We start from the raw sequence: 57,259 nt of genomic DNA, 5'->3' as shown, positions 1-57,259 counted from the left end.
GGGTCGACACGGTGGTCCTTGAAGCGCGGGCCCGGGTGTGCGAGCGTCCGAAGGCGAACACTTTGCACGCCAGGGCGGTGCAGTGCCTGGTCCGACGCGGCCACCTGCCGCGGCAGGTGGCCGCGTCGGACGGGGTGGGCGCCTTCCACTTCGCCGGTCTGCCGGGCCTGGTCATCTCGGCGCCGGTGACCGAACCGGAGCCGATCCTCAAGTACCCCCAGGCGGAGCTGGAACGCCGTTTTGAGGAGCGGGCGAAGGCAGCCGGCGCGCGGGTCCTGCGCGAGCACCGGGTGACGGATGTGGTCCAAGGCGAGGAGGGGGTGCGGGTCACCGCCGAGGGTCCCCGGGGACCGGTCGTCTGTGACGCTCGCTACCTGGTGGGGGCCGACGGAGCCCGCAGCGCGGTCCGGGAGCTGGCGGGCATCGGCTCCGACACCCATCAGGCGACGGTCTCCGCTCTGATGGGAGAGGTCACCCTCACGGATCCGCAGGCGCTGACCGACGGCTGGCACCGCACCCCCCGGGGATGGGTCGTGGCCAAGCGGGGGCCGGAACGCAGGATGTACGTCCGTACGTTGAACTGTGCCGGAGCCCACGACGACCGGAAACGTCCGCCCACCCAGGAGGAGCTGCGCCAGGAGGTGTCCTGGATAGCCGGACGCGAGATAGGGATGGAGGGAGCGCGATGGCTCGGCCGCTTCAGCGACTTCGCGCGGCTCGCCCACACCTTCCGCGAACGGCGTGTCTTTCTGGTGGGGGACGCCGCGCACGTGCACTTTCCCATCGGGGGGCAGGGCCTGAGCACCGGCGTGTTGGACGCCCTCAACCTGGGCTGGAAGCTGGCCCTGGCGGCCCGCGGCGCGGCCGGCGCGGCGCTGCTCGACACCTACGACCTGGAACGCCGCCCGGCTGCCCGGCAGGTCATCGACAACACCCGCGCCCAGCTCGCCCTGATGCGCCCCGGCTCCGAAATGGACTCGTTGCGGGACGTCTTCACCTCGATGCTGGCGGCGGACCGCGACCACGGGCGGCTCAGCGGCATGATCAGCGCTCAGGACACGGTGTTCCCCGGGCACACGGGACGGCCCTCTGCCGCGGCCGGGACGTTCCTGCACAATGTGCCGCTGCGCGTGCGCGGGCGCGACACCGATGTGGTCGGACTGCTGCGGGACGGGCGTCCGCTGCTCCTGCTCATGGGCACGCGGGCGGGTCGCCACCGCGCCGGGGCGCGCGGGTGGGAGCGGGCCCTGCACGTGGTACGGGCCGCGGCCTCGCCCGACATACCGCACGAGGCGCTCCTGGTGCGGCCCGACGGCTACGTCGCCTGGGCGCCGGGCGGCGACGACATGGCCGCCGCCCTGTCCGTGTACTTCGCGCGCGACGCGTGGACGGCGGAGAGGAGGGCGGCCGCGGATCAGCCGGACTCGGCGTCCTGCGCGTCGGCAGCCTTGAGGGCCTCGGCGTAGACGGCGCCCCCGCGGGAATCGGAGAGGTCCAGTGAGGCGAGGACGGAGGGCATCGTCATGCTGGGCAGCAGATGGCGCAGCATGGCCGAGACCCTGCGCGGCAGGTCCGCGTAGTCGCTGACGGCCTGGGACATGGACTGGATGCCCGCGAACGAGCCGACGAACACGTCCGCGCTCTCGGACGGCACGACGTGGGGCAGCAGTTCGCCCTGGGCCCGGGCTTTGGTGAAGGTCTCGGTGCAGACCGAGGCCCACCCCAGGAACGGAGCGCTGCGGTCGAGACCGTCCTGCTGGTCCATGGAAAGCCGGACTCCGGCGCGGACCAAGGGATCGGTCTGCAGGCGGTGGGAATGGAGCATGGCCATGTCGACCACTTCCTGCACCTTGGCCGGCCGCTCGGGGATCGTGAGGCGGTGATCCTGTTCGGAGAGCACTCCCTGGGCCAGGTCGTCCTTGGACTGGAAGTGGAAGTACAGGGCGCCCTTGGTCACTCCGGCGGCCTTCAGGATGTCCGAGATCGTGGCGGCCTGGTACCCGCGACTTTCGAACACTTCGGCGGCGGCCATGAGGATGGCCTGGCGGGTGCGGATGGCTCGGACTTGTTCGGCCATGGTGCCTCCTCCTCGGAGCGTGCGAACCGGCGGAGGTCCAGGGATAAAACCGCGCAGTATGTATCTTACAGCGGGTGACCAAATTGGGCGACGGCCACAAGGACACATTTGGAGCGGGAGGGGCGGTCATGATCCTTGTCACCGGTGCCACCGGGACGATCGGACGCGAAGTGGTGCGCCTTCTCCCCCCTGACCTGGCGGTACGCGTCATGGCCCGGGAGCCGGCCCGGGTCGTGGGAGCCTCGGCGAACGCCGAGGTCGTGTACGGCGACTATGGCGATCCCCGTGCGGTTGCCCAGGCCATGATCGGGGTGAGCGCCCTGTTCCTGGTCACGAACCGAGTCGAGGAGGACGACGGGCGCATCATCCGGACCGCACGGTCGGCAGGTGTGCGCCACGTGGTGAAGCTCTCGGCCGCCTCGGTCGCGGATTCCGGGGCGCGGGACCTCATCACCCACTGGCAGCGCGCCAACGAGGAGCTGCTGCGCGCATCCGGAATGACGTGGACCCTCCTGCGCCCCCGCTCGTTCATGTCCAACGTGCTCTCCTGGGCGGCGTCCGTCCGCACGGACGGCGTGGTGCGGGCCCTGTACGGATCCTCGGCCAACGCCTGCGTCGCCCCCCGGGACGTCGCGGAAGTCGCCGTACGCGCCCTGACCGAGCAGGGCCACGCGGGCAGGATCCACACCCTGACCGGCCCCGAGGCGCTCACGGCGATCGGGCAGACGGCCGAACTCGCCGCCCTGCTGGGCCGGTCGATCCGGTTTGAGGAGGCCCCACCAGGGCAGGCGCGCGACGCCTTGCGCAGGAGGTATCCCGAGCCTGTGGTCGAGGCGTTGATGGCGAGTGCGCGACGACAACTGGAAGGGGCGAAGGCGGGGGTGGAGGAGACGGTCATGGCCCTGACGGGCCGCCCGGCGACATCGTTTCGGACGTGGGCGCAAGGGAACATCGCCACGTTCGGCCCGAAGTGACGTCGCGTCCCGGTGTGGATGCGCGGGTCACCCTTGCGGCGCCGCGATGACGCGGGCGGTGTAGCAGAGGGCGCCGTCCTGGTGTCCGGTCACGAGCACCAGGCGTCTCCCGTCGGGCAGCGGTTCCGGAAGGATTCGGGCCTCGACCACGCACGGGCTGTCCAGCTCGACGTACCGTCTGAAGTCGGCGGTGACGCTCAGGGGCAGGATCGACGTCAGGCCGAGGACCGAGGCCGCGGACTGGCGGGCGGCCTCCATCAACAGCATGCCCGGGACGTGGTCGACCGGGTGGTCGAAGAGGACCGGGTGGCGGGTGTCCACCCGGAGCTGCCAACGGTTCGGCTCGCCGATGGGGGACAGGACCACGTCGACCGGCGAAGTGCGCCCGACATTCTGCGGCGCCACGGGGGCGGTCAGGGACAGTGGCGTCAGGTTGCCGCCGAGAGCGTACGCGCCCCGGATCCGCCGGTAGACGGCCGGGCTGGCGCACGTGGTGGTGGCGCTGCCGCTCGCCGCGAGCAGGCCGTCGCGCATGATGTCCATCTCGTACCGCAGGGCGGTGACGTCGCCGTTCCCGCGGCGCTTGACCTCCACGATGGTCACCGCCACGTCGAGGACCGCGGGTGTTTCGTGGATCTTCAGCCGCTCGGGCCGGACGGAGAGCGCGAGTCCCCACAGGAGGAACTGGTGCCCCAGCGGGACACCGAATTCGCTGTGGGCCAGCAGGAAGCCGGCCTGGCGGATCGTCTCGGCGACCATCAGGGGGTCGTAGTACTCCCCGGCCACCGGTGTGTAGAAGCTGTGGCTGCGGGGCCACTGGGCGGTCACCCGGAAATGCGTGTCGTCCGTGCGGCTCCAGCCGGTGGCCATGACCTCACCGGGAGCCGTGCGGTGCACGAGCTGCTTGGGCACGGTGGCCGCCGCCCGGGTGGGACGGTGAAGAGCGGCGGGCAGTAAAGCCGGCTCGGTGACGGTCGTCGACTGGTAGGCGACCGGACTCTCGAAGTGGAATGTGCTCGCAGACATTGCTCCCCCTGGGCTCCGTTGGCGAGTAGAAGCGTGCGGTGCTCCTGGCCGGGAAAGATACATACCAACCGGTTTAATTTCTAGCGGTATCTGATCCTCCGCTACCCCCGGGGCCAGGTGCCCCTTTCTCTGTCGGCATTCACGCTGTTCAGGCGGGCTCTCGTGCCTCCTGGTCGAGGTCGCCGCAGCCCCGGTCCCGTCCGGGTGGATCGAGTGCGGCCGTAGTGATCCTCAAGCGGCGCGGCCGAATCTGGGCCGAACGGCGTCGGTGACCGCCCCTCTCTCCGGTCATCGCCCGAAATGTGGCAGCCCCAGTATTCAAAACCGCACAGGCGGTTTGTTAGAGTTACCGTGCGGAGCGGTAACGGGTCTCGCGCGAAAGGCCAGTTGCCGCCATGAGAGTGGGCCGGGGGCGTCCCCGGGAGTGGCCCCCTCGCGCGGCACCCCCCGCAAGCACATGCCGCCTGCCCTTCGGCAAGCGCGGCACCCCCTGCAGTAACGGAGCAGTCGATGGTCAAGCAGGAACGTGCGGCGCGTACGCGCGACACCCTGATCCGGTCCGCAGCCGAGGTGTTCGACCGGGAGGGATTTCCCCTGGCCTCGCTCACCGCGATCAGTACCCGCGCCGGGGTGAGCAGCGGGGCGCTGCACTTCCACTTCGCGAGCAAGAGCACGCTCGCGGACGTCGTCGAGGCGGAGGCGCTGGCCAGACTGCTGGTCGTCACCGGCGCCGAACTTCCGGCAGGCGCCGAACCTCCGGCTTCCGCCGAACCCTCCGCCGGGGCCGGTCACGTGCAGCTCCTGATCGACGTCACCCACGGTCTGGCCGAAGCGTTGCGCGCCGACGTCGTGCTGCGGGCGGGCTTCACGCTGAGCGGCGAGCCTGCCCGTCCGGTCCGGGCCGATCTTCGGGGGCACTGGCGGTGCTGGGTCGAGGAGACGGTGAAGCGGGCCGAGGCGGAAGGCGAGTTGCGCCCGGAGGTGACGGCGCAGGACGTGGTGACCGCCGTGGTGGCCGCGACCGTGGGCTTCGAGGTGCTCGGGCTGCGGGACGCGGAGTGGCTCGCGGCGTCGACGGTCGCCCGGTTCTGGAGGCTGCTGCTGCCCACGCTCGTGCCGGCCGACCGCTTCGCCGTCCTGGAGACCTCCGGAACCGGGGCCGTACGGGACCCGGCCGAGGGCGCGCTCTAGAAACCGCGGGGCCGGGCCTCGGCCCTCCGTGCTCGCGCACGGAGGGCCGAGGCCTTTGTGCTGCCCGGGTTCCCTGCTGCCCGCTTCTCCGCCCTCACCTCAGAATGTCAAGACCATCCGGTTTGTTTTGCCCGATCTCGGGTTGTTCTGCAGGGGGTGAGGAGTCGCCCGCGGAAGCGTCCCTTCCTCCCCTAAATGATTAACAACCCAGGTCAGAGTGGACATGTGAGGGTCCGACGGATGGCCCATGCACTTAAAACAGCACGGTTGGTTTTGTATTGACAAACCGCCTGTCCTGTTTTTTACTGACGGAGGTTCATCCACGGACAGGGGAGTACGGCGTGGACATCGAAGTACTGGGAACACTGGCAGTGCGCGAGCACGGAGTCTCCGTGACGCCCACCGCCCCCAAGCCGCGACAGGTGCTGGCACTGCTGGCGCTCCATGCCGACCAGGTCGTCCCGGTGTCGGCTCTCATCGAGGAGCTGTGGGCGGGAGCACCGCCGCGCAGTGCCCGCACCACGCTGCAGACCTACGTACTGCAGTTGCGGGCCCTCATCGCGACCGCCCTGGAACAGGGCGCGGCCGACGGGGAGGTGGCCCCCGCGGGCCGCCGTACCGCCAAGGACGTGCTCGTGACGCTGCCCGGCGGCTACCTGCTCAACAGCGGCGGCGGCACCAGCGACGTCCGCGAGTTTGACCGGCTCGCCGGCATGGGCTACCGGGCCATGGACGCCGGCGACTTCCCGGGCGCGGCCCGGATGCTGCGCGAGGCGCTGTCGCTGTGGTCGGCGCCCGCCTTCGCCGACGTGCAGGGCGGGATCCAGCTGGACATGGAGACCCAGCGGCTGGAGGAGACCAGGCTGTGCGCGCTCGACCAGCGCATCGAGGCCGACCTGCGCATCGGGCGGCACCGCGAGCTGCTCGCCGAGCTGACCGTACTGGCCAGCCGGTACCGCACCCACGAGAACCTGCACGGCCAGTTCATGCTGGCCCTGCACCGCTCCGGCCGCCGGGGCGAGGCCCTCGACGTCTACCAGCGGCTGCGCGCCACCCTGGTGCGCGAACTCGGGCTCGAACCCTCGTCCGCCCTGCGCCGGCTGCAGCGCTCGATCCTGATGGCCAACCCCGAAACCCCGGTGGTGGCGGCCGAGGCCAACAGCGAGCGACTCGTACGCGTGGGTTGAGATGGCCGTACGCGAAACCAGGAACGCGGCCGCGATCGGCTCTCCGGGTCGGACGCGCCCCCGAACCGCGGGCCGAGGAGGCAACGCGATGCAGGACAGGTCGGAGCGGACCCGCAGGAAGCTCGTGCACGCGGGCGCCGAGATGTTCCACCGCAACGGATACGCGAACGCGACGCTCGGCGAGATCGCCACGTTCGCCGGAGTGACCAAGGGGGCGCTCTACTTCCACTTCGTCTCCAAGGACGATCTGGCGGAGGCGGTCCAACTGCGCGGCTGCGAGCTGCTGCACGAGTCGGTGCGCGAACTGCGCGCGTCCGGTCTCTCCCCGCTCCAGACCCTGATCGATACGACGCACTGGCTCGCGCTCAACCTGCGCGAAGAGCCGGCGATCCCGGCGAGTTTCCGCATCGCCAAGGAGTGCGCGGGGCTCCCCGCGCTCGCCACCGACTTCCACCGGATCTGGCTCACGGAGGTCTGCGGACTGCTGCGCCAGGCCCGGGACGCGGGTGAACTCCGCGCCGAGGGCCGCTGGGAGAGCGTCGAATCGCTGGTCGCCGCGGCGACGAGCGGGATCGAGTCGCTGGCCGGCACCGGGATGCCGTACGCCGAGCTCCAGCGCCGGGTGGCCGGACTGTGGTCGCTGATGCTGCCCTGCCTGGTGCCCGAGGGCGCGGAGAAGGGCTTCCGGGTCGGGATGCCGTACGCCGATCCCGCGCCCCGCCTCGTGGGCGAGGGCCTGGACGACCCCGCGGAGCGCCGCTCCCGGCCGGTGTTCTCGGACACCACCGCGTGACCGTGTGCCACCGACGACTTGGAGGAGCCTGCGATGACGAATGAATTTTCCGCGGACGTACTGACCGACCTCATCGGGGTGCTCGGCGACGTCCTGCGGGTCAAGCCGGAGAAGATCGACCCCGAGCAGACCTTCCCGTCCATGGGGCTCGACTCCCTGCTGGTCGTGGAGTTCGTGGCCGTGGTCAACAGCCGGTACGGACTGCGGGTGCTGGCGACCGACCTGTACGACTTCCCGACGCCGGCGTCCTTCGCCCGCGAGCTGGCACGGGCGGCGAACAGCGAACCGGCCGCCCGAGTCCCGGCCCCCGGCCCCGCCCCGACGGCGTTCCCCGTGCTCGCCGCCCCCCTTCCCGTGTCGGCGCCCACCCGGCAGGCGCCGGCGGCCGCGACCGCGCCCCGCGTCGCGGAACTCCTGCGCGAGCAGCTCGCGGGCATCCTGTGCTGCGATCCCTGGGACATCAACCCCACCGCCGCGTTCAACGTGCTGGGTGTGGACTCCATCGTCGGAGCGGAGTTCATCGCGGTCGTCAACCGCGCCTTCGGGCTCCAGGAGCGCTCGGTGCTGCTCTACGAGCACCCCAACCTCGCCGCCATGGCCGCGTACATCGCGACGCGCACCGGGGCGACCGCGCAGGACTTCGCCCCCGCCGCCGCGGCGACGGTCGCGAGCCCCCGGGCGACCCTGGTCCAGGCGACCGAGCCGCGGTTCCGCCCGGCCGCGAGGCCCGCGCCCGCCGTACTGTCACCCGCCGTACTCGCTCCCGCCGCGCCCGCCCCCACGACCGCCGCCGCCGCTGCGGCCAGGACGCTGCCGGGCGGCGACCTCGACGTCCTGCTGGACGCGATCCGCGACGACCGGCTCACCGTGGACGAGGCACTCGTGCTGCTCGCCCGACGCGGCTGAAGCCGTTTTCCACCCCGAGAAGGAGCACGTGTCCACCATGGACGAGAAGGAAGTCCTGACCCGGTACAAGAACGGCCATCTGGACCGGGCCCAGGTGGCCGCCCTGCTGGCCGGCGCCGCCGCCACCGGTGCCACGGCCACCGCCACCGCCGCCACCGGTTCGGGACCCGTCGTCTTCCGCCTGCCGGACGCCTGGCCGCAGCAGGGCGCCGACGAGCCGTCCCCCGCCGCGGACCCCGCGCCCGTCGTGCCCCTCGCGGCACGGGCACCCCTCGCGTCGCCGTCCCCCGCCGCGGCGACCACCGGGTCGACCACCGAGCGGATCGCCGACCGGACGGTCGAGCCGATCGCGGTGGTCGGGATGGCCGGCCGCTACCCGGGCGGCCCCGACCTCGCCTCCTTCTGGCGGCACGCCCGCGCCGGGCACGACAGCTCCTCCCAGCCGCCGTCCGGCCGACCCGGCGTCGAGCGGGGCCACTACCTGGAGCGCGTCCAGGACTTCGACCCGGAGTTCTTCGGGATCGACGCGCACGAGGCCGCGCTGATCGACCCCCAGGAGCGGCTGTTCCTGGAGACCGCCTGGGAGGCCCTGGAGGACGCGGGTTGCACCGGAGGCCGCCTCGACGCCCTTACCGCGGCCGACGGCACGCCCCGCAGCGTCGGGGTGTTCACCGGCGCCGGCGCCGGTGACTACGTACTGCTCGCGGCCCGGACCTGGACGCCCGAGGGGTCCCGGCAGATCCCCGCCGGCGGCCCGTGGAGCCTGCCCAACCGGCTCTCCGCCCTGCTCGGCCTCACCGGCCCCAGCCAGTCCGTCGACACCGCCGAGTCCTCCGTGCTCGTCGCCCTCCACCTCGCCGTCGCCGCCCTGCACCGCGGCGAATGCGCCGCCGCGCTCGTCGGCGGGGTCCGACTGCTGCTGCACCCGTCCAGCCGGCGGCCCGGCGCGGGCGAAGGCGTCGGCGCGCTGCTGCTCAAGCCCCTCGCCCGCGCCCTGGCCGACGGCGACACCATCCACTGCGTGGTGCGCGGCAGCGCCGTCGGCCACACCGCACCCGACCCCGCCACCGGCCCCGGCCGCAGGTCCCGGGCCGCCGACCCGCGCCCGCAGGCCCCCACCGACGCCCCCGCGCTCCGAGTGCTGCGCGAGGCCCTGCGCGCGGCCGGGGTGGAGGCGTCCACCGTCACCATCGGCGAGGACGCCCGATCCGTACGCGCCCTCGTGGGCGACGCGGGCCCCGCGACCGGCGCCGCCGCCCTGACCCGGGCCGTGCTCCAGCTGCGCCACCGGACCCTGGCCGCCGCCCCCGACCGCCCCGAGGCACAGCCCTGGGAGAACGGGCGGAACGCGGAGAACGGCGAGAACGGGGAGAACGGCCGGACCGGGCCGGGCGCGCCCCGCCGGATCCGCGTCGGCGTGCGCGGCGCCGGCGGCGCCGAGGCGCAGGTGGTCCTGGAGGAGTACGTGCCCGCCTCCACCCCGCCCGCCTCCACCCCGCCCGCCGCCGCCCCGCCGGCCACGATCCCGCCGGCCCCCGACCGGGACCGCGCCGGCGGCGAGCTGTTCGTGCTGTCCGCCCCCACCCCCGCCCACCTGGCCGCCACCGCAGGCCGGTTCGCCGAGCTGCTCGGGGGACCGGGCCCGGTGCCCCCGCTCGACGCCCTCGCCCGCGCCCTGCGCACCGGCCGGGCCGCCATGGACTGCCGGTTCGCGGCCGTCGTCGCCGACACCGACGAACTCGCGCGGACCCTGGAGCGGTTCGTACGCGATGGGGCCCCCTGCGCCGACCTGCGCGACGGCGGCGCCGACCCGCTGCGGCTGGGCGGCGTACCGGAGACGGACGGGTACCTCGCCGCGCTCTGGCGCGCCGGGCACCTGCACCAGCTCCGCGGCCTGTGGCTGTCCGGGCTCGACGTCGACTGGACCGCGCTGGAACCGGCCCACGGGGCGGCCACCGTGGCCGTGCCGCTGCCCGCGTCCGCCTTCCTGCGCGTGCCGCTGTGGCTGGGTGGCGAGGAGGGGACGGCATGACCGCGCTGTCTTTCGACCCGATGGGGCCGGGGGAGAACGAGCCGGCCCCGGTCAACCTGTGGTTCTGCCCCAACGAGGACCTCGCGCCCGGCATCGCCGCGACCCTGGCCTCGTACTGGCTCGACGAGAACGAGCAGGAGGTGGCCGGCCGCTTCCTCTTCGAACGCGACCGCCGCCAGTACCTCGTCGCCCACGCCCTGGTCCGCCGGGTCCTGGCCCTGGAGACCGGCATCCCCGAGGCCGAGGCGATCATCTGGCGCTCCTCGCGCGGGCGCCCGTTCCTCCAGACCCCCGCCGGCGGCCTGCCGCGCGGCGCCGACACGCTGGACTTCAACCTCTCGCACGCCAACGCGTACAACCTGTTGGGCGTCTCCCGCGGCCTGCGCATCGGGGTCGACGTCGAGCGGCTCGACCGCGGCGAGCGGGGCCTGGACAACATCGTCGCGACGTTCGCCCCCGAGGAACAGGACTGGATCGCCAGGGCCGCCCCCGGACGGCCGCGCGACCGGCGCGTCCTGCGCCTGTGGACGCTGAAGGAGGCGTACTCCAAAGCCCGCGGGCTGGGGCTCGGACTGCCCTTCGACTCCTTCGTGTTCACCCTGGCCGAGGACCGGGGCGTCCTCTCCTTCCGCCCGCCCGCCGACGACTCGGCGGCGCGCTGGCGGTTCCTGGAGGTCGAGCCGGTGCCCGAGGTGCTGGCGGCGGTGGCGGTCGAGGTCGACGACGCGCGCCCGCCGGCCGTCCACCTGCACCACGGGTTCCCGTGGGGGCGGGCCGCGCCGCGCCGCCTGGTCCTGCCGGAACCCGCCGCGGTCTGAAACAGCCGCCCGCCCCGCATCCCCGCGGGGCCGAAAACAATCTCCCCGGAATTTCGCTCGACCATCGATCGAGACGCATGAGCGGAAACGCGCCGGACCTCGGATTATGCGGTTCTCCGGCGGTGATTCGGTGGTGATTCGACGGTGAATGCGCGGTGCGTCGACGGGATTTCGAGCGGAAATCGACCGGGCCGGCGGTGCGAGGACGGAGAATTGTGTTTTTCCGGATCTTCGCAGAAAGAGGTGGCCCGTGGACGCCGAGAGCGCCGTCATCGAGTTGGCCGAGGGCGTCCACGCGTACGTCCAACCCGAGGGCGGCTGGTGCCTGAACAACGCCGGCATCCTTACCGACGGCGGCCACAGCGCGCTCGTCGACACCGCCGCCACCGAGAGCCGGGCCCGCCGGCTGCGCCGGGCCGCCCTGAGTCTCGCGCCGCGCCCGCCGCGCGCCGTGGTCAACACGCACTTCCACGGCGACCACACCTACGGCAACTTCGTCTTCCCCGAAGCCCTGACCATCGGCCACGAGCGGACCCGGACCATGGTCCGGGCGGCGGGACTGCACATGGCCGGGCTGTGGCCGGACGTCTGCTGGGGCGACATCGAGGTCACCCCGCCCGAACTCACCTTCCGGGACGCCACGACGCTCCACGTGGGCGACATCCGGGCCGAGCTCGTCCACATCGGCCCGGCGGCCCACACCACCGACGACACGATCGTCTGGCTGCCCGACCAGGGCGTGCTGTTCACCGGCGACCTCGTGATGAACGGGGTCACGCCGTTCTGCGTCATGGGGTCCGTGGCGGGCTCGCTGCGCGCCCTGGACCGGCTGCGCGCCCTGGGCGCCACCACCGTCGTCCCCGGCCACGGGCCGGTCGGCGGCCCCGAACTCCTCGACGCCAACGCGGCCTACCTGCGCTGGATCCGCGACCTGGCCCGGGAGGGCGTCGCCGCCGGCGCGACCCCGCTCGAACTGGCCCGCGCCACCGACCTCGGACCCTACGCCGACCTGCTGGACACCGAGCGCCTGCTGCCCAACCTGCACCGCGGCTACGCCGAGGAACAGGGCCTGCCCGAGGGATCGCCGCTGGACGTCGGAGCCCTCTTCCAGGAGATGACCACCTTCCACGGCCGCCCCTCGGAGTGCCTCGCCTGACCCCCGGCCCCGGGCACCGCCCACGCCGAGACCCCTGCCGCAGTGACCGGCAGGGGTCTCGGTCGTTCGGAACGCGTACGCCCGCGCAGGTCAGACGTACTGTCCGCCCGGCACCGCGACGGCGCCCGGGGCCAGCAGGTTGAACCGCCGGATCAGCGCGTCCTGCTCCCGGCTGAGCGACTCGATCCGCTCGCCGAGCCGGGCGATCTCCCTGCCGAGCTCGACCAGGGTCGCCGCCGGGGCCGGCGCGCCCGGGCCGTCCGAGGGATCCCGTACGTCCGCGACGGTCGCCGCCCCCGGGACCGGCAGGAGGCCCCGGACCGGCAGGAGACCCGGGACCGGCAGGACGCCCGGGGCCGTCGGCGCGGGCCGGGGCAGGGCGAGGGACGGCGCGTGGCGCAGGATCGCCTCCATGCGCTCGCGCAGCGCGGGCCCGGGCTCGACGCCGAGGGCGTCCACCAACTGCCGGCGCGCCCGCTCGTAGACGCCCAGCGCCTCCGACTGCCGGCCGCAGCGGTACAGGGCCAGCATGTGGAGGTCGTAGAGCCGCTCGCGCATGGGGTGGCCGGCCGTCAGCCGCTCCAACTCCCGAGCGGCCTCGGCGTGCCGACCGCTGCGCAGGTCCGCGTCGTAGAGCGTCTCCAGCGTGGTCAGCCGCAGCTCCTCCAGCCGGTCTGCCTCCACCGCGCAGATGGGCCCCCGCGTGCTCCCTTCGAGCGCCGGACCGCGCCACAGGGCGAGGGCCCCGCGCAGCAGTTCGGCCGCAAGCCCTGGGTCGGAACCGAGCGCCGCCCGGCCCTCGGCGGACAGCCGGTGGAAGCGCTGGGCGTCGGTCGTGGCGCGGCCCCCGCGCAGCAGGTAGCCCATCGAACGGGTGGCGATCCACTCGTGGCCGTCCGCGTCCGGGGTTCCGCCCTGGTGCAGCAGCCGGCGCAGCCGGGCCACGTGCGCCTGCAGGGCGTTGGCCGCGCTCACGGGCGGCCGGTCGCCCCACAGTTCGTGGATGAGCCGGTCGGCGGACAGCACGTGTCCCGCCCGGACCACCAGGGCCCCGAGCAGCGCCCGCTGTTTGGCGCCGGCGGGCGCGACGTACGCCTGCGTGTGCCGGTCGAACACCTCCACCGGGCCCAGGACGCGGAAGTCCACTCCGATGTCGCCGTGTGCGTCCCGGACGCCGTGCGCGCCGAATTCCATGGTGCCTCCTCCCGGCGATCTGGCGGGATCTGCGGAAAGAAACCAAGACCGGCGGGAAAAAGAATGCGCCGGTTTTAATCTCCTGGGCGGAATCTACCACCGTGCTTTTGAGTCGCAACCGTTCGTGACGGAGGGCTGCTCGACCCCCACTTGAGAATTCGGATACGCCGCGTTGGATCCCGCTACGGTGCCGGAGTCGAAGGCTGAAAATCGATGGGACTCGACGACATACGGGGGAGACCGTGAAGATTCAGGTTCTGGGTCCGTTGAGTGCCGAGGTCAACGGGGGCTCGATTGTTCCGACGGCAGGCAAGCCCCGCCAGATCCTGGCGCTGCTCGCGCTCTATCCGGGGCGGGTGATGCCCGTACAGACCCTCATGGAGGAGATCTGGGGCACCGACCTCCCGCAGAGCGCGCTCACCACGCTGCAGACGTACATCCTGCAGCTGCGCAGGAGGCTGGGCACCGCCATGGGCCCCGGAGTTCCGGGCAGCGCCAAGGACGTGCTCGCGACCCGGCACGGCGGATACCTGCTGCAGATTCCGTCGGACGCGGTGGACGTCCACACGTACGACACGCTCGTGGCGGGCGGACAACACGCCTACGAGACGGGGGACGACGAGCGCGCCGCCTCCCTGCTGCGCAAGGGACTCGCCCTGTGGAACGGCCCGGCACTCGTCGACGTACGGGTGGGACCGATCCTGGAGATCGAGGTCATGCGCCTGGAGGAGAGCCGGCTCGTCACGGTCGAGCGGCGCATCGACGCGGACCTGCGCCTCGGGCGCCACGTCGAGGTCATCGCCGAGTTGACCGAGCTGATCGCCCGGCACCCACAGCACGAGGGGCTGCACTCGCAGGCCATGGTCGCGCTGTACCGTTCCGGCCGCCAGGCCACGGCCCTGGACGTCTACCGCAGGCTGCGCACCGGCCTGGTGGAGGACCTGGGCGTGGAGCCGTCCCCGCAACTGCAGCGCCTGCACCAGGCGATGCTGGCGGTTGACCCGGCGCTGGACATGGTCGCGGGCCCGCGCCGCGGATCGACGTTCGACCTGTACGCGGCCTAGACCGCCCGCGCCACCGGCCACCGGCCGCCGACCGACCTGCCGGGGGGCCGGTCGGTCGGCGGCCTTCCCGCGCCCCGGCACCGCGCCCCCACCTCCGCCGCGCACACGCCCGTTCGAGCCGGTCTCCAGCGGGATCGGCGAAGGTCGAGGCCTACGTGTTCGGTTCCAGGGAGGTGGCCATGGGCGGCGACGGGCAGGCCGTACGGCTGCACTGCTTCGCACACGCGGGGGCCGGGGTTTCCTCGTTCCACCGGTGGGACAAGCTCGCCGGCGGCGGGGTGAGGACCACGTCCTGGCTGCTGCCGGGACGTGACGAGCGGCGCCGTGAGATCCGGCTGACCGGCCGCGACGAGCTGCTGGCCGACCTCAAGCCCCTGTTCGAGCAGATCGCCGACGAGCCCGGCGTCCCCTACGTCCTGTACGGGCACAGCCTGGGCGCGACGATCGCCCTCACGGTCACGCAGGCCGTGCGGGAGTGGGGGCTGCCGATGCCGGCGCTGCTGGCCGTCGGGGCCAGCCCGCCGCCCGACGCACCGGCCGTCTTCGCCGACTCCGCGGAACTCACGGAGGCGGAACTGCTGCGCGTCCTGGACGAGTTCGACGCACTGCCGCCCGGCGCACGCCCCGGGGACGTCTGGTTCCGTTCGGTCTTCCCCGTGCTCCGCGCCGACCTCCGGCTCGCCCGCAACCTGCGGGCCGCCGCCCTCGCGCCGACGGTGTCCGCGCCCGTGCCCGTACCGCTGCTCGCGGTCGCCGGCCACGCGGACCCCCTCGTCGACGCCGCGGCCGCCGACGGCTGGGGGCGCTGGACCACCGAACGCCTCGTCCGGCGGACCGTGCCCGGCGACCACTTCTTCGTCCGGGGCCGCGAACTGCCCCGGATGCTCGGCCGGGCCGCCCGCATCGTGCGGCGCGGCCACCACGACCAGACACGACGAGGAGACGGGCGATGAGACGAGTCGTCATCACGGGCATCGGGGTCGTGGCCCCGGGCCGCCCGGGCACCAAGGAATTCTGGTCGCTGCTGACCGACGGCCGTACGGCCACCCGCGCCATCACCCTCTTCGACGCCACCGGCTTCCGCTCCCGGATCGCCGCCGAGGCGGACTTCGACCCGCTGGAGTCCGGGCTCACCGCCGAGCAGGCCGGGCGGCTGGACCGCGCCGCCCAGTTCGCCGTCGTCAGCGCCCGCGAGGCGCTTGAGGACAGCGGCCTGGCCGGCTCGTACGACGCCACGCGCACCGGGGTCACCCTCGGCAGCGCGCTGGGCTGCACCACCGGCCTCGACGCCGAATACGGAGTCGTCAGCGAGGGCGGCAGCCGAACGCTCGTCGACCACACCAAGGCCGTGCCGCACCTGTACGACTACTTCGTGCCCAGCTCGATGGCCGCCGAAGTGGCCCGCACCGTCGGCGCCCAGGGGCCCGTCGCGCTCGTGTCCACCGGCTGCACCTCCGGTCTCGACGCGATCGGGCACGCCGTCGACCTGGTCCGCGAGGGCAGCGCCGACGTGATGGTCACCGGCGCCGCCGAGGCGCCCATCACGCCCATCACCGTCGCCTGCTTCGACGCCATCCGCGCCACCTCCACGCGCAACGACGAGCCCGAGACCGCCTCCCGGCCCTTCGACCGGACTCGCAACGGGTTCGTCCTGGGGGAGGGCTCGGCCGTCCTCGTCATCGAGGAGTACGAGCACGCCCGCGCGCGCGGCGCCCACGTCTACGCCGAGATCTCCGGCTTCGCCTCGCGCAGCAACGCCTACCACATGACCGGCCTGCGGCCCGACGGAGCCGAGATGGCCGCCGCCATCACGGCCGCGCTCGACGAGGCGCGGCTGCTGCCCGAGCACGTCGACTACATCAACGCGCACGGCTCCGGCACCAAGCAGAACGACAAGCACGAGACCGCCGCCTTCAAGCGCAGTCTGGGACAGCGGGCGTACGAGGTCCCCGTCAGCTCCATCAAGTCGATGATCGGGCACTCGCTCGGAGCGATCGGCGCCCTCGAAGTGGCCGCCTGCGCCCTCGCCATCGAGCACGACACCGTCCCGCCGACGGCGAACCTGCACGAGGCGGATCCGGACTGCGACCTCGACTACACCCCGCTGACCGCCCGCAGGCAGCGCACCGACGGGGTACTGACCGTCGGCAGCGGCTTCGGCGGCTTCCAGAGCGCGATGATCCTGACCAGCCCCGACCTGAAGGCGGACCGATGAACACCGCTGCCGCCGCCCCCGCGCCGACCGCTCCCGCCGTCACGGCCCCCCGCCCCGCCGGCTCCCGGACCGCGGCCCCCGTCGTCACCGGCATCGGCGTCGCCGCCCCCAACGGCCTGGGCACCGGGGCCTGGTGGTCCGCCGTCCTGCGCGGCGAATCGGGCATCCGGCCGGTCGGCCGCTTCGACGCGAGCGGCTATCCGGCGAAGCTGGCCGGGGAGGTGCCCGGATTCGTCGACGCCGACCACGTCTCCAGTCGCCTGCTGCCGCAGACCGACCGCGTCACCCGGCTTTCGCTCGCCGCCGCCAAGGAGGCCCTCGACGACGCCGGGGCCGATCCCGCGCAGCTGCCCGACTACGCCGCGGGCGTGGTCACCGCCAACTCCTACGGCGGCTTCGAGTTCGGCCAGCAGGAGCTCCAGGCGCTGTGGAGCAAGGGCGGCCAGCACGTCTCCGCGTACCAGTCCTTCGCCTGGTTCTACGCCGTCAACAGCGGCCAGATCTCCATCCGGCACGGCCTGCGCGGAGCCTCCTCGGTGATCGTCTCCGAGCAGGCCGGCGGCCTCGACGCCGTGGCCCACGCCCGCCGCCAGATCCGCAAGGGCGCCCACCTCGTCGTCACCGGCGGCCTCGACTCCGCGCTGTGCTCCTGGGGCTGGGCCGCCCATCTCGCCGGCGGCAGGCTCACCGAGCGCGAGGACCCGGCCCGCGCCTACCTGCCCTTCGCCGAGGACGCGAGCGGCCACGTCGCGGGCGAGGGCGGCGCGCTCCTCGTCCTGGAGGACGCCGAGGCGGCCCGCCGCCGCGGCGCCCGCGTCTACGGCAGCATCGCCGGGCACGCCGCCACCTTCGACGCCGACGGGACCTCCCGGCTCGCCGCCGCCGCCGAACTCGCCCTCGCCGACGCGGGCGTGCGCCCCGACGAGGTCGACGTCGTCTTCGCCGACGCGGCGGGCGAACGCACGGCCGACCGCGTCGAAGCCGAGGCGATCGGCGCGCTGTTCGGCCCGTACGGGGTGCCCGTCACCGCGCCCAAGTCGATGACCGGGCGGCTCGCCGCCGGTGGCGCGGCCCTCGACGTGGCCGCCGCCCTGCTCACCCTGCGCGACCAGGTGATCCCGCCGACCACCGGGACCGGGCGCCCGGCCGACGACTGCCCGCTGAACCTGGTCACCGCGCCGACCCGCCCCGCGGCGGGCAGGCCCCTGCGGACCGCGCTCGTGCTGGCCCGCGGCCACGGCGGCTTCAACTCCGCCGTCGTCGTCCGCGCCGCCCCGGACGCCTGAACCCCGCCCCCACGCCCACCCCCACGCCCATCCCCACCGCACCTCACCCACCAGAACAGAGGGAGACCATGAACCGCCTGGAACTCGACGAACTGAAGCGCATCCTGCGCGAATGCGCGGGCGAGGACGAGGGCGTCGACCTCGACGGCGACGTCCTGGACCTGAACTGGTTCGAGCTGGGCTACGACTCGCTCGCCGTCCTGCAGACCACCGGATACATCGAGCGCGAGTACGACGTCATGCTCGACGAGGAGTCCATCGACGACGCGGACACCCCCCGCCGCTACCTCGCCATGGTCAACGAGGTGCTGGCGGCCAAGGCCGCCGTCTGAGCGGCGCCCGTCGCCGCCGCACCCCCGGCCCCACCGGGCTCGCGCCGCCGTCCACGCCGCCGCGACCCGGTGGCCGGCGCGTCCCGAGCGGCCCCTTCGACCCCGGGCCCGGTACCCATGTGTACCGGGTCCCTTCTCGCTGCCCGATCGCGGTCGCCGCGTCCTGAGGGTGGTGGCCCCGCGACGCTACCGTCCGCGCCGCCCCGCAGGACCCGCGCCCCATCGGTCCTCCAGCCGCTCCCCACCCGTCGTGGATAACTTCTGGACCCGACTCGACGACCACGAAGGACAGTCAGGAGAGCCCGCTGATGCACAGCCACGGCCCACGCCCGCACGGAGCGGAACAGCTCGGCGCCGCTCGACAGGACATCCCGTCCCCGACCGCCGAGAAGGGCTGACCCGGTGCGCAGGCCCTCGGACATCGACGCCCTGGAGCGGGTGCTGTGCGCGGCGCTCGGCTCCGACGCCCCCGTCTGCTCCCTCGCCGACCTCGACCACCTCTCCGGGGCCTTCGCGGCCCTGGACCGCGAAGTGGTGGAGCGCCCGACCCTGATCGGCGGCGGGGCCCTGTACAACCCGACGACCCCCGCCCCGGGGCACGACTTCCTCGACAAGCTGCTCCGCCGCGCGCACGCGCTCGGCGCCGAGCAGGTCCTCGTACCGCACGTGCGCCGGGTCGACGACACGCGCGCCCTGCGGGCGGCCGGCTTCGTCCCGGTCCCGGCCGGCGAGGAGTGCGCGGTCCGGCTGACCGGGGACGTGGACGAGGCGCTGCGCACCCGGATCGGCGCCGGCCGCCTGCGCGACCTGCGCCGCCGCCACCTCGCGCTGGCCCGCGAGGTCACCTGGGAGCGGATCCCCCTGAGCGAACTCGGCGGCAGACCCTGGGCGCGCGAGGCGTTCGTCGAACTCCACCTGCACGACGCGGCGCGCCACGGCGACAGCCACCACCCCTACGGCGCCGCGGCCCTCGACGCGCTGGCCGGCGGGCCGTGGCGCGAGCGCGCCGAGATGCTCGTACGCCGCCACAGGGGCGTGGTGGTGCAGGCCGGCCTGCTGATGGGATCGCACAACGGCCGGGGCGTCCACTACCTGACGCAGGCGATCCGCCACGACCACCCGCTCGCGGCCCGCAACCTGTACGTGGCGACCGTCTACGCCCTCTACCGCGACGCCCGGCGCGCCGGCCTGGACTGGGTCCACCTCGGCCGGGGCGGTGCCGAGGCCAAGCGCCGCCTGGGCGCCGACCTGGTCCACCCCCTCGACCACTGGCTGCACGCCCCCGGCCTCGCGCTCCCCGCCACCGGCCGGGCCCGGGAGCCGCGGCTGCCGGAGTTCGTGACCCCGCCCGTCGCCGACGCCGCCGTCCCCGGGCCGGTCCGGGACCGCCACCTGCCCCGGTTCGACACGGTGGACCTGTCGAGCAACACCAACGCGCTGCTCGGCGCCGAGGCCCAGTACCCCGACCTCGACACCTCGGACCTCGCCCGGGCGTACCTGGGCGCGATCTCGAAGCTGCCCGGTGACGGCGGCGTCGCCGCACTGGACGCCGACCACGTCCTGTTCACCCACGGCGCGGTCGACGGCGTCGCCCTGCTCCTCCAGGCCCTGACCGCCCCCGGCCACCGGGTCGTCGTCACACCGCCCGCCTTCGAGGCCTACGCCCATCGGGCGGCCCTGTCGCGCCTGGTCGTCGTCGGGGCGCCGCTGCGCGGCGAGGACCTCGCGGAGCTGGACACCGAGCGGATCCTGGCGGCGGACGCGCGGGTCACCTTCCTGTGCGACCCGAGCGACCCCGTGGGCACCCGGCTCGACCGCGAGCAGGTCCTCGAAGTCGTCTCGAACAGCGCGGGCCTGGTCGTGATCGACGAGGCGTACGTCGAGTTCAGCGAGGACCCCTCGTACGCCGACCTGCTCACCCGCCACGACAACCTCGTCGTGCTCCGTACGCTCTCCAAGGCCTGGGGCCTCGCCCGCGCGCGCTGCGGAGTGCTGCTGGCCGCCCCCGGCCTCGTCGAAGGGCTGCGCCGGGTACAGGTGCCCTTCGGGTTCACCGCCCCGGCGCAGGACGCCGTGCGCGCCCGACTGACCAGCCCCCGGCAGGCGCTGGCCACCTTCCCCCTGATCCGGGCCGAGCGCGCGCGGATGGCCGCGGCGTTGGCCGCGCACCCCTTGGTGGACCGGGTGTTCCCCTCGGAGACGAACTTCCTGCTGGTCCGGCTGCACAAGCACGACCACGTCCTGGACCTGCTCCGACGCGCGGGGATCCTCGTCGCGGACACCTCGCACCTCGTCGCGGACACGTGCCGCGTCGGCATCGGCACGCGCCGCGCGAACAACGCCCTGCTCGAAGCCCTTTCCCTGCGCTCCCTGTGACCTGCGCTCCCTGTGAGGCGACCCCACGAGCCGGCGCGGCGGCGACGGCTCCGAACCGGCGGGCGGCCGGCCCCTCGGGGCCGGCTCGTTACGCGAGGTCGTCGCGGGTGACCAGGCGGTGGGAGACCTGCCATCCGTTCGAGGCCCTGACCAGCACGTCCTCCATCACGCACACCCGGTGCACCGTCGACTCGCCGCCGCGCACGGTCAGGTACACCAGGGCGTAGCTGCGGGTCTCCAACGAACCGTCCGGCCGCTGCCGCACGTCGAGCATGCCGAGCCAGTGCCGCATCTGCTCCCCGGCCGCGGCCTGGTTCTGCTCGTTGCGCCGGACGTTCGAGGCCAGGGCCGCACGGCCCACCACCGGCGCCGGCAGCGTCGGTACGTCGAAGACGGCGTCCTCGGTGAACGTCAGCGCCCACGGCTCGGCCTCGAAGGAGTCGAACAGCTGCATCTGGCGGGAGTAGAACTGCTGCACCTGCGCGTACAGCAGGCCGAACCCCCCCTCCCGCTCGCCGGCCGGGCTGGTGGACGCCTCGATGGTGTTCGTCGCGGTCATCGCGGTGACTCCGTTCCTTCGGTTCCCCACAGCGTCTGCGGCGCCGATCGAGCGCCCTTCGAAGATTCCTCAAGCGCCGCTGCCCAGGCTGGGGGTCCGCCGCAGCCGCGGCCGCCCCTTCGGGAGCCAGGAGGACAGCACGATGTCGACATTCGCGTACCCGGAACTCCCGCTGGACGGCTTGCTGCGCCGTGCGGCGGTCCGTGACCCCGCGGGCCGGGCGATCCGGACCGTGGGCCGCACCGGCGGGGCGACCACGGTGACCTTCGCGGAGCTGGACGCACAGGCCGACCGCTTCGCCGCCTACCTGGAGCACACGTGCGGCCGGCGCGGAGCGCGGATCGGCGTCGCCAACGTCCTGGACCCCGTCTTCGCCGCCGCCTACTACGGGACCGTCCGCAGCGGGAACACCGTCGTGCTCATCAACCCGCTGATCAAGGAGGCGGGCCTGCTGCACGTCCTGCGGACGGCCGCCGTCGAAGTGGCGTTCGTACCGACCGCCACGGCCGAGCTGCTGATCAAACTGGGCGACCGACTGCCCGACCTGCGCCGCGTCGTGGTGACGGACGCCCCCGACGGGATCGTCCCCGGCGACGCCCTGCCGCTCGCCGAGGCCCTGGACTCGGCACCCGAGCGGACGACCCTGCCCGGGGCCGTCGACCTCGACGGCGAGGCGTGCATCCAGTTCACCACCGGCAGCACGGGCCGCCCCAAGGGCGTCCGGCTCACCCACCGCAACCTGGTGGCGAACGCCGCCCAGACCGCCGCCGCGCACGAGCTGGGCAGCGACTCGGTCACCCTCAACCACTTGCCGCTCTACCACGTCATGCACCTCAACTCGGGCATCTGCGCGGGCGCCTTCCAGGTGCTGTGCACGGATCCCGACCCGGTCGCCTCCCTCGCCGTCGCGGCGCGCGTGGAGGCCACCCACTACTACGGGCTGCCCGCCCGCCTGCACGTCCTGGCCCGCGACGAGCGCCTCACCGACGACTTCCCGGCCGGGCACCACCTCACCGCCGTGCTCTCCGGGGGCACCGCCCTGTCCCCGACCGCCGCCCGCGCCCTCGGCAAGAGCCTCGGCGTGCCCGTCATCCAGGGCTACGGGCTCGCCGAACTCTCCCCCCTCTCCCACTGCCAGGGCCCGCGCCACCCCAAGAGCGGCTCCGTGGGCCCCGCCGTACCCGGCACCGAATGCCGCGTCGTACGCATCGGCACCCGCGCCCCCCTCGACCTCTATGCCACCGGCGAGGTCCAGGTCCGCGGGCCCCAGGTGATGGCCGGCTACCTCGACGACAGCGCGCCCTCGCCGATCGACGCGGACGGCTGGTTCTCCACCGGGGACGTCGGCTACCTCAACGAGGACCGCGAACTGTTCCTGGTCGACCGCCTCGGCGACGTCTTCAAGTACGACAACGAACTCGTCTCGCCCACCGCCGTCGAACGGGTCGTCGGCGCCGACCCCCGCGTCGCCGAGTGCATCGTGGCCGGCTGGCCCGACCCGGTGCACGGCGAGGTCGTCTGGACCGGCATCGTGCTGCGCGACCCGACCACCCCCGACCTCCTCGACGTCGTCGACTCCGTCGTGGAGCGCGCCAACGAGAGCCTGAACCCCTTCGAACAGATCCGTCGCGTCGAAGTCATCGACGTCGTGCCGCGCAACCACGTCGGCAAGCCCGAACGCCACATGTTGCGCCACAGCCTGCGCGCCCGCGCCGAGGCGGAGGCCTCGTGACCCGGCCCCGCCCGCACCGCCCGCGCACATCGTTCCGTACGACCAGAGGAGCTACCACCGTGGCCACCAACGCCGGCACTTCCCCCACCACCGGGGCCCCCCGGGTGCTCGTGGTGGGGGCGGGCCCCGTGGGCCTGACCGCCGCCCACGAACTGGCCCGCCGAGGACTGCGCGTCCGCGTCGTGGACGGCGCCGCCGGCCCGGCCCCCACCAGCCGCGCGGTGGCCGTCCACCCGCGCACGCTGGAGACCTTCGACCAGATGGGCGTCGTGGACGGGGTGCTCGACCGGGGTCGCAAGAACAGGGCCTTCACCATGTTCGCCCGAGGCCGCCGGCTCGTCCGCCTCGAAGCGGACTACGGCTCGATGCCCACCCGGTTCCCGTACACCGTCGTCATCGGCCAGACCGAGACCGAGGAAGTGCTGCGCGAGGCCCTCGCACGCCTCGGCGTCACCGTCGAATGGGGCGTACGGCTGACCTCCCTGGAACAGGACCGCGCCACCGTACGCGCCCACCTCCGACACCCCGACGGCACCACCGAGGAGTACGAGGTCCCCTGGCTGGTCGGCTGCGACGGCGGCCACAGCACGGTCCGCAAGGAACTCGGACTCCCCCTGCTCGGCGAGTCCAGCGAGACCTGGTGCCTGGCCGACGCGGCCGTCTCCCTCGACCTGCCGCCCGACACCATCTACTGGGTCCACACCGGCAGCCAGGCCCTGATGATGGTCCCCTACCGGCGCGAGGGCTACTGGCGGCTGCTCGACACCGCCCCCGCCGGCCGCTCGGAGGGCGCCCGCGACGCCGCGGAGCGCTTCTCGGAGAAGCTCAGCCTCGGACTCGGCCGCCCGGTAACGGTCGAGGAACCCGACTGGACCTCCGTCTTCACCTTCCAGCAGCGCATGGTGCCGCGCATGCAGGACGGCCGCTGCTTCGTGGCGGGCGACGCCGCCCACGTGCACAGCCCCGCCTCCGGACAGGGCATGAACACCGGCATCCAGGAGGCCTACAACCTCGCCTGGAAGCTCGCCATGACCGCCCTGGGCCAGGCGGGCCGCGAACTGCTCGCCACCTACGGACAGGAGCGCGTCCCCATCGGCAAGAAGCTCCTGGGCTCCGTCCGCAAGGCCACCTTCCTCGTCCAGTTCAAGAACACCCTGGCCGGCGTGGGGCTGCCCGTCGCCTTCACCTTCGTGCGCAACATCGGACCGCTGCGCCGGGCCATCCAGCGCAAGGTGCTCGGCGGCATGTCCGGTCTGCTGCTCTCGTACCCCGAGAGCCCGCTGACCACGGCCGACCCACTGATGAAGCTGCCCGCGGGCTCGCGCGCCGCCGCCGCGGCCGGCCGCCACCCCGACGACCCCGGCTCCGAGGCGCTGCGCGCCGAACTGCGCGACACCCGCTGGTCCCTGGTGTGGGCGGCGGAGGAGGGGCCCGGCGAGGCCGGACGGGTCGCCTCGGCCGCGGTCGGCGCGCACGGCACCTGGCTGTCGGTCCGGACCGCGGGCGCCGGCCCCGGCGGCGGGCCCGCCCCGCTGCCCGACCCCAACGGGCTGCTGCGCCGCTCGCTGGGCCTCGGCCCGGGCGGCTGGGTGCTGATCCGGCCCGACGGCTACGTCGCCGCCGGTGGCTCGGAGCTGACCCGGCGCGGGCTCGCGCGCGCCCTGGCACCGCTGGGCGCCGCCGCCGCGCTGCCCGACGCGATCCGCGACGCGGCCCGCGCCCCCCGGACGTACCCGGCGCCGGCCGGGGCGACACCCGCCCCCACGGCCACCCTCGACCGCGCTTCCACCGCCTCTCCAGGGCCTCGCGACACGGTCGAGAGCACACCACGGGTTCTGGAGGGGACACGATGACCACACCGTCAACACTGCCGAAGGCGCCGGCGCCGCACACGGCGCCGGACAAGCCCGTCGCCCTGGTCACGGGCGGCACCAGCGGCATCGGCCTGGCGGTCGTCCGGGACCTGGCGCGGCGCGGGCACCGGGTGTTCCTGTGCGCCCGGACCCCGGAAGCCGTCAAGGACACCGTAGAGGAGCTGCGCGCCGAGGGCCTGGAGGTCGCCGGCACCGCCGCCGACGTCCGCTCCCGCGAGGCGGTCACCGAGCTGGTCGCCGCCGCCGTCGCCGAGTTCGGCCCGATCTCCGTCCTGGTCAACAACGCCGGCCGCAGCGGCGGCGGACCGACCGCCGACATCAGCGACGAGCTCTGGTACGACGTCATCGACACCAATCTGAACAGCGTCTTCCTGCTGACCCGCGAGGTCCTCAAGCACGGCGGCCTCGGCGGGGCCCCCTACGGCCGGATCATCAACATCGCCTCCACCGCCGGCAAGCAGGGCGTCCTGCTGGGCGCCCCCTACTCGGCCTCCAAGCACGCCGTCGTCGGCTTCACCAAGGCCCTCGGCAAGGAACTGGCCCCGGTCGGGATCACGGTCAACGCGGTGTGCCCCGGCTACGTGGAGACGCCCATGGCGCAGCGCGTACGGGCCGGCTACGCGGCGGCCTGGGACACCACCACCGAGGACGTCCAGCAGCAGTTCGAGGCGAAGATCCCGCTCGGGCGCTACGCGACCCCCGAGGAGGTGGCGGCCATGGTCGGCTACCTGACCACCGACCTCGCCGCGTCCGTCACCGCGCAGGCGTTGAACGTCTGCGGCGGACTGGGGAACTTCTGATGGCGGCCGAGCGGGTGCACCGTACCGTGCACGAGACCGAGGTGGCCGCCCCCGCGGGCGTGGTCTACGGAATGATCGCGGACGCCGTGCAGTGGCCGCTGTACTTCCCGCCCAACGTGCACGTGGAACGCCTGGAGTTCGACGGCGTCCACGAGCGGCTGCGGATGTGGGCCACGGCGAACGACCGGATCAAGTCCTGGACCTCGCGCCGGGTCCTCGACGCCGCCGCGCGGCGCATCGAGTTCCGCCAGGAGATCCCCGCCGCCCCGCTGTCGGCGATGACCGGCACCTGGATCGTCGAGCCCCTGGGCACCGACCGCTCCCGGCTGACGCTGCTGCACGACTTCTCGGTCGAGGGCGACCGGGCGCAGGACGTGGAGTGGGTCGAGCGCGCCACCGACACCAACAGCCGCGCGGAGCTGGCCAACCTGGCGAAGCTGGGCGAGCACTGGGACAAGCTCGACGAACTCGTGATGTCCTTCGAGGACCGCGTCGACGTGGACGCCCCGCCGGAGCTGGTCTACGCGTTCCTGGAGCGGGCCGAGGAGTGGCCGGAGCTGCTGCCGCACGTCTCGCGCCTGCGACTGACCGAGGAACTCCCCGGCGTCCAGGTCATGTCCATGGACACCCTCACCGCCGACGGCGCGGAGCACACCACCGAATCGGTGCGGGTGTGCTTCCCGGCGGCCGGCCGCATCTTCTACAAGCAGACCCGAACCCCGGCCCTGATGTCGGCCCACACCGGCGTGTGGACGGTCACCGGCGGCGCCTACGGCTCGACCGTCACCTCGCGGCACGCCGTCGTGCTCCGCGAGGAGGCCGTCACCCGGGTGCTGGGCCCCGACGCCGACCTCGCGGCGGCCCGCCGCTACGTCCGCGAGGCCTTGGGCCGCAACAGCACCGCGACCATGACGTACGCCAAGCGGCACGCGGAGTCGGCGCTCGCGCGCTGAGGCTCCAGAGCGCGTCGAGTGGGACTCCGGCGGTCGCGGACAGACTCTGGACCACGTGTTGAGGAAGGGTAGGGCGATGTCCGTCCAGCAAATCCACCGGACGTCCCACGCCGTGGACGTCAACGCGCCCGCGGGCGTGGTCTACGGCCTGATCGCGGACACGACGCAGTGGCCGCTCTTCGTCCCGCCGAGCGTCCACGTCGAGCGGCTCGACTTCGACGGCTCCCACGACCGGTTCCACATGTGGGTCACCGCGAACGGCAGCGTCAGGTCCTGGCTCTCGCGCCGCACCCTGGACGCGCCCGGCCTGCGCATCGACTTCCGCCAGGAGGTCCCCGCCGCCCCCGTCGTCGAGATGGGCGGCAGCTGGATCGTCGAGCCGCGGGGCGCCGACCGCTCGCGGCTGACCCTGCTCCACGACTTCGCGGTCGCCGGGGACCGGCCCGCGGACGTCGACTGGACCCGGACGGCCACCGACACCAACAGCCGTGTCGAACTGGAACAGCTCAAGGAGACGGCGGAGCGCTGGACCAGGCTCGACGACCTGCTGCTGTCCTTCGAGGACTCCGTACGCGTCAACGGACCCGCCGAGCTGGTCTACCAGTTCCTCTACGGGGTCGCCGACTGGCCGGAGCACGTCCCCCACGTCTCCCGCGCCGCCGTCACCGAGGACTCGCCCGGCGTCCAACTGCTGAGCATGGACACCGTCACCTCCGACGGGGCCACGCACACCACGGAGTCCGTACGCGTGTGCTTCCCGCACGCGGGACGCATCGTCTACAAGCAGACCACCACCCCGGCGCTGATGACCGCGCACACCGGCGAGTGGTCGCTGATCCCCGACGAGAGCGGGGTCACCGCGATCTCCCAGCACAGCGTGCTGCTGCGGGAAGAGGCCGTCGAACGGGTCCTCGGCCCCGGCGCCGACCTCGCGCGGGCCAGGACGTACGTGCGCGAGGCCCTCGGCCGCAACAGCACCGCCACCCTCGACCTCGCCAAGCGGTACGCGGAGACTTCCGTCCGCACCCTGTAGCCCCCCGTCCTCCCGCGCCCGGCGGGGTTCCGCCGGGACTCCGGCGCCGTATCAGCGGTGCGTCAGGGAAACGTGGGCGACCCGCGCATACTCGACCCCTTTGAACCATTGATGCCGTCCGGTGTCGCGCAGAGACGAGGGGGAGTGGATGAGCCTCGCCATGACCGTGGTCATCGTGACCGGCTCCGCCCCGGCGCTGGACCTGCGCGGCCCCCTCGACCGGGACGCCCTCGCGGCGGCCCTCGCCGCGCTGCCCTCGGGCACACCCACCCTGCGCCGCCACACCGCCACCCACCACACCCTGCACCTGCCCCAGCGGCACTCCCCGGCCGGCGCGGTGGCGGACCTGCTGACCGACCCCGGAGCCCCGCCGCACCCCCGATCGCCGCACACCGCGTGGGACAGCACCGGCCCGCAGGACGGCGACGGGCACCGGGCGCCCGCCGCCCCCCACGGCCCGGCCACGATCCCCGCGAGCGCCCGCCAGCGCGAGGTGCTGCTCGACGTCCTGACGGGCCGACTCGGCGCCGCCCTCCACGTCGAACAACTGCACTGGCGCTGGCACGGGCCGCTGGACACCCGACGCTTCCACGACGCCTGGCGGGCCGTCTTCGCACAGGAGCCCGTCCTGCGCGCCGCGTTCGCCGACCGCGCCCGGGCGGACGGCCTCGGCACCGCCCCGCTGGTCGCCGTCCACCGACAGGCGTCCCCGGAGTTCGTCCGCCACCCCCACGGATCCGTGGACTGGCACTCCCTGCTCGTCAGCGAGCGGCTGCGCGCCTTCGACCTGCACCGACCCGGACTGCTGCGCATCGCGCTCCTGGACGAACGGCCCGGGCCCACCGGAACCACCCGCATCGCCCTGACCTACCACCACGCCATGCTCGACGGCTGGAGCGCCCGTCTGCTGCTGCGCGCCTTCCACCGCGCCTACCTCGCCGAGGGCCGCACCACCGGCGGCGAGCGCCGCCCCGACCTGCGCGACCACCTGAACTGGGCGGCCGGCCAGGACCTCGCCGCGCCCCGCGCCTACTGGTCCGTCGCCGCGCCCCCGGCCGGCTCCCGCACCCTGCCCGGCCCCACCGCGGCCGAGCCGGCCGCCGGCGACAGGGCGCGCTGGGGCCACGGACTCGCCCGCCGGCGCCTGACCCCGTACGAGGCCACCCGGCTGCGCGCCTGGGCCGCCGAGCTCGGCGCCGCCGAGAGCACGGCGCTGCACGCGGCCTGGGCGCTGCTGCTGCACCGGGCCGGCGGGCCGGGCCCGGCGCCCGCGCCCGTCGCGTTCGGCATGGCCGTCTCCGGCCGCGGCATCGCCCTGGAGGGCGCCGCGGGCATCCCGGCCCCCCTGCGCAACACCCTCCCCCTGCAAGTCGAGGTGGACCCGGGGGCCCCGATGGCGCGCCTGCTGGCCGACCTGCGCGACCGGGCGCTGGGCGCGACCGCCTACGAATGGGTCTCGGCCGGCCAGATCCGCCGGTGGAGCGGACGGGTCGCCCCCGACGACCTCACGGACTCCCTCGTCGCCTTCGAGACCCCGCCCGGCCCGCCGCCCGACCCGGACGGCCACGACCCGCTGTGGAGCGAACTCGGCGACGAGGGCGTCCACGTGGAGCCCCCGCAGGCCGTGGACCCGCACACGTCCCAGCCCATCGCCATCAGCGCCCACCACGACGCGGAGGGCGCCCTGCTGTTGACGGTCGTCAACGACCGGAGCCGGATCGCGGACGCCGAAGCGGCCACCGCGCTCGACCGCACCGCGCGGTTGCTGCGCGAGTTCCCGGTGCTCGTCGACGGCGCGACCCCGGTCGGCGAGGTCCTGAACGGCCTGGAGGGCCCGCCGGCGACCGAGCCGCAGGAGCCCGCCCCGGCCCCGCACCCCGGCGGGCCGCGCGTCCTGCGCGCCGCCGCGCGGCCCGACGCCGGCACGATCCTGCTCGTACCGCCGCCGACCGCGCCCGAGGCCTGCTACGACGCCCTCGCGCGGAGCTACCCGGGCCCGGAGGCCCTCACCACGGTGAGCGCCCCCACCGACGCGGCGGCCTGCCTGGCCGCGGTGCGCCCCGCCCTCGCGGCCGGCGAACCGCTGCTCCTCGGCGGCTTCTCCGGAAGCGGGAGCGTCGCCTACGAGGTCGCCCAGCGCATCGCCGCCCACGGCTGGCTGCCGCCGCTCGTGGCCATCGCGGGCACCGCCGACGGGAGTTCCGCCTCGGCGGACGATCTCGCCCGCACCCTGGCGGCCGCGGCCGGGCGCCCCGGCTGACCACGGGGGGCGCGCCGCCGGTCGCCCGGAAGGAACCCGCCGGCCGTGCGGGAGGCCGTGCTCGGGCGCCCCGCCGACGCCGGGGGCACGTGACGACGCCGGCCGCGGTCACCCCGCCGGAGCCGCTCGTGGGACCGGGGAGCGCACCGGTCCCACCGCGCCGCCCCGCACCACCGCGCCGCACCACCTCGCCGCCCCGCCCCGACACGATCGGGTCCGCCCGCCCGTGTCGTCCCGCGGCGGCTCTCGAGCGGCCTTCGAAGATTGCTTGAGCCCCACCACCGAGTGTGGGCGGAGCAGTCGCGCCCCGGCAGCGGTACCCCGCTGCCCACCCCAGCACAGCCGAGGAGAGCGACCATGGTGACCTTCGTCAACGACCCGGCCGCACACGGTGACACCGACGGGTTCCCCGACCCGAGACACCGCCGCGCCACCTGGGAGGCGGTGCCCGGTGTCCGATGAGTGCTCCTCGGGCATCCTGCCCGCAGGAGCGGGATCCGCGCCGCCCAGAGCCGGTGGACGCTCCCCCTCCGCTCCCCACCCGGCCGACCGGGCCGGCCCCGCCGCCGGCGCGCCCGCGGACGGGGCGGCCGACCAGGCCGTCCTGTTCACCGCCCCCGGCCCGCTGTTCCCCGGCCTCGGCCGGGACCTCTACGGCGCCTGCCGCGCCTTCGCCACGGCGTGGAACCGGGTCGCCGGCGCCCTCGACGTCTGGCTGCCCCTGCCGTTGGCCGCCGTCGTCTTCGCCCCCCGGGACGGGGTCGACGCCGCGCTGATCCGCGACCCCGCCTACGCCCAGCCCGCCCTGTTCGCCTACCAGGTCGCCCTGTTCCGGGTGTGGAAGGCCTGGGGCGTGGAGGCGCGGGCCGTCGCGGGCCACGCGGGGGGCGAGATCACCGCGGCGCACCTGGCCGGCGCGCTCGACCTGGACGACGCGGCGCGCCTGGTCGTCGCCCGCGGCCGACTCGCCCCCGACGACGCACCGCACCGGACCCGCGCCGCCTCCGAACGGCGCTTCCTGCGGGTGGCCAAGGCCTGCCGCATCGGCGCGCCCGCCCTCACCCTGGTCTGCGCGAGCACCGGCGAACGACTCGGACCCCGCCCCGGTGAGCGAACCCTCACCCCCGAACACTTCCTGCGCCAGGCCCGAGCGACACCCTCGCCCGCGGCCGCGCGCAGCACCCTCGAAGCCGCCGGATTCCACCGCACCCACCCCTGCGGGCCCGACGCGCGCACCGCCGCACCCGGCGCCGAGGTGCATTCCGTACTGACCTCCCTCGGCCGGCTCCACGACCACGGCCACCCCATCTCCTGGCCCCGGGTCTTCGCCGAGACCACACCCGCCTGAGCCTCCCCGCCACCGTTGCCGGAAGCCGCCCCCACCCCGGGCGACTTCCGGCAACTCGCGTGTCGGGCTGTACGCGGGCTCAAGCGGATCTCGACCGGATCCCGTGAGTCTGAACATCCGTACACACCGAAGGACCAGCCCCGGACCACCAAACGGCGAGTCCCGTGACGAAGGAGCTGATCCCACGACCATGGCCACCACCGCGATGCAGGCGGACTCCGCCACCGGACGTGCCGACGTCACCGCCCCGCTGCGCCGCGCGGCCCGGCTGGAGGCCCGGCTCGGCGACCCGTACGACCCCACCAACCCGCACGGTCTGGGCGCCCTCTTCGCCGCCGACGAGCGGCGCGAACCGCCCGAGGCCACCGAGCAGCTGCTCACCGAGTCCGGCCTCGGCGCCGAGTTCGTGCCCGCCGAGTACGGCGGCCGGCTCACCCGCGCCGACCACCTGGCCAAGGTGCTGCGCCCCGTCTTCCGACGTGACCTCGCGCTCGGCTTCGGCTTCGGCATCACCTCGCTCTTCGCCACCTCCGCGATATGGGCGGCGGGCACCGCCGCCCAGCGCCGGGCGACCGCGGACCTGCTGCTCGGCGGCGGGCGCGCCTCGATCGTCCACCACGAGATGGCGCACGCGAACGACATCCTGCGCGACGAGTTCACCGCCGGCGCCGCGCCGGGCGGCGGCTACGAACTCAACGGCCGCAAGGACGTCATCATCAACGCCGCCCGTTCCCAGGCGTACGTCGTCTACGCGCGCACCGACAAGGCCCGCACCCCCTACAGCCACTCCGTGCTGCTCGTGGACCCGGCCGAACTCGCCGACGGCGTCGCCCACCTGCCCCGGGTCCCCACCACCGGCATGCGCGGCAACCTGTTCTCCGGGCTGCGGTTCACCGACTGCGCCGTCCCCGGTGACGCCCTCGTCGGCCGACCCGGCGAAGGTCTGGCCCTCGCGCTGCGCACCTACCAGGTCAACCGCTGCGTCATCGCCTCGACCGCCGTCGCCGCCGTCGACACCGTCCTGCACTCCGCCGTACGGGCCGCCACCACCGGCCGCAGCCGTCCCCTGGCCCGCCGCTGGCACAAGCCGCTCGCCGGCGTCTTCGCCGACATGCTCGCCTGCGACAGCATGGCCACCGTCTCGCTGCGCGCCCTGAGCCTGCTGCCCGACCGCACCCACGTGCTCGCCGCCGCCGTCAAGTACGTGGTCCCCGACCTGCTGCGCGAGGACCTGGAGGAACTGGCCACCGTCCTGGGCTCCCGCGGCTACCAGCGCGGCAACCCCGCCTACGGGGCCCTCGACAAGCTCGGACGGGACCTGCCCGTGGCCGGGCTCGGACACGCGGGCACCGCCTCCTGCCAGGCCGTGATCGTCCCCCAACTGCGCACCCTCGCCGAACGGGCGTGGTTCCGTGAGCAGGAACCGCCCGCCGAGCTGTTCCGCGCCGGGGCCGACCTGCCCGTCATGGACTACCGCCTGCTCGGCATCGCCGACGGCGGCGACTTCCTCGCCGCGTCGCTCGTCGGGTCCGCCGCGCGCCTGGCCGAGGTACGGGGGCTAGGGGGCCAGCTGACCGCCCTCGCCGAACTCGCCGAGGGGTTCGTCACCGAACTGCGCGCCCTGCGCCAACGCTGCCTGGCCATCCCCGCCCACGGCACCCCCGCGACCCTGGCCGACCCCGCCCTGTGCGTGCTCAGCGACCGCTACGCCCTGGTCCTCGCGGCCGCCTCGGTCCTCGGCACCTGGGAGGGCCAGGACGGCAGCGACCCCTTCCTCGCGGCCCCCGCCTGGGCGGTGCTCGCGCTCACCCGGCTCGGCGGCCGGCTCGGCATCCCGGTGCCCAACCTCCCCGACGGCTGCACGGAACAGGTGCTGGAGGAACTGATGCGCCGCTACCGCACGGGCCGCAGCTGCGACCTCGACGCGACGGAACTCGCGCAGTGACCCGGCGATCGGGCCACGACCCGGCCCCCCACGCACCGGCACGCACCGGCACGCCCCGCCGCACCCATCCCACCCATCCCACAGCAGGGGAGGAAAGCCCGATGACGGAAGACGCACACCGCATCACCACGCCGGTCCACGTCACCGGGCCGGCCGGTCCCTGGGAGGAGGTACGGGAGGGCATGGCCCTGCGCGGCAACGCCTCGGTGTTCACCACCTGGGGCGAATGGCTCACCGCGGCGCTCGCGGAACCGGGGCTGCGCCCCCTCCTCGGCCGCGACTGGCTGCGCTACCGCCAGACCATCGACCCGACGATCCGCTACCGCTTCGTCGCCTCCCGGCTGGCGGTCAAGTACACGGCGGCGGCGGCGCTCGGCGTCGACCCGGCCGACCTGGACCTCGCGTACAAGATCGGCGGCCGTCCGTACCTGCGCGGCTTCGACCAGGTCGACATCAGCCTGACGCACACCGACGAACTGATCGCCGTCGGCATCAGCTGCACCGGCAGGATCGGCGTCGACACCGAACCGGCCGCCCGCAAGCTCTCCTTCCACCTCCTCCAGGACCAGGTGTGCACCGCCGCGGAACGCGCCGAACTCACGGCGCTGCCCGAGGCGGAGAGACCGGCGGCGATGTTGCGGCTGTGGACGCTGAAGGAGGCCTACACCAAGGCGCTCGGACAGGGACTGCGGCTGGGCTTCTCCGAGTTCGGCTTCGCGGCCGCCGGCGCCGGCGCCACGGGCCTGCTCGCCCCGGACGGCACTCCCGCGGCCCGCGGCGAGTGGGCGTTCGGCACCTACCCGGTGCTCGACCGCTACCTGGTCAGCGTCGCCTGCCACGACACGGGCCTGGGCACCTCGCGCGACACCGCCGTCTCCACGATGCTCGACGAGGGCTTCCTGACGACGGTGACCAGCCTCCTCGACCGCGCCTGACGACGAACGGCGCCACCGCCGCGACACCACCGCTGTAGGCGGGCCCGAGTTCTCCGGAGGAGAGTGGGTCCCGCGGCAGGCCCCCGGTCCCCCCACCGCGAGCATGTCGTTGCCTGTGCCCCGCTGCCCACGACCCACGCCCCGGCAGCGGGGCACAGGCATGTCCCGGCCCGCGCGCGCCCGGGCCCGCGGCCCTCCGTCCGGTCCCGTGCGGAATTCGAGTCCGGCTGTAGCGGCCCGGCCCATGCTGGACGACGCGACACCGGCCGGACCCGGTGCCCCTGCGTCGAAAGGGCCCGTATGAGCATCGTCGAGGCGACACCACCGGAGAACGTGCGCGCACCGGACACCGGGCGCACTCCTCCCCCCGACCGGCTGCGCGGCGCTTTGACCGCGGACGACCGGACGGCCCTGGCCCTGGCGGCGATCCGCATCACCCGGGGCAACCCCACGGCGGAGGAGGTCGCGGCCCTGGCCGTGCTCCTCGCCGCCAGGATCCGGCCCCACCCGCAGGAGAGCCCCCCGCAGACCCAGGCCCGCATCCACAAGCTCCGCCGCCGCCCTCAGCCCGACTTCATCGCCCCGGGCTCCTGGGCCTCGTAACCGAACCGCCGGCCCCGCCCGACCACGCCCCGGGCCCGGCCGATTGAATACCCGTGTGACGGACCGGACGCACCTTCTCGCCCCCCTGGAAGCCGCCGCACGACTGCCCGCGCTCCTGGACCGGGTGGAATCCGGAACGGACGCCGAGGCGTGGGACGACCTTTGGGACGCGCTGTGTCGCGAGGCTACGACCGTCGTGCCGGCGAGCTTCGCGGCACTTCCACGCCTGATGTCGATCGGCACGAAAGTCCCGGCGACCACGGGCGGTACTCGGCGATCCGGGACTGGCATGCCGGGGACATCGAAAGGCGCGACCTGAGACCCGTACCGCCGGAAGACCTCGCGGGAGCCGGGCGCTGGATGTACGACACGGCGGTCCGTGACGACCGGCACGGGCTCGCGTACGGCCTCACCCACCTCTTCGGGCGGGCCGAATGCCCCCGGTGCGCCAGTACGTTCGGCATCGCGACGGAGTACACGGCCGCGAACCTCCCGCCCTCCTGATCGCGGGGGCTCCCTTTCGGCGCGTACGACGGCGGCCGGCCCGGTGGCGGGTGCCACCGGGCCGGCCGGGGTGCGACTCCCTCGATGGTCCGGACGGGGGTGCCGGGCCGCCGGGGGAGTCGCGGTGTGTGTCCCCCGGAGGGGATCCGCGGTGTGGCTCAGTCCACGAGCTGGCGCTCGCGGGCCGGGGCCGGGCGGGGTGCGACCTGGTTGAGCTTCTCGCCCTCCACGTCGACGTTCGGCAGGAGCGCGTCCAGCCAACGGGGCAGCCACCAGGCGGTCTTGCCGAGGAGGGCGAACAGGGCCGGCACGATGGCCATGCGGACGATGAAGGCGTCGAAGAGGACGGCGGTCGCCAGGGCGAAGCCGATCATCTTGACCATGTCGTTGACGTCCAGGATGAAGCCGGAGAAGACGCTGATCATGATGACGGCGGCGGCGGCGACCACCCGGCCGCTGTACCGGAAACCGGTGGCCACGGCCTCGTGCGGGCGGGCGCCGTGGACGTACGCCTCACGCATGCGGGAGACGAGGAAGACCTCGTAGTCCATGGCGAGACCGAAGACCACACCGATCATGAAGATCGGCATCGTGCTCATGATCGGACTGGGCTGGTCGATGCCGAAGACGTCCTTGAGCCAGCCCCACTGGAAGACCGCGACGACCGCGCCGAGTGCCGCGCTGACCGAAAGCAGGAAGCCGAGGGCCGCCTTCAGCGGAACGAGCACCGAGCGGAAGACGAGGAGCAGCAGGAGGAAGGCGAGGCCCACGACCAGCGCGAGGTAGGGCAGGAGCGCGTCGTCCAGCGTCTTGGAGAAGTCGATGAACAGCGCGGTCTGACCGGTGACGAGGACCTCGCCGCCGGTCTGGGACTCCAGGTCGCCCGCGAGGGCGCGCAGGGAGCGGACCAGGTCCTCGGTCCTGCCGTCGGTGGGACCGGTGGTCGGGACGACGTTGATGATGGCGGTGTCGCCGGCCTCGTTGACGGCGGCCGGGGAGACCGTGTCCACCCCGTCCTCCTTGGCGAGGGCCTTGCCGACGGCGTCACCCGCGGCCTTGGCGTCCTTGGCCTCGACGGTGATCATCAGCGGGCCGTTGAAGCCGGGCCCGAAGGAGTCGGAGAGCAGGTCGTACGCCTTGCGCTGGGTGGTGTCCGGCGCCATCGTGCCCTCGCCCGGCAGGCCGAGCTCCAGGTCGGCGGCGGGGATCGCCATGGCGCCGAGGCTCAGCACGCCGACGAGCAGGACACCGACCGGGTGGCGCAGCACGTAACCGGCCCAGCGGGTGCTGAGGTTGGGCTTGCCCCCGGCTTCCTTCGCGGCGCGCTTGGCGGCCTTGCGCTGTCGGCGCTCCGAGAGCGGCTTGGCGCGGAACGCGCCGCGGTCGTGCCGGCGCATGACCTTGACCGGCGCGAAGCCGATCAGCGCGGGGACCAGGGTGATCGCGATCAGGACGGCGACGGCGACGGTGCCGGAGGCGGCGAGGCCCATCGTGGTGAGCATCGGGACGTTGACGACGGCGAGGCCGGCCAGCGCGATGATGACGGTGAGGCCGGCGAAGACGACGGCGGAGCCGGCGGTGCCGACGGCGCGTCCGGCCGCTTCCTCACGGTCGCGGCCCTCCATCATCTCGGAGCGGTAGCGGGAGAGGATGAACAGGGCGTAGTCGATGCCGACGGCGAGGCCGAGCATCATCGCCAGCGTCGTGGTCGTGGTGGAGAGTCCGAGCGCGGTGATGCCGGAGATGCCGATGCCGATGCCGACCACGGCGGTGAGCAGCGGCATGCCGGCCGCGATCACGGAGCCGAAGGTGATCAGCAGGACGATGGCGGAAATGAGTATGCCGATGCCCTCGGCGGAACCACCCGCGGCGACCTCGATCTGGACGGCGTCACCGCCGGCCTCGACGGTCAGGCCGCCGGTCCGGGCCTTGTCGGTGATCTTGCCGAAGGCGTCGTGGGCCTCGTCGCTCACCTCGGGGCCGGGGACCTTGTAGGTGACCACGGCGTAGGCGGTGGTGCCGTCCTCGCTGATGGTCCTGGTCTGGTACGGGTCGGTCGCGCCGACCACCTCGGGAGCCTTGGCCAGGTCCCCGAGCAGCTTGGTGACCTCGGCCTTGGGGCCGGAGTCGGAGATCTTCGACCCCTGGGGGGCGCGGACGACGACGCGCGCGCTGGCGCCGGTCGCGTCGGCGGCGGGGAACTTCTCCTTGAGCAGGTCGAACGCCTTCTGCGACTCGGTGCCCGGCATGGAGAAGGTGTCGGCGGGGGGCGGGGGCGCGGAGGACGCCGCGACACCGACGGCGCCGAAGATCAACACCCACAGGATGACCATCAGCCCCCGGCGCCGGAAGGCCAGGCGGCCGAGTTTGTACAGGAAGGTGGCCATGGCGATGGACTCCCATCGGATCGGCAGAACAACGGGCAGGATGCGAGGACCATAACAAACCGCAGTGGCGGTTTTCTTCGTGGCGATGCATTCGAGCCATCGACCGGCGTCCACGCCCCGAAGGGCGGACGGGCCACCGCGCGGCACACGTCATGGCGGACGAAGTGCTCGATCCCGAAGCGCTGTACGCAATCCAAACCCTGTCGGTCCGGTACGACCCGGTCCCCGACGGAAGCTCACCGGAGTCGAACGGAGCCCCGCCGGAGCCCCGCTGGAGCCGCGAGGGGCGCGGCTGGGGACGGGGGTGCGGGCCTGCCGCAGCTCGGCCGGGGCGGGCGGTCGGCTTCCCCGAGGGGACCGACCGCCGCGCCCCGCCTTCGTGCGCGGCACCGGGGTGGGGTGCCGCGGAAGGGCGCCGCGGGTGGGGCGCCGTGGTGCTGCGCCGAGGGTGTCGGCGCGTCCGGGGGGCACCGTACGCAGGTGCCGGAAAGCTCGGCGCCCCGGTGGGCGGCGGCCCGAAGGCCGGGAACCCCTCGACCATCGGGCCGAAGGGCCGTCGTGGCCCGTGACATCCACTGTGGACGGGAGGCCTTGAGGGGTATTTGAAGGAGGCTCGATCCGAGCCTCGAAGACTGTTCGCACCGAGTTCGGATGCCCGGGAGCCCCCGGGATCTCCTCGTCGTCCCCCCACCACCCCAAGGACACGGACGCAAGCGGAGGCTGAGATCATGACCGTCGAGCTGGTAGACACCCCCCAACACGCCGTGCACAAGCAGGAGTTCGCCGTCCTGTACGCCCAGGTGCAGCAGTTCTACGCGCTCCAGATGCAGATCCTGGACGTGCACGACACCGAGCGCTGGGCGGCCACCTTCACCGAGGACGCCGTCTTCGAGTCGCCCTCCCTGCCCGCACCGGTCCGTGCCCGCGCCGCGCTCGCCCACTACGTGCGCGCCGGCGCGGCGGACCAGCGGCGGGCCGGCGGCCGCCTCGACCACTGGGTGGGCATGCTCGACGTACGGCCCCAGGCGGACGGATCGCTGCGCACCCGCTGCTCGGCCCTGGTGTACCTCACGCCCAGCGGAGGAAGTTCCAAGGTCCTCTACGTGTGCGTGATGGAGGACGTACTGGTCCGCGCCCGGGGCCAGTGGCGCACCGCGCACCGCCGGGTGACCCGCGACGACCTGGCCTGAAATCCTTCCCCGGCGCTCAGGGCGTGCCGGTGAACACGGCCAGGACGTCGTCGAGTTCGCGCGTGTGCACGGTGAGCGACTCCGAGGTGATCGCCGCCGCGTCGAGGACCGCGAGCACCGCCCGCAGGGTCTCGACACCGGCGTCGCCGGCGATCTGGAGCGTGAGCGTCGTCGGGTCGCTCCACGCGTCACCGAGACCCGAGCGGGACCCGCCGCCGAAGGCGACCGCGGCACGTTCCAGCGTGGTCGCGTCGGCGAACCGCAGGCGCACGAGAGCGTCGGGCGGATCGTTGCGGCGCACGGGCGGGACGTCGGAGTCGCCGGCGGCATAGTGCCCGGCATCGTCCCCGGCGTCGGCTTCGGCGTCGTCCAGGGCGTTCCGCAGGACGAGCCGGGCCTCGGGCGAGAGGGAGCCGGCGAGAGCGCGGGCGAGTTCGCGCGCCCCGCTCCCGTCCGTCTCGGCCGCGAGGTTCAGGTGGTGGCCGAGGGCGGCCGGCCGCGGCGCGGGATCCACCGCGTGCGTCAGGCGCTCGGCGTCCGGCGCGGCGCTCACCGCAGGACCTCCGCGTCGTCCGGGTCGGGCACGATCACCGTGCCGAAGCCGTCGTCGGCGAACATCTGCAGGAGGACCGCGTGCGGGACCCGGCCGTCGATCACGCGGGCCGCGCCCACGCCACCGCGCACGGCGTCCAGGCAACCGCTCATCTTGGGCACCATGCCGTCGCTCAGCTCCGGCAGGAGCTTTTCCAACTCGCCGGCCGTGAGGCGCGGGATGACCTCCTGACTGTGCGGCCAGCCCGCGTACAGGCCGGCGACGTCCGTCAGCATCACGAGCGCCTCCGCACGCAGCGCGGTCGCGAGCGCCGCCGCCACGGTGTCGGCGTTGACGTTGTAGACCTGGCCGTCCTCGGCACTGCGGGCGAGCGGCGAGACCACCGGGATCCGACCGTCCGTCAGCAGGCTCTCCAAGGCGCCGGTGTTCACAGCGGTGATGTCGCCGACCCGGCCGACGTCCACCGGCTCCCCGTCGATCCACGGCACGCACCGCACCGCCGTGAGGGTGTCCGCGTCCTCGCCGGTCATACCGACGGCGAGCGGGCCGGAGCGGTTGATCAGTCCGACCAACTCGCGCTGCACCTGGCCGGCGAGGACCATCCGCACCACGTCCATCGCGGCCGGCGAGGTGACCCGGAGCCCACCCTTGAACTCGCGCTCCAGGCCGCGCCGCGCGAGCTCGGCATCGATCTGCGGGCCCCCGCCGTGCACCACCACGGGCCGCAGCCCGGCGTAGCGAAGGAAGGCGACGTCGCGGGCGAAGGCGGCCGTGAGCTCCTCGTCGACCATGGCGTGGCCGCCCAACTTGATGACGACCGTCCGCCCCTGGTGGCGGGCCAGCCACGGCAGGGCGTCGCCGATGGACCGGGCCTTGGCCAGGGCCGACTGTGGGCTGTCGGTCATGAGAGCCTCGCACGTCGGATGACGAGATGGCCGGCCGGGCGGTGGGCACTCATGGGCACGACTCCTTCTGTGGGGGACCAGGCCGCGGGCCGGGCCTCGATGACCGGTCGACCCGCGCTCGAATGCGGCACGGCACGACTTGGCCGTGGTGCGGGCTCCTGGGAAGGTGAACACCTGCCGGCCCGATAGCCGCTTGCGCCGATGTCATCGCGCGCGGAAACGGGGCGACGGACGTCGATTCCCGCCGGCGCACCTGAGATGGGCACTGCTTCTCCTACGTGGGTGTGTCCCATTATCGGGACAGGTCCTGTCGACAGGACAGTGATGACGGATATCAAGGCAACGGGTCCCGCAAGTTCCACGGAATTCCCGAAAGGTGCCATGATCGGGCCTGGCGGTATCGCCAACTCCATCTTATTGATGGATGATGATTCGCTTTCCTCTCGAAAGCGAATCGTGGACGGCTCGAATTGGAGTGGATTCATGAGCAACAACCCGTTCGACGACACCAACGCCCGGTTCTACGTTCTGGTGAACGAAGAGCAGCAGCACTCGCTGTGGCCCTCGTTCACCGAGGCTCCCGAGGGCTGGCGCATCGCCTTCGGCGAGGACACCCGTGACAAGTGCCTCTCGTACGTCGAGGAGCACTGGACCGACCTGCGGCCCAAGAGCCTGCGCGACGCGATGGAGACCGCTCCGGTCGTCGCCGACGCCGCGTGAGGTGACCGGCACGTCCCGGAACCGTCCCGGGGTGGACCCTCGTGCCCGGACCACGGCACCGGGGTCCACCCCGGGTGCGCCGCCTCAGACGACCGAGGGCGCTTCCTCCGCGACGCAGCCGCGGTCCAGCTCCCGCGCGGTGCGCCCCAGCACGATGGAGTCGGCGATCTCGCCACTGCGCACCGCGATGTTCGACAAGAGGGCCGAGGACAGGCCGTGGGTGTGCTCGGTGCCGCCCTGGACGTAGACGCCGGCGGTCAGCCCCGCCGCGGTGACGAGGCGGTAGTCGCGCTCCACCCGGTGCCTGCCCGCCGCGTCGCGCTGGAAGTGGCGGTCGAAGTCGCCCAGCAGACGGGCCGGGTCCACGCCGTCGTAACCGGTGGCGAACACCACGGCGTCGAAGTCCCGCAGCTCCGTGCTGTCGTCGAGCAGCGAGCGCAGGAGCATGCGCGTCCCGCCCTCGACCCGCTCGACGTGCTCGACCCGCGTGAGGTTGCGGAAGTGCAGTCGCCGGCTGCCCTGCACCTGCTCGTCGTAGGAGCGCTGGTAGAGGGACCGGATGACGTCGGCGTCGACCACCGAGTAGTTGGTGTTGCGGTGGTAGCGCCAGAAGGCGTCCTGGGCCCGCTCGGTGCCGAAGTAGTACTCGTCGACCGCCGCCGGGTCGAAGATCTGGTTGGCGAAGGGCGTGTCGTCGGCGACGGAGTAGCCGTAGGACGGGATGACCGAGGACACCTGGGCGTGCGGCAGCGAGTCGTAGAGGTACCGCGTGATCTCGGCCGCGCTCTGGCCGGCGCCGACCACGGCCACGTTCTTGAGGCCGGCCGGGTCGTGCGCGTTGAAGCGGGCCAGGAACTCCGAGCTGTGCCAGATCCGTTCGTCGGACGTCACGCCCTCCGGCAGCCGCGGCACCAGGCCCGTCGAGATGGCCACGTTGCGCGCGGTCACCACGGTGGTGGTGCCGTCGGCGATGTCGCGCACCTCGATCTCCAGGAGGTCGGGCGTCCCGGACCCGTCCTCGGCGACGGGCCGGATCGAGACGACCTCGGCGCCGTAGCTGACCCGCTCGTCGAGGCCGGCCGCCGCCCACTCCAGGTACTGGTGGAACTCCTGGCGGGTCGGGTAGAAGTCCTGGTTGTTCACGAACTGCACCAGCCTGTTGGAGGCGTGCAGGAACGAGATGAAGCTGAACCGGGACGTGGGGTTCCTGAAGGTCGCGAGGTCCTTGAGGAACGAGATCTGCATGGTCGTCGTCGGCAGCAGCATGTTCCGGTGCCATCCGAACGTGGGCTGCCGCTCGAAGAAGTGGGACGTGACCGGATGCTGCGAAGCGCCCGCCCCGTGCTCCTCCAGGGCGATCGCGAGCGACATGTTGGACGGGCCGAACCCGATACCGATCACGTCGTAGATCTCTTCGTTGCGCCTGCCCGCTATAGCCATTGAAAACTCTCCCGCTTGCGTCTGGAAAACTCGTCCGGTGGCCCGAGAGACCGTTCGTCAGTGTTGTTCCCGAGCGTATCTCAAGGCAACGTGCAGAGCGCTTCCGGCGCATTTTTAGAGGGTCTTGAGCGGCTCTGCATTTCGAATCCGTTGTCCTGTCGACGGGACGGGGATACGTTCGGCACGGATTCCGAAGCTGCAGAAAGGGCGTAACCGAATGTTCGTGCCCAGCTTTTATCACGAACCGGACAGTTCGTGGATGGTGGACCTGATCCGTGACAACCCGTTGGCGCTCGGGGTGGCCAACGGCAACGCCGAGGACGGTCCGTTCGCCACGCACCTGCCGGTCATCTTCGACCCCGAGACGTCCGCGGACTGGTCGGGGGAACTGGCGGGGGCCACGCTGCTCGGCCACATGAACCGGGCGAATCCGCACTGGGCGGCACTGGAGTCGGGCAGCGTCGTGCTGCTGACGTTCACCGGCCCGCACTCCTACGTGTCGCCCACGGTGTACGGGGTGACTCCCGCGGCTCCGACCTGGAACTTCACGGCGGTGCACGTCCGCGCCGTGGTGGAGAAGCTCGACGCGATGGACGACACGCTGGGGGTGGTGGAGTCCACCGTGCGCGCCTTCGAGGGGGCGTTCGGCAACGGTTGGGACATGACCGAGTCGCTCGGTTACTTCCGCAAGATCGCACCCGGCGTGGGCGCCATGAGGTTCACCGTCGTCGGGGCCGAGGGGATGTTCAAGCTCAGCCAGGAGCAACCGGGCGAGGTGCGGGAGCGGGTCCGGGAGTCGTTCGGGGAGAGCGGTTGTACGTACAAGCGCGCCACCGCCGGGTTGATGAGCCGGCTGCCGTGACCGGCGGGTCGCCGGGCCGGCGCGGACTCAGGCGCTGAGGGCCGCGGGCCGGGCGTCGTCCCCGGGGACGACCGCCGCCGGCGCGGCCGGGCCCTCGAAGTCCCCGAGCGCGCCGGTCCCGGCGCCGTCCCCCGGCGGGCGGAGGTCCTCCAGCGCGCAGGCGGCGGCGCTGTCCAGCGTGGTCATCACCCACTGCTCGAAGTCGACGCCCGACTGCTCCGCGGCCTTGTGCCACCACTGGACCCGGCTGCCGGGGACCTCCAGCCGGCGGCTCGGCTCGGCGGGCTCGGACGGTTGCGGCTCGACGCCGCGCGCCGCGCGCAAGGCGCCGCGCAACTGCTTGGTGGTCCACTGCCGCTGCTCGGCGCGATCGAGCCAGAGGTCCTGTTCCACGGCCGGCATGGACGCCAGCTCCGCGTGGTGCTGGAAGCTCAGGGCGGTTCGGCGTCGGGTCAGTTCGAAGCGTCTCGACACCCACGCGTAGTTGCGCAGGGTCTGGTAGGAGAGGCCGACGGCGCGTATCCCGCGCTGGTAGCGGTCGGTGTAGTGGTCCTTGCCGAACACGAGCCAGTCGCCCAGCCACCAGGAGGACGAGTCGAGGACGTCGGCGAGCTTGCGCCCGGCCCGCTCCCACTCGTCGTAGGCCATCGTGTTCGGGATCTGCAGGCCCACCTTGGTCGTCAGCACCTGGCCCCGGCGCGGCCCGGCCACCGCGGTGCGCGGCGGCTCCGGCGACGGCTGCGGGAGAGCGATTTCCGGGCCGTCCTGCGGCCCCGAGGTCAGACCGGCCTGACGTACCATCATGCCTCCATGAGAAGGGTGTAAATGACCGGCGAGAAGTCTCGCGGGACGGGCTGGAGCCGCGCCGGAGCGGTGTTCGAACGGACGCCCCGCCCTCGTTCCCACGGCGGGACGGCGCCGGCTCCCGAGGTGTGGTCGTCCCGTTGACGGGACAACACCCGCCCGCCAGGTCCCCGTACGGAACGGGACACGCCTTCCCCTCCACTGCCTCCTGGCCGGAGGACGTACGCGATCTCGGCCGGAATTCACCGTCGTGGCACGGCTCCCTTCCCGGAGCCGTGCCCGTCCGTGTTCAATCCTCGTGTGGGACTCCGGTGCGGACACGCCCCAGGGCCGTGCGGAGCCGTGACGTCGACGGCCGGCGGACCGCTGTTCTCCCGCCGGGCCCCGATGCGCGGCCGGGCGCCCCGGTCGTCGGTCGACGACCGACGTGCCCCGGCCTGACGGCCGCCGGCGAGCACGCCCGACCACGCAGGACCATGCCCGACCACACCCGGACGTACCCGGGCACACCGGTCGACCGCCGTCCCGTCGTGCGCGCTCCCGCCGAACCGGCCTCCGCGGCCGCCCGGGCGATCCGGCAGCCGCCGACGCGACGCACACGTACGACACCAGGCACTTCGAGAAGACTTCAGGAGCGGGGAATGACGATGGCGAAGAGACGAAGAGTCGGCACGGTCGGTTTGGCGGCGGCTGCGATCCTGCTGGCCACCGCCTTCACGGGGCACGCCCGGGAACCGAGGGAGACCACTCCCGCGGCGGCCGACCACCAGGCGACGCAGCGCGCCGTCGACGCGGCCGTCGCGGGCGGTGTCCCCGGCATCGCCATCGAGGCGCGGGACGCCAACGGCGTGTGGAAGTCGGCGGCGGGCGTGGGCAACACGAGCACGGGTGCCCCGCGCGGCAAGAACGACCGCTTCCGCGTCGGCGGCATCACCAACACCTTCGTCGCGACGGTCCTCCTCCAGATGGAGGCGGAGAACAAGCTCCGCCTCGACGACACCGTGGACCGCTACCTGCCCGGTCTGGTGACGGGCAACGGCAACGACGGCCGCGCCATCACCGTGCGCCAGCTCCTCAACCACACCAGCGGCCTGTTCGACTTCTTCGCCGACCCGGCGTACGGCCAGACGTACCTGATGGGCGACGGCTACCTCCAGCACCGCTACGACGTCGTGACCCCCGAGCAGCGCGTCCGGGTGGGCCTCGCCCACCCGCCGCTCTTCACGCCGGGCGCCAGGCACTCGTACTCCAACACCAACGACGTCCTGGCCGCGCTGGTCCTGCAGAAGGTCGCCGGCAGGCCGTACGAGACCGAGGTGCGCAAGCGCATCATCGAACCGCTGGGGCTCACGGAGACGTCCAACCCCGGCAACAGCGTCCGCCTGCCCCAGCCGAGCAGCCGCGGCTACTCCAAGCTGTTCGCCGCGCAGCCGGACCGGATCGACGACGTCACCGAGGTCAGCGGCTCGCAGAGCTGGGGCGGCGGCGACATCATCTCCAGCGTGGGTGACCTGAACCGGTTCTACGGCGCCCTCATGCGCGGCAGGCTCCTGCCGCCGCAGCAGCTGACGGCCATGAAGACGACCGTCGACAACCCCGACTTCCCGGGCTCCTCCTACGGACTCGGCATCGAGCGGCTCACGATGGGCTGCGGCACCACCCTCTGGTACCACGACGGGGGCGCGGTGGGCTGGCTCTCCCTGGCCGCCTTCACCGAGGACGGCCGCCACCAGCTCACGTTCAACTACAACAGCAACTGGGGAGCCGAGCACATCTTCCCCATCCTGAACGCCGAGTACTGCGACACGCCCGCGGGCTGACGCCGCGGCAGGTCACGGGGACGGGGCCCGGGCCGCGCGAGAACGACACGTCTTTCAACGGGGAGGGTTCATGGCAGTGCGAGCAGCGGTGGCGGGAGCGAGCGGATACGCGGGGGGCGAGCTCCTACGCCTCCTCCTGGCCCACCCCGAAGTGGAGATCGGCGCCCTGACCGGGCACTCCAGCGCGGGACGGCGCCTGGGCACGCTCCAGCCGCACCTGACCCCGCTGGCCGGGCGGGAGGTGCAGCCCACCACCGCCGACGCCCTGCGGGGGCACGACGTGGTCTTCCTCGCCCTGCCGCACGGGCAGTCCGCGGCCGTCGCACGGCAGTTGGGCGACGACACGCTCGTCATCGACTGCGGGGCGGACTTCCGCCTCTCGGACGCGACCGACTGGGAGACGTTCTACGGCTCCCCGCACGCGGGCACCTGGCCCTACGGCCTGCCCGAACTGCCGGGTGGGCGGCCCGCGTTGGCCGGCTCCCGGCGGATCGCGGTGCCGGGCTGCTACCCCACCGCGGTCCTGCTCGCCCTCTTCCCCGCGTACGCGGCGGGGCTGGCCGAGCCCGAGGCGGTCGTCGTCGCGGCGTCCGGCACGTCCGGCGCCGGCAAGGCGCCCAAGGTCGACCTGCTCGGCAGCGAGGTCATGGGCTCCATGCGGCCGTACGGCGTGGGCGGCGGCCACCGGCACACACCCGAGATGGCGCAGCACCTCGGCGCCGCGGCGGGCCGCCGGGTCGCCGTCTCCTTCACTCCCACCCTGGCCCCCATGCCGCGCGGCATCCTCGCCACCTGCTCCGCCGCCGCGCGGCCCGGGGTCGGCGCGGACGAGGTACGGGCCGCGTACGAGAAGGCGCTGCGCGACGAGCCCTTCGTACGGCTGCTGCCCGAGGGGCAGTGGCCCTCCACCGGGGCCGTGTACGGATCGAACGCCGCGCAGGTCCAGGTCGCCTTCGACCCGACGGTCGGCCGGATCATCGCGATCAGCGCCATCGACAACCTCACCAAGGGCACTGCCGGCGGGGCCGTCCAGAGCATGAACGTCGCCCTCGGCCTTCCCGAGGCACTGGGGCTCTCCACGGTCGGGGTCGCCCCGTGATCACCCCGGCAGCACGAGCCCGCACGGCGGCGGCCAACGGGACCGCCGCACGACCGGACGACGAAGACAGCCTCCAGGGAGCGACGGCATGAACGACGGCACGAGCCGCGGCACGGACAGCACCGCGTCGGGCAACGAATCGCTGACCCGCCGCTGGCAGGGCGTCATGATGGACAACTTCGGCACCCCCCGACTCCCCCTCGTCCGGGGCCGGGGCGTCCGCGTCTGGGACGCGGAGGACAACGAGTACCTCGACTTCGTCGGCGGCATCGCGGTCAACTCCCTCGGCCACGCGCATCCCGCGTTCGTCCGGGCCGTCTCCGAGCAGGTCGCCTCCCTCGGACACGTCTCGAACCTGTTCGTCGCCGAACCGACCGTACGGCTCGCGGAGCGCCTGCTCCGGCTCGCCGGGCGCCCGGGCCGCGTCTACTTCTCCAACTCCGGCGCCGAGGCCAACGAGGCCGCCTTCAAGATCGGCAGGCTGACGGGGCGCACCCACATGGTGTCGGCCACCGGCGGTTTTCACGGCCGCACGATGGGAGCCCTGGCCCTCACCGGCCAGCCCGCCAAGCAGGCACCCTTCCGGCCCCTGCCGGGCCACGTCGACCACGTCCCGTACGGGGACGTGGAGGCCCTGCGCGCCGCCGTCACCCCGAACACCGCGCTGCTGATCCTCGAACCCCTCCAGGGCGAGAACGGCGTGGTCGTGCCCCCGCCCGGCTACCTGCGGGCCGCCCGCGAGATCACCGCCGCGACCGGCACCCTGCTCGTCCTGGACGAGATCCAGACCGGCATCGGGCGCACGGGCCACTGGTTCGCGGCCCAGGCCGAAGGCGTCGAAGCGGACGTCGTCACCCTCGCCAAGGGGCTGGGCGGCGGCCTGCCCATCGGCGCGACCCTCGCCTTCGGCGCCGCCGCCGAACTCCTCACCCCCGGCGCGCACGGCTCCACCTTCAGCGGGAACCCCGTGGTGTGCGCGGGCGCCCTCGCCGTACTGGACACCATCGAGGAGACCGGCCTCCTGGACCACGTGACCCGGACGGGCGAGCGGCTGCGGCGCGGCCTGGAGGCCCTCGAACACCCGCTGGTGCGCGAGGTGCGGGGCGCCGGCCTGCTGTGGGGCGTCGTACTCAACGAGCGGCTCGCGGCGCGCGTGCAGCGGGCGGCCCAGGACAGGGGGCTCCTGGTGAACGCGGTGGCGCCGGACGTCATCCGGCTCGCCCCACCGCTCATCGTGACCGAGCCCGAGGTGGACGCCTTCCTCGACGCCTTCCCGGCGGCCCTGTCCGAGGCCCTCGGCGAGGGCCTGACGGAGGCCCACATCACCTCCGCGCGCGAACCGGCCCCCGCGGACGCGCCCTAAGGGCCGGCCGTCACCCGATCGGTGCCGCTCGCCGTCAACTCGTTGAACCGACACATCAGTTGGTTCTGCTCCTGTTGCAGCCGCTCGATCCGGCGGTGCAGGCGGGCCATCTCCTCGACGAGGGGGAGCGCCGGATCCCCGGCCGTCCCGTACCCCTGCGCGGACTCCGGTTCGACCCGAGCCGGGTCGGCCGCGAGGGGGGCCGGCGGGCGAGGGTCCGCCGTCGTCACCAGGGCCGGGTCGTGGTGGAGGATCGCCTCCATCAGCCCGCGCAGGGCGGGGCCCGGCTCGACGCCGAGTTCACGCACCAGGCGGTTGCGCGCCCGTTCGTACACGCCGAGCGCCTCCGCCTGCCGGCCGCAGCGGTAGAAGGCGACCATCAGCAGGTCGTAGAACCTCTCCCGCATCGGGTGGTCGGTGGTGAGCTCCACCAGCTCACCGGTGATCTCGCCGTGGCGCCCGGTGCGCAGGTACGCGTCGTACATCATCTCCAGGGCGCTCAGCCGCTGCTCCTCCAGCTGGGCGGCCCTGGCCGCGCAGATGTCGCCGAGCACGCTCCCCTCCAGGGCCGGTCCGCGCCACAACGACAGCGCCCAGCGCAGCAGTTCGCCGGCCTGCGCCGGATCGGTGGGCAGGACGCGCCGGGCCTGTTCGGCGAGGTGCTGGAAGCGGGTGGCGTCCGTCTCGACGGGGGCCTGCCGCAGCGTGTAGCCGCGCGAGGTGGTCACGATCCACGGCTGCGGCGTGTGCCGCGCGCGCGGCGCGCGGGGGGTGTGCGGTGCGACGTCGTGGGCCTCCAGCCCGGACAGCAGCCGGCGCAGCCGGGCCACGTGGAGTTGGAGCGCGTTCGCCGCGTTGGCGGGCGGGTGCTCGCCCCACAGCTCGTCGATGAGTCGCTGCACGGAGACGTTGTGCCCGGCCTTCACCACCAGGGCCGCCAACAGCGCACGCTGCTTGGCACCCGTGGGAAGGACCCGCAGACCGGTCTGTTCGTCCTGGACTTCCACGAGTCCGAGAATGCGGAACTGCATCTCTTCCCCTCACACAGGCTGGCGTCTCGGTCGGTCGCGGGCGTCGGGCGTCGGGCGTAGAAGGCGTGTGGCGTGTGGCGACCGCCCGCGGCGGTCCACACGCGGTTCAGGAGGAGCGCGTCGCACCCAGTGCGTCGAGCGCCGCGGTGGCGTCACTCGCGATCTGCCGCAGCAGGGGTCCGGGATCGTCCTGGAAGTAGAAGTGGTGACCGTCGAAGACCCGCAGACCGAGGAAGTGCTCGGTGTGGTCCTCCCAGCCGGCCATGCGCGCCGGTGAGGCCGAGTGGTCCTCGACACCGGCGTACGCGGACAGCGCCACGGGCAGCGGGGCGGCGTCGGGAGCGGCGCGCCAGTTCTCCACCAGGCGCAGGTCGGCCCGGATGATCGGGGCGAACAGCTCCCACAGGTCGGGGTCGTCGAAGACCTCGTCGGGCGTCCCGCCGAGCATCCGCAGACGCGTGCGCAGTTCGGCGTCGGGCAGCTCGTGGTAGAGCGATCCCGGCCCCGTCGACTGCGGCGCGGACCGCGCCGAGACACCCACCCACACCGGCAGCGGCAGGCCCCGGTCGACGATCCGTCGGGTGATCTCGTACGTGAGCAGGCCGCCCATGCTGTGCCCGAACAGGGCGTACGGGTCGGTCAGCTCGGGCTCGATGTCGCGCAGCAGGTGATCGGCGAGTCGGCCGGCGTCCGAGATCTGCGGCAGGTCGAGGAGGAGTCCGTGGCCCGGGGCGTCGAGCAACCGCACGTCCCACGTGTCCGGCAGCCCCGCCGGCCAGTTGCGGTACAGGAGGTGCGAGCCCCCGGCGTGGTGCAGGACGAACAGGCGCAAGGCAGGTCGTGGGTCGTGCATGTCTCCCCCTCGGATCGGGCCGCGCGTCCTCGGACCATAGAGCGGTGTCCGCCCCGCCGCGCGCGTCCACCAGAGGGCCTCCGCCGCCGGTGTGGCGGGTCTCCAGCGATCCTCGGGCGCCGCGCGGCCGGCCCGGGGCGGCGGACACCCGCGAAAGGGCGGGCCCGGGTCGCGGATCTGCGCGGACGCCCCGCGCGCGGGTCCGGCGACGCCCGGGCGCGCCTTGAGCGGTTCTCCACCGCCGGCGGCGAAGCCCGGCCCGACGGTCCGACGGAGGGTCCCGGACCCGCCGACACCGCCACCCGCGCGCCGTGGCCTGATCGCGTCGCGACTCACCGTGGGCGCCGGCCCGTTCGTGCTGCTCGCCGGGCACGGCACGCTGCCACCCACCTGTTCGAGCAGACCTTGACCGGGTCTCAAAAGGGTGCCGGCACCATGGGCGGCGGGTCGACAGCCGGACGTTCTCGTCCCGGGAACGCGAGGGTGTCGATCTTCCCGGGAACCCGGTGGGGAACCCGGTGGCGCCGACGGTCGCATCCCCGCGGGGATGCGGTGGACGCCGGGATCGCCATCGATGCCGAGTGTCCTGCCGACCGGACGCGCCCCCCGGTGAAACCCCGCCCGGAGCCGACTCGTACCCGGCCCGGTGATGTCCAACCCCGAGTCACCCCATGACAGTTAAGGACGGTGCCAGGTGAGCACGAACCCCTTCGACGACGAGGACGGCCGCTTCTTCGTCGTGGTCAACGACGAGGACCACCACTCCCTGTGGCCCGCGTTCGCCGAGGTGCCCGCCGGCTGGCGGGTGGTCTTCGGCGAGGCGGCCAGGGCCGAGTGCCTCGCGTACGTCGAGCAGAACTGGACCGACCTTCGCCCCAAGAGCCTGCGGGAGGCCATGGCGGCGCACTGAGCGCCGCCCGGACGACCGGCGGGTCGACGCGCGGGACGTTCGCGCCGCCGTCGTGAGCGACGGCGACGACGGGCGGGGACCGTACGCCGCCGACCCGCGGCCTTACCGGCCCACGGGGAACGACAGTGACCGCCGTCCGGGTGCTCCTCCGAGTGATCGGTTGGCACCCAGGCAAACACTCTGAGTTGGGGGATGAAGATTGTGAGCGGCGCTGTGAGGACCGTGAGCAGATACAAGGCGGGGCCGGTGGGCGAAGGCGGTGCGCCCGCGCAACGCGATGTGGTCCTGTCCTTCGTGGGTTCGGAGGCCAAGGTGCAGAAGTCGGGGATGATCCTCCCGGCGAACCTGTCGGAGCGGTCCTGGGAGCAGATCGGGACCAACCTGCGCGAGCTGGTGAACTCCTCGGCCTGGTGGCTCGCCGACTGGCTCCTCTTCGGGGAGGCCACCTACGGCTGGCGGCGGTACAAGGAGGCCATCGAGCGCACCGGGCTCGACTACCAGACCCTGCGGAACTACGCCTGGGTGGCCCGACGCTTCGAGCAGCACCGCAGGCGGGACAGCCTCAGCTTCGCCCACCACGCCGAGGTGGCCCGCCTGGCGCCGCCGGAGCAGGACTACTGGCTGCGCAAGGCCGAACAGCAGAAGTGGTCGCGCAACGAACTCCGCAGGTCGGTCCGGGCCAGCCTGGCCGTACAGAGCGGCACGGCCGAGCTTCCCGCCGGCGGCGACGAGAAGCAAGAGGTGCCGCGGCTGGCCGAGGTGGCGACCGCCGACAAGGGCAAGCAGCAGGTCACCACGCTCACCATCGAACTGTCCGCCGGCCAACTGGAGTACTTCTCCAAGGCCGCCGCCGCGCACGGTCTGCCCGTCGACAAGTGGGTGGCCCGGATGCTCGAAGCGGCCGACCGGCAGACCGCCTAGACCGCTCAGGCCGCCTGGGCCGCTTGGGCCTTCTGGGCCTCCTGGGCCGTCTCTTCCGGATCTTGCCGGTCGAGCCCCCCCCTTCCGTGCCGCGCCGGCGGCCCGTCCGACCGGACACCTCTCACATCGGAGTCAGTTGATGATCCTCCAGGGAAAGCGGGTCGCCCTGCCCTCGGCGCCCGTCGTCCACAAGCGGTTCGAGGAGCACGTGGCGGCCGCCCCCGACGCCGTCGCCGTCTTCTGGGCCGGCCGACAGCTGACGTACGCGGAGCTGGACGCGAAGGCGAATCGTTTCGCCCACTTCCTCGCCGCCCGTGGACACGGTCGTGGTGCGAAGGTCGGCGTCTGCCTCGACTACTCGATCGACATGCTCGTCGCGATCCTCGGCACCCTCAAGGCGGGCGCGGCCTACGTGCCGTTCGACCCGGCGTACCCGGCGGCGCGGCTCGGGCTGCTGCTGGGCCAGGTACCCGACCTCGCCCTGATCGTCGCCTCTCCGGCCACCGCCGGGATGGTCGAGTCGGCGGACGCCGACGTCATCGATCTGGAACAGCTCGCCGACGAGCTGGCGGCCCTCCCGGCGACCGCTCCCGACGTCACCGTCACCGGCGACGACATCTGCTACGCGGTCTTCACGTCCGGCTCGACGGGCACGCCGAAGCTGACCGCGGTGCGGCACGAGGGCTGGTTCAACCTCATGAACTGGCTGACGATCGAGTACGGCCTGCACCGCGGGTCGAACCACCTGGTCGTCAGCGCGTTCGGCTTCGACCTCTCCCAGCGCAGCCTGATGACACCGCTGTTCTGCGGCGCCACCCAGAACCTGATGGCGAGCCGGAACTTCGACGCCATGATGGCCTACCGCATGCTGACCGAGCGCGACGTCCGCGTGGTGCACTGCGCCTCCAGCACGCTGTACCTGCTGGTGGACTGGGAGGCGGCGCGCGGCGGCGACGCGCTCACCCGGCTCGACTACGTGCTCTTCGGCGGAGAGGCGCTCAAGGCCGAACGGCTCACCCGGTGGGCGAGCCGCGAGGGCAACACGTGCACCCTCCTGCACCAGTACGGCGTCGCCGAGTGCACGGACGTCGCGACCTCCTACGACCTCGGTGCCTACCGTCCCGGCGAACAGGACGTCCCCCCGGTCGGCAAGCCCGCCTACAACACCGACATCCACCTCCTCGACGAGGACCTGAACGGCGTCGCGGCGGGCGAGCAGGGCGAGATCTGCATCGCCGGAGCCAGCGTCGGGGCGGGCTACCTCAACAACGGCCCCGAGAACGCGAAGTTCACAACCATCGAGGTCGACGGAGCACCGCTCAGGGTGTACCGCACGGGCGATCGCGGTCACGTGACCGAGGCAGGCGAACTCATCGTCCTCGGCCGGATCGACTCTCAGGTCAAGGTGCGGGGCATGCGCATCGACCCCACCGACATCGAGCGCGCGCTCGCCCGGCTGGCCGGGGTGCGGGAGGCCGCCGTGGCGATCACGTACACCGACTCCGGCGACGCCGAGCTGATCGCCTTCATCGTCCGGGCGGACGACGAACCCACCGCGGCCGAACCCACCGCCGACGGCCGCGCCGTGGACGCCCTGCGCACCGGTCTCCTGGAGACGCTGCCGCGGAACATGGTGCCGGCCACCTTCGTGAACGTGCCGCGGCTTCCGCTGAGCCCGCACGGGAAGGTCGACCGCGTCGCGCTGGTCGACGCGTACCGGAAGCAGCACGCCAACAGCGGCATCGCTGCGTAGTCGGCGGAATTCGATGACAACCGAGAGGGCCCTGATGATTGCCGACAGCGTGCACGCTATTTGGTGCCGGGAATTCCAGCACGATGAGATTTCGGTCGACGACGACTTCTTCGCCCTGGGTGGCCAGTCCTTGATCATGGTCAAGATCCAGGGTGCCTTCATGGACGAACTGGGAGTCGAGGTCCCCATGGACCAGATGTTCCTCAACCCGACCGTGGCGTCGATCTCCGCGTACATCGAGTCCCAGGGCGCCGTAGTCCCGTAGCCCCCTGGTCCCGTGCGAGGCCGGTTTTCCCGCCGCGTTCCGCCGCCCCGTCCCGCCGCGTGTCTCGCCGGCGAGACACGGCGGCACGGCGCGGCACCGGCGTGCGTACCCGCCGCCGGATCCCTTTATCCCGCCGGTTCGGGTGACTAGCATTTCATTCATGTTCGACAGCGGTATTTCGTCCGCTGCGTCGATGGTTTCCTCAATTGCCATGGCCACCACGTGGATTCCGGCTGCGTTGAGGCAAAAAAACTACCTGGTAAGGAAGGCGGAGCCGCCATGTACGACGTAATTGTCATAGGTGCCCGTGTCGCGGGTTCGCCGACGGCCATGCTATTCGCGCAGCAGGGCTATCGCGTGCTGCTCCTGGAGAAGGCGCGGTTCCCGCAGGACACGCTGTCCTCGCACTACATCCACATGCAGGGCGTGGCGCTGCTCAACCGCTGGGGACTGCTCGACGCGGTCCGTGAGTCGGGCGCCCAGCCGATCACCCGCCAGAGCTACCAGGGCCCGGGTGTCCGCATCGAGGGCTTCTCCCTGCCCATCGACGGCCTGACGACCACGTACGCCCCGCGGCGCTTCGTCCTCGACCCGATCCTCGCGGCCGGTGCCGTGGCGGCCGGCGTGGACTTCCAGGAGGGCTGCGCGGTCAACGACCTGCTGTTCGAGGACGACCGGGTCGTCGGCGTGCGGTACACCACCCCCGGCGGCACCGAGGCGACGGAGCGCGCGCGCCTGGTCGTCGGCGCCGACGGCATGCGCTCGCTGGTGGCCCGCAAGGTCGGCGCGCCGAACGTCATCGAGCACCCGCGGAGCACCTGCACCTACTACAGCTACTGGGCGGGCGTCCCCGCGCACTTCGAGCTGTACGAGCAGCCGGGTCGCTGGATCGGCGTCCTCCCCACCAACAACGACCTCACGCTGCTCATGGCCTACTTCCCGCAGGCCGACTTCGGCGCGGTCCGCAAGGCCGTCGAGCCCGCCTACCTCGACGCCTTCCGCACGACGGCGCCCGAGCTGTGGGAGCGGATGCAGTCGGGCGAGCGCGTGGAGCAGCTGTACGGCACCGGTCACCAGGAGAACTACTTCCGCAAGGCCTACGGGCCCGGGTGGGCACTGGTCGGCGACGCGGTGACCCACAAGGACTCCATCACCGCCCGCGGCATCACCGAAGCCTTCGTCCAGGCCCAGAACCTCACCGACTTCATCGGGGACGGCCTGCACGACGACGACAGGCTCAAGGCGGCCCTGCGGCGCTACGAGAACGAGCTGGGCAACGAAGCACTCAACCAGTACCAGGGCGCGCTCAACGTGGCCGAACTCAAGCCCGAGGGCCGGGTCGACATGCTGAAGAAGCTGGTCGGCCACCAGGAGCACATCGACCGCTACTTCTCGACGCTGTCGGGAGCGTGCTCCATCGACGACTTCTACAACGACGAACTGCTGACCCTGCTCGACCAGAGCTGAGTCACGCCCACCTTGCTCCCCGGTTAGCCGATTTTGGAGAAACAATGATCCCGTTGTCGTTCGCCCAGCGTCGGCTGTGGTTCGTGGACCGCTTCGAAGGCCCTTCGCCGACCTACAACGGCTCCTTCGCCCTACGGCTGACCGGTGAGTTGAACGTGGGTGCGCTGGAGACGGCGCTCCGCGATGTCATCGACAGGCACGAAGTCCTCCGCACGGTCATCGTCGAGGACGACCACGGCGTCCCCCACCAGCAGGTGCTGGACTCCGGGGAGAAGCCCTTCGACCTGCCGGTCGTCGAGGTCGCCCCGCAGGAGCGGGCGGCCGCGGTCGACCGGGCGGGCAAGGAGACCTTCGACCTGGCCGCCGACGCTCCGATCCGCGCCACCCTGGTGCGGACCGGACCGCTCGAACACACCCTCGTGCTCGTGGTGCACCACATCGCCCTGGACGGCGAATCGCTGGGGCCGCTGCTCCGCGACCTCACCGAGGCGTACACGGCGCGCCGGGAGGGCCGGGCCCCCGCGTGGGAGCCGCTCCCGGTCCAGTACGCCGACTACACGCTGTGGCAGCAGGACGTCCTCGGCGACGAGTCCGACCCGGACAGCCTGTCCGCCCGGCAGTTGGCGTACTGGCGCGAGGCCCTGGCCGACATGTCGCAGCCGCTGGCCCTGCCGACGGACCGCCCGCGCCCGAAGCGGACGAGCTCCGACGGCGGCCTGGTCCAGTTCCCGATCGGGTCCGACCTGCTCGACGCCGTCGAGAAGCTGGCCGCGCAGCAGGACCTCACCGTGTCGATGGTCATGCACTCGGCGCTGGCCGTGCTCCTGCACCACCTCGGGTGCGGCGACGACGTACCCATCGGCGCCCCGATCGCGGGCCGGACCGACGAGGAGCTGCGCGACCTCGTCGGCTTCTTCGTCAACACCTGGGTGCTGCGCGTCGACCTGTCCGGCAACCCGACCTTCGTCGAACTGCTCGACCGGGTCCGCGACAGGGCGCTGGGCGCCTACGACAACCAGGACATGCCCTTCGAGCGGCTCGTCGAGCTGCTCAACCCGGACCGGTCCATCGCCTACCACCCGTTCTTCCAGGTGATGCTCGCCTGGCAGGAGCCCGTGGGGGAGCTGGAGTTCGCGGGCCTCGGGGTCGAGTCCGAGACCCTGGAGACCGGAACGGCCAAGTTCGACCTGTTCTTCAACATGATCCCGAACGCCGGGGGCGGGGCGGGCGTCCGCCTGGAGTACGCCACCGACCTGTTCGATCGGGGCACGATCGAGTCCCTCGCGAGCCGCTTCGTACGCGTGCTCGGCGAGCTCGTCGCCGACTCCTCCCGCACCGTCGGCGGCATCGACGCGCTCGACGACGCCGAGAAGGACCGGCTGCTCACCGAGTTCAACGCCAGCGCCACGCCGCTCTCCGACCTGACCGTCCCGGAGCTGTTCGAAGCCCAGGTGGCCAGGACGCCCGACGCCCCGGCGATCGAGTGCGACGGCCGCACGCTGACCTACCGGCAGCTCGACGACCGTGCGAACGGCGTCGCCCGGGAACTGATCCGTCGCGGAGCCGGCCCGGAGGACCTGGTGGTCCTCGCGCTGCCGCGCACCGAGGAATTGGTGGTCGGCCTCCTCGGCATCCTCAAGTCCGGCGCCGGCTACGTGCCGATGGACCCGCAGTACCTCGCCGGCCGCGCGGAGACCGTGCTGGCCGAGGCCCGCCCCCGTTTCGTGGTCACCGACACCGCGA

49 protein-coding genes (2 of these 49 only partly in view) are annotated in these 57,259 nt (G+C 73.0%); 38 read left to right on the top strand and 11 right to left on the bottom strand.

The features are described from left to right. Window positions 1-1,466 carry the 3' portion of an FAD-dependent monooxygenase gene (locus ACIOD1_RS23035; RefSeq protein ID WP_401904312.1) on the top strand. It extends 130 nt beyond the left edge of the window, so the window shows 1,466 of its 1,596 coding nt (coding positions 131-1,596); the start codon falls outside the window, past its left edge; it ends in the stop codon at window positions 1,464-1,466. Here the strand turns inward: ACIOD1_RS23035 and ACIOD1_RS23030 are convergent. After that, on the bottom strand, window positions 1,415-2,077 hold the full coding sequence (locus tag ACIOD1_RS23030) for a ScbR family autoregulator-binding transcription factor (protein ID WP_365622456.1): 663 nt from the start codon (window positions 2,075-2,077) through the stop codon (window positions 1,415-1,417). The genes ACIOD1_RS23035 and ACIOD1_RS23030 overlap by 52 nt on opposite strands. 128 nt (window positions 2,078-2,205) lie before the next feature. On the opposite strand from ACIOD1_RS23030, the gene ACIOD1_RS23025 reads away from it, so the two are divergent. Next, window positions 2,206-3,051, top strand: coding sequence for an NAD(P)H-binding protein (locus ACIOD1_RS23025; protein WP_365622454.1), 846 nt, complete (start codon window positions 2,206-2,208; stop codon window positions 3,049-3,051). A gap of 27 nt (window positions 3,052-3,078) precedes the next feature. Here the strand turns inward: ACIOD1_RS23025 and ACIOD1_RS23020 are convergent, their stop codons facing one another. Further along, window positions 3,079-4,077: a ScbA/BarX family gamma-butyrolactone biosynthesis protein gene (locus ACIOD1_RS23020; RefSeq protein WP_365622451.1), complete on the bottom strand. Its 999-nt coding sequence runs from the start codon at window positions 4,075-4,077 to the stop codon at window positions 3,079-3,081. A 510-nt stretch (window positions 4,078-4,587) separates the two neighbouring features. Between ACIOD1_RS23020 and ACIOD1_RS23015 the strand changes: the two genes are divergently transcribed. The 7 genes from ACIOD1_RS23015 to ACIOD1_RS22985 all read left to right on the top strand — a co-directional run bounded on the left by ACIOD1_RS23015 (window position 4,588) and on the right by ACIOD1_RS22985 (window position 12,160). Then, the gene (locus tag ACIOD1_RS23015) at window positions 4,588-5,268 is read left to right on the top strand and encodes a ScbR family autoregulator-binding transcription factor (RefSeq protein ID WP_365622448.1); all 681 of its coding nucleotides are present in this window, start codon (window positions 4,588-4,590) and stop codon (window positions 5,266-5,268) included. Between the two features lie 341 nt (window positions 5,269-5,609). Continuing rightward, on the top strand, window positions 5,610-6,455 hold the full coding sequence (locus ACIOD1_RS23010; protein WP_365622445.1) for an AfsR/SARP family transcriptional regulator: 846 nt from the start codon (window positions 5,610-5,612) through the stop codon (window positions 6,453-6,455). 88 nt (window positions 6,456-6,543) lie between these two features. Continuing rightward, window positions 6,544-7,248 carry a ScbR family autoregulator-binding transcription factor gene (locus ACIOD1_RS23005; RefSeq protein ID WP_365622442.1) on the top strand — a complete coding sequence of 235 codons (705 nt, stop codon included), beginning with the start codon at window positions 6,544-6,546 and terminating at the stop codon, window positions 7,246-7,248. A 33-nt stretch (window positions 7,249-7,281) separates the two neighbouring features. Then, entirely contained in the window at window positions 7,282-8,154 is an 873-nt protein-coding gene (locus ACIOD1_RS23000) for a phosphopantetheine-binding protein (RefSeq protein ID WP_365622439.1), read from the top strand. Between the two features lie 37 nt (window positions 8,155-8,191). Further along, the gene (locus ACIOD1_RS22995) at window positions 8,192-10,186 is read left to right on the top strand and encodes a polyketide synthase (RefSeq protein WP_365622436.1); all 1,995 of its coding nucleotides are present in this window, start codon (window positions 8,192-8,194) and stop codon (window positions 10,184-10,186) included. Continuing rightward, window positions 10,183-11,004, top strand: coding sequence for a 4'-phosphopantetheinyl transferase superfamily protein (locus tag ACIOD1_RS22990; RefSeq protein ID WP_365622433.1), 822 nt, complete (start codon window positions 10,183-10,185; stop codon window positions 11,002-11,004). Before ACIOD1_RS22995 ends, ACIOD1_RS22990 begins: the two co-directional genes overlap by 4 nt. A 250-nt stretch (window positions 11,005-11,254) precedes the next feature. Beyond that, on the top strand, window positions 11,255-12,160 hold the full coding sequence (locus tag ACIOD1_RS22985) for an MBL fold metallo-hydrolase (RefSeq protein ID WP_401904307.1): 906 nt from the start codon (window positions 11,255-11,257) through the stop codon (window positions 12,158-12,160). A 90-nt stretch (window positions 12,161-12,250) separates the two neighbouring features. On the opposite strand, the gene ACIOD1_RS22980 is transcribed toward ACIOD1_RS22985, so the two are convergent. Continuing rightward, window positions 12,251-13,354 (bottom strand): BTAD domain-containing putative transcriptional regulator, encoded by a 1,104-nt coding sequence (locus tag ACIOD1_RS22980; protein WP_401904305.1) that lies wholly within the window; start codon window positions 13,352-13,354, stop codon window positions 12,251-12,253. Between the two features lie 242 nt (window positions 13,355-13,596). Here ACIOD1_RS22980 and ACIOD1_RS22975 point away from each other — a divergent pair, with 242 nt between their 5' ends. The 6 genes from ACIOD1_RS22975 (at window position 13,597) to ACIOD1_RS22950 (ending at window position 20,627) form a co-directional block, all read left to right on the top strand. After that, window positions 13,597-14,418 (top strand): AfsR/SARP family transcriptional regulator, encoded by an 822-nt coding sequence (locus tag ACIOD1_RS22975; RefSeq protein WP_365622424.1) that lies wholly within the window; start codon window positions 13,597-13,599, stop codon window positions 14,416-14,418. A gap of 155 nt (window positions 14,419-14,573) precedes the next feature. Continuing rightward, a complete protein-coding gene (locus ACIOD1_RS22970; RefSeq protein WP_365622421.1) occupies window positions 14,574-15,371 on the top strand; it encodes an alpha/beta fold hydrolase in 798 nt (265 codons plus the stop codon). Then, window positions 15,368-16,633, top strand: a complete 1,266-nt coding sequence (locus tag ACIOD1_RS22965; RefSeq protein WP_365622418.1) for a beta-ketoacyl-[acyl-carrier-protein] synthase family protein — start codon at window positions 15,368-15,370, stop codon at window positions 16,631-16,633. Before ACIOD1_RS22970 ends, ACIOD1_RS22965 begins: the two co-directional genes overlap by 4 nt. After that, a complete protein-coding gene (locus tag ACIOD1_RS22960) occupies window positions 16,630-17,919 on the top strand; it encodes a ketosynthase chain-length factor (protein WP_365622415.1) in 1,290 nt (429 codons plus the stop codon). Before ACIOD1_RS22965 ends, ACIOD1_RS22960 begins: the two co-directional genes overlap by 4 nt. Before the next feature lie 68 nt (window positions 17,920-17,987). After that, on the top strand, window positions 17,988-18,251 hold the full coding sequence (locus tag ACIOD1_RS22955; protein ID WP_365622412.1) for an acyl carrier protein: 264 nt from the start codon (window positions 17,988-17,990) through the stop codon (window positions 18,249-18,251). A gap of 402 nt (window positions 18,252-18,653) precedes the next feature. After that, complete coding sequence (locus ACIOD1_RS22950; RefSeq protein WP_401904302.1) at window positions 18,654-20,627, top strand: pyridoxal phosphate-dependent aminotransferase; 1,974 nt, start codon at window positions 18,654-18,656, stop codon at window positions 20,625-20,627. 88 nt (window positions 20,628-20,715) lie between these two features. On the opposite strand, the gene ACIOD1_RS22945 is transcribed toward ACIOD1_RS22950, so the two are convergent. Continuing rightward, on the bottom strand, window positions 20,716-21,186 hold the full coding sequence (locus ACIOD1_RS22945; protein WP_365622406.1) for a nuclear transport factor 2 family protein: 471 nt from the start codon (window positions 21,184-21,186) through the stop codon (window positions 20,716-20,718). A gap of 142 nt (window positions 21,187-21,328) precedes the next feature. Here ACIOD1_RS22945 and ACIOD1_RS22940 point away from each other — a divergent pair, with 142 nt between their 5' ends. The 11 genes from ACIOD1_RS22940 (at window position 21,329) to ACIOD1_RS22890 (ending at window position 35,173) form a co-directional block, all read left to right on the top strand. Next, window positions 21,329-22,918: a class I adenylate-forming enzyme family protein gene (locus ACIOD1_RS22940; RefSeq protein ID WP_401904300.1), complete on the top strand. Its 1,590-nt coding sequence runs from the start codon at window positions 21,329-21,331 to the stop codon at window positions 22,916-22,918. Window positions 22,919-22,977: 59 nt separating this feature from the next. After that, on the top strand, window positions 22,978-24,771 hold the full coding sequence (locus ACIOD1_RS22935) for an FAD-dependent oxidoreductase (RefSeq protein ID WP_401904299.1): 1,794 nt from the start codon (window positions 22,978-22,980) through the stop codon (window positions 24,769-24,771). Then, complete coding sequence (fabG, locus tag ACIOD1_RS22930) at window positions 24,768-25,592, top strand: 3-oxoacyl-ACP reductase FabG (protein WP_365622398.1); 825 nt, start codon at window positions 24,768-24,770, stop codon at window positions 25,590-25,592. The genes ACIOD1_RS22935 and fabG overlap by 4 nt, the downstream gene beginning before the upstream one ends. Next, window positions 25,592-26,545, top strand: coding sequence for an aromatase/cyclase (locus ACIOD1_RS22925; protein WP_401904296.1), 954 nt, complete (start codon window positions 25,592-25,594; stop codon window positions 26,543-26,545). The genes fabG and ACIOD1_RS22925 overlap by 1 nt, the downstream gene beginning before the upstream one ends. Window positions 26,546-26,621: 76 nt before the next feature. Then, the gene (locus ACIOD1_RS22920) at window positions 26,622-27,578 is read left to right on the top strand and encodes an aromatase/cyclase (protein ID WP_365622393.1); all 957 of its coding nucleotides are present in this window, start codon (window positions 26,622-26,624) and stop codon (window positions 27,576-27,578) included. Between the two features lie 148 nt (window positions 27,579-27,726). Continuing rightward, window positions 27,727-29,838 (top strand): condensation domain-containing protein, encoded by a 2,112-nt coding sequence (locus tag ACIOD1_RS22915; RefSeq protein WP_401904293.1) that lies wholly within the window; start codon window positions 27,727-27,729, stop codon window positions 29,836-29,838. Window positions 29,839-30,289: 451 nt separating this feature from the next. Next, a complete protein-coding gene (locus ACIOD1_RS22910; protein WP_401904291.1) occupies window positions 30,290-31,186 on the top strand; it encodes an acyltransferase domain-containing protein in 897 nt (298 codons plus the stop codon). Window positions 31,187-31,376: 190 nt separating this feature from the next. After that, window positions 31,377-33,131 (top strand): acyl-CoA dehydrogenase, encoded by a 1,755-nt coding sequence (locus ACIOD1_RS22905; RefSeq protein ID WP_365622384.1) that lies wholly within the window; start codon window positions 31,377-31,379, stop codon window positions 33,129-33,131. Between the two features lie 101 nt (window positions 33,132-33,232). Further along, complete coding sequence (locus ACIOD1_RS22900) at window positions 33,233-34,066, top strand: 4'-phosphopantetheinyl transferase superfamily protein (protein ID WP_365622381.1); 834 nt, start codon at window positions 33,233-33,235, stop codon at window positions 34,064-34,066. Between the two features lie 300 nt (window positions 34,067-34,366). Continuing rightward, window positions 34,367-34,669 carry an acyl-CoA carboxylase epsilon subunit gene (locus tag ACIOD1_RS22895; protein ID WP_365622378.1) on the top strand — a complete coding sequence of 101 codons (303 nt, stop codon included), beginning with the start codon at window positions 34,367-34,369 and terminating at the stop codon, window positions 34,667-34,669. A 360-nt stretch (window positions 34,670-35,029) separates the two neighbouring features. Continuing rightward, entirely contained in the window at window positions 35,030-35,173 is a 144-nt protein-coding gene (locus ACIOD1_RS22890) for a hypothetical protein (protein ID WP_365622375.1), read from the top strand. Between the two features lie 158 nt (window positions 35,174-35,331). Here ACIOD1_RS22890 and ACIOD1_RS22885 read toward each other — a convergent pair whose 3' ends face one another. After that, entirely contained in the window at window positions 35,332-37,560 is a 2,229-nt protein-coding gene (locus ACIOD1_RS22885) for an MMPL family transporter (protein WP_401904287.1), read from the bottom strand. Window positions 37,561-38,288: 728 nt separating this feature from the next. Between ACIOD1_RS22885 and ACIOD1_RS22880 the strand changes: the two genes are divergently transcribed. Further along, window positions 38,289-38,750: a nuclear transport factor 2 family protein gene (locus ACIOD1_RS22880; protein WP_401904284.1), complete on the top strand. Its 462-nt coding sequence runs from the start codon at window positions 38,289-38,291 to the stop codon at window positions 38,748-38,750. A gap of 16 nt (window positions 38,751-38,766) precedes the next feature. Here ACIOD1_RS22880 and ACIOD1_RS22875 read toward each other — a convergent pair whose 3' ends face one another. Beyond that, window positions 38,767-39,303 (bottom strand): hypothetical protein, encoded by a 537-nt coding sequence (locus tag ACIOD1_RS22875; protein WP_401904281.1) that lies wholly within the window; start codon window positions 39,301-39,303, stop codon window positions 38,767-38,769. Continuing rightward, window positions 39,300-40,208 (bottom strand): acetylglutamate kinase, encoded by a 909-nt coding sequence (argB, locus tag ACIOD1_RS22870; protein WP_365622364.1) that lies wholly within the window; start codon window positions 40,206-40,208, stop codon window positions 39,300-39,302. The genes ACIOD1_RS22875 and argB overlap by 4 nt, the downstream gene beginning before the upstream one ends. A 483-nt stretch (window positions 40,209-40,691) precedes the next feature. On the opposite strand from argB, the gene ACIOD1_RS22865 reads away from it, so the two are divergent. After that, on the top strand, window positions 40,692-40,928 hold the full coding sequence (locus ACIOD1_RS22865; protein ID WP_365622361.1) for an MbtH family protein: 237 nt from the start codon (window positions 40,692-40,694) through the stop codon (window positions 40,926-40,928). An 84-nt stretch (window positions 40,929-41,012) separates the two neighbouring features. Here ACIOD1_RS22865 and ACIOD1_RS22860 read toward each other — a convergent pair whose 3' ends face one another. Continuing rightward, window positions 41,013-42,368, bottom strand: a complete 1,356-nt coding sequence (locus ACIOD1_RS22860; protein ID WP_365622358.1) for a lysine N(6)-hydroxylase/L-ornithine N(5)-oxygenase family protein — start codon at window positions 42,366-42,368, stop codon at window positions 41,013-41,015. Between the two features lie 217 nt (window positions 42,369-42,585). On the opposite strand from ACIOD1_RS22860, the gene ACIOD1_RS22855 reads away from it, so the two are divergent. Next, window positions 42,586-43,230 carry an FMN-binding negative transcriptional regulator gene (locus ACIOD1_RS22855; RefSeq protein WP_401904278.1) on the top strand — a complete coding sequence of 215 codons (645 nt, stop codon included), beginning with the start codon at window positions 42,586-42,588 and terminating at the stop codon, window positions 43,228-43,230. 27 nt (window positions 43,231-43,257) lie between these two features. Here ACIOD1_RS22855 and ACIOD1_RS22850 read toward each other — a convergent pair whose 3' ends face one another. Next, complete coding sequence (locus tag ACIOD1_RS22850) at window positions 43,258-44,034, bottom strand: LmbU family transcriptional regulator (protein WP_401904275.1); 777 nt, start codon at window positions 44,032-44,034, stop codon at window positions 43,258-43,260. 641 nt (window positions 44,035-44,675) lie between these two features. Between ACIOD1_RS22850 and ACIOD1_RS22845 the strand changes: the two genes are divergently transcribed. From ACIOD1_RS22845 to ACIOD1_RS22835, 3 genes are all read left to right on the top strand, one after another. Beyond that, window positions 44,676-45,854 (top strand): serine hydrolase domain-containing protein, encoded by a 1,179-nt coding sequence (locus tag ACIOD1_RS22845; RefSeq protein WP_401904272.1) that lies wholly within the window; start codon window positions 44,676-44,678, stop codon window positions 45,852-45,854. A 70-nt stretch (window positions 45,855-45,924) separates the two neighbouring features. Further along, a complete protein-coding gene (gene argC / locus ACIOD1_RS22840) occupies window positions 45,925-46,953 on the top strand; it encodes an N-acetyl-gamma-glutamyl-phosphate reductase (protein ID WP_365622346.1) in 1,029 nt (342 codons plus the stop codon). Between the two features lie 88 nt (window positions 46,954-47,041). Continuing rightward, on the top strand, window positions 47,042-48,316 hold the full coding sequence (locus tag ACIOD1_RS22835; protein ID WP_401904269.1) for an acetylornithine transaminase: 1,275 nt from the start codon (window positions 47,042-47,044) through the stop codon (window positions 48,314-48,316). Here the strand turns inward: ACIOD1_RS22835 and ACIOD1_RS22830 are convergent. Together ACIOD1_RS22830 and ACIOD1_RS22825 are read right to left on the bottom strand one after the other, a co-directional pair. Then, entirely contained in the window at window positions 48,313-49,347 is a 1,035-nt protein-coding gene (locus ACIOD1_RS22830; protein WP_401904267.1) for a BTAD domain-containing putative transcriptional regulator, read from the bottom strand. The two genes, ACIOD1_RS22835 and ACIOD1_RS22830, sit on opposite strands and share 4 nt — an antisense overlap. Before the next feature lie 106 nt (window positions 49,348-49,453). After that, complete coding sequence (locus ACIOD1_RS22825) at window positions 49,454-50,200, bottom strand: thioesterase II family protein (protein WP_401904265.1); 747 nt, start codon at window positions 50,198-50,200, stop codon at window positions 49,454-49,456. A gap of 694 nt (window positions 50,201-50,894) precedes the next feature. On the opposite strand from ACIOD1_RS22825, the gene ACIOD1_RS22820 reads away from it, so the two are divergent. From ACIOD1_RS22820 to ACIOD1_RS22795, 6 genes are all read left to right on the top strand, one after another. Further along, window positions 50,895-51,110, top strand: coding sequence for an MbtH family protein (locus ACIOD1_RS22820; protein ID WP_365629077.1), 216 nt, complete (start codon window positions 50,895-50,897; stop codon window positions 51,108-51,110). A gap of 222 nt (window positions 51,111-51,332) precedes the next feature. Beyond that, window positions 51,333-52,031, top strand: coding sequence for an LmbU family transcriptional regulator (locus ACIOD1_RS22815; RefSeq protein ID WP_365629074.1), 699 nt, complete (start codon window positions 51,333-51,335; stop codon window positions 52,029-52,031). A 139-nt stretch (window positions 52,032-52,170) separates the two neighbouring features. Then, entirely contained in the window at window positions 52,171-53,784 is a 1,614-nt protein-coding gene (locus ACIOD1_RS22810; RefSeq protein WP_401904261.1) for an amino acid adenylation domain-containing protein, read from the top strand. 49 nt (window positions 53,785-53,833) lie between these two features. Beyond that, the gene (locus ACIOD1_RS22805) at window positions 53,834-54,049 is read left to right on the top strand and encodes a phosphopantetheine-binding protein (RefSeq protein ID WP_365629068.1); all 216 of its coding nucleotides are present in this window, start codon (window positions 53,834-53,836) and stop codon (window positions 54,047-54,049) included. A gap of 279 nt (window positions 54,050-54,328) precedes the next feature. After that, window positions 54,329-55,516 (top strand): NAD(P)/FAD-dependent oxidoreductase, encoded by a 1,188-nt coding sequence (locus ACIOD1_RS22800; RefSeq protein WP_401904258.1) that lies wholly within the window; start codon window positions 54,329-54,331, stop codon window positions 55,514-55,516. Window positions 55,517-55,560: 44 nt separating this feature from the next. Beyond that, window positions 55,561-57,259 carry the start of an amino acid adenylation domain-containing protein gene (locus ACIOD1_RS22795; RefSeq protein ID WP_401904255.1) on the top strand. Its footprint extends 6,065 nt past the window's final position, so the window shows 1,699 of its 7,764 coding nt (coding positions 1-1,699); its start codon is at window positions 55,561-55,563; its stop codon lies off the right edge, out of view.

It is taken from the genome of Streptomyces sp. NPDC088097 (genome assembly GCF_044741845.1).
Taxonomy (GTDB): Bacteria; Actinomycetota; Actinomycetes; order Streptomycetales; family Streptomycetaceae; genus Streptomyces.
Note: the sequence above shows the minus strand (reverse complement) of the source record. Positions and strands in the feature narration are given on the sequence as shown.

Excerpts from the sequence above, each read along its gene's own strand:
- ACIOD1_RS22855 (WP_401904278.1), top strand. The coding sequence starts at position 42,586 with ATGTTCGTGCCCAGCTTTTATCACGAACCGGACAGTTCGTGGATGGTG.
- ACIOD1_RS22945 (WP_365622406.1), bottom strand. The coding sequence starts at position 21,186 with ATGACCGCGACGAACACCATCGAGGCGTCCACCAGCCCGGCCGGCGAG.
- ACIOD1_RS22955 (WP_365622412.1), top strand. The coding sequence starts at position 17,988 with ATGAACCGCCTGGAACTCGACGAACTGAAGCGCATCCTGCGCGAATGC.
- ACIOD1_RS22995 (WP_365622436.1), top strand. The coding sequence starts at position 8,192 with ATGGACGAGAAGGAAGTCCTGACCCGGTACAAGAACGGCCATCTGGAC.
- ACIOD1_RS22960 (WP_365622415.1), top strand. The coding sequence starts at position 16,630 with ATGAACACCGCTGCCGCCGCCCCCGCGCCGACCGCTCCCGCCGTCACG.
- ACIOD1_RS22835 (WP_401904269.1), top strand. The coding sequence starts at position 47,042 with ATGAACGACGGCACGAGCCGCGGCACGGACAGCACCGCGTCGGGCAAC.
- ACIOD1_RS22900 (WP_365622381.1), top strand. The coding sequence starts at position 33,233 with ATGACGGAAGACGCACACCGCATCACCACGCCGGTCCACGTCACCGGG.
- ACIOD1_RS23000 (WP_365622439.1), top strand. The coding sequence starts at position 7,282 with ATGACGAATGAATTTTCCGCGGACGTACTGACCGACCTCATCGGGGTG.
- ACIOD1_RS22825 (WP_401904265.1), bottom strand. The coding sequence starts at position 50,200 with ATGCACGACCCACGACCTGCCTTGCGCCTGTTCGTCCTGCACCACGCC.
- ACIOD1_RS23005 (WP_365622442.1), top strand. The coding sequence starts at position 6,544 with ATGCAGGACAGGTCGGAGCGGACCCGCAGGAAGCTCGTGCACGCGGGC.
- ACIOD1_RS22940 (WP_401904300.1), top strand. The coding sequence starts at position 21,329 with ATGTCGACATTCGCGTACCCGGAACTCCCGCTGGACGGCTTGCTGCGC.
- argC (WP_365622346.1), top strand. The coding sequence starts at position 45,925 with ATGGCAGTGCGAGCAGCGGTGGCGGGAGCGAGCGGATACGCGGGGGGC.
- ACIOD1_RS22850 (WP_401904275.1), bottom strand. The coding sequence starts at position 44,034 with ATGATGGTACGTCAGGCCGGTCTGACCTCGGGGCCGCAGGACGGCCCG.
- argB (WP_365622364.1), bottom strand. The coding sequence starts at position 40,208 with ATGACCGACAGCCCACAGTCGGCCCTGGCCAAGGCCCGGTCCATCGGC.
- ACIOD1_RS22990 (WP_365622433.1), top strand. The coding sequence starts at position 10,183 with ATGACCGCGCTGTCTTTCGACCCGATGGGGCCGGGGGAGAACGAGCCG.
- ACIOD1_RS22980 (WP_401904305.1), bottom strand. The coding sequence starts at position 13,354 with ATGGAATTCGGCGCGCACGGCGTCCGGGACGCACACGGCGACATCGGA.
- ACIOD1_RS22965 (WP_365622418.1), top strand. The coding sequence starts at position 15,368 with ATGAGACGAGTCGTCATCACGGGCATCGGGGTCGTGGCCCCGGGCCGC.
- ACIOD1_RS23030 (WP_365622456.1), bottom strand. The coding sequence starts at position 2,077 with ATGGCCGAACAAGTCCGAGCCATCCGCACCCGCCAGGCCATCCTCATG.
- ACIOD1_RS22905 (WP_365622384.1), top strand. The coding sequence starts at position 31,377 with ATGGCCACCACCGCGATGCAGGCGGACTCCGCCACCGGACGTGCCGAC.
- ACIOD1_RS22895 (WP_365622378.1), top strand. The coding sequence starts at position 34,367 with ATGAGCATCGTCGAGGCGACACCACCGGAGAACGTGCGCGCACCGGAC.
- ACIOD1_RS23015 (WP_365622448.1), top strand. The coding sequence starts at position 4,588 with ATGGTCAAGCAGGAACGTGCGGCGCGTACGCGCGACACCCTGATCCGG.
- ACIOD1_RS22915 (WP_401904293.1), top strand. The coding sequence starts at position 27,727 with ATGAGCCTCGCCATGACCGTGGTCATCGTGACCGGCTCCGCCCCGGCG.
- ACIOD1_RS22880 (WP_401904284.1), top strand. The coding sequence starts at position 38,289 with ATGACCGTCGAGCTGGTAGACACCCCCCAACACGCCGTGCACAAGCAG.
- ACIOD1_RS23025 (WP_365622454.1), top strand. The coding sequence starts at position 2,206 with ATGATCCTTGTCACCGGTGCCACCGGGACGATCGGACGCGAAGTGGTG.
- ACIOD1_RS22810 (WP_401904261.1), top strand. The coding sequence starts at position 52,171 with ATGATCCTCCAGGGAAAGCGGGTCGCCCTGCCCTCGGCGCCCGTCGTC.
- ACIOD1_RS22860 (WP_365622358.1), bottom strand. The coding sequence starts at position 42,368 with ATGGCTATAGCGGGCAGGCGCAACGAAGAGATCTACGACGTGATCGGT.
- ACIOD1_RS22845 (WP_401904272.1), top strand. The coding sequence starts at position 44,676 with ATGACGATGGCGAAGAGACGAAGAGTCGGCACGGTCGGTTTGGCGGCG.
- ACIOD1_RS23020 (WP_365622451.1), bottom strand. The coding sequence starts at position 4,077 with ATGTCTGCGAGCACATTCCACTTCGAGAGTCCGGTCGCCTACCAGTCG.
- ACIOD1_RS22890 (WP_365622375.1), top strand. The coding sequence starts at position 35,030 with ATGTACGACACGGCGGTCCGTGACGACCGGCACGGGCTCGCGTACGGC.
- ACIOD1_RS22925 (WP_401904296.1), top strand. The coding sequence starts at position 25,592 with ATGGCGGCCGAGCGGGTGCACCGTACCGTGCACGAGACCGAGGTGGCC.
- ACIOD1_RS22830 (WP_401904267.1), bottom strand. The coding sequence starts at position 49,347 with ATGCAGTTCCGCATTCTCGGACTCGTGGAAGTCCAGGACGAACAGACC.
- fabG (WP_365622398.1), top strand. The coding sequence starts at position 24,768 with ATGACCACACCGTCAACACTGCCGAAGGCGCCGGCGCCGCACACGGCG.
- ACIOD1_RS22800 (WP_401904258.1), top strand. The coding sequence starts at position 54,329 with ATGTACGACGTAATTGTCATAGGTGCCCGTGTCGCGGGTTCGCCGACG.
- ACIOD1_RS22920 (WP_365622393.1), top strand. The coding sequence starts at position 26,622 with ATGTCCGTCCAGCAAATCCACCGGACGTCCCACGCCGTGGACGTCAAC.
- ACIOD1_RS22885 (WP_401904287.1), bottom strand. The coding sequence starts at position 37,560 with ATGGCCACCTTCCTGTACAAACTCGGCCGCCTGGCCTTCCGGCGCCGG.
- ACIOD1_RS22865 (WP_365622361.1), top strand. The coding sequence starts at position 40,692 with ATGAGCAACAACCCGTTCGACGACACCAACGCCCGGTTCTACGTTCTG.